Origin of the sequence: Ekhidna sp. (genome assembly GCF_965227465.1) — a bacterium.
In the GTDB taxonomy this organism is placed as follows: Bacteria; Bacteroidota; Bacteroidia; order Cytophagales; family Cyclobacteriaceae; genus Ekhidna.
Genome location: NZ_OZ245746.1, coordinates 1864114 through 1921784, shown reverse-complemented (window position 1 = coordinate 1921784; position 57671 = coordinate 1864114). Strand labels below are relative to the sequence as shown.

Below are 57671 nucleotides of genomic sequence, written 5' to 3'. Positions count from 1 at the left end.
TATTTCTTGGCAGAAGAGGCTAAAATAATGCTCGAGTTAACCCCAAGGGCAGATAGAATGCATTGATATAGTAAATCAATGCATTCTGAAGTCCAAATTGTTTCTTAATCCTGTTGCGTTAAAATGCCTGTGAAGCTTCCTGTGGCACGCTCATTATCATTACCGGTCAACGTAAATGATATCGAGTAGGTATCGGACTCAACAGAAACGGTAACAGTACCACCTGTCACTTCGAAAGAAGTTCCGGATGTAATATTTCCCTCATTATCCACATTTACGTTCACACCAACAATTCCATCTACCATTACAAACTCATCGCGTTCTAAACCATAGGTGTAAGTGCCAGCTTCTAATACATTTTGCATAGATGTATTTAAATCCAGGTATACAAAAGTTAAATCGTTAAAAGTGCCTGAGTTGAAATCAACTGGTTTTGATGTTAGCGTAATATCTACGTCAAATGAACCATTTTCATTGACACCAAAATCCTCCTTATAAGCATGAGTAAGTGCATAACTCTCACCATTAAAAGTAAACGATCCGTTTGCGGACACTGCAGGTCCATCATCTTTTCCACAGCTGAATAATAGACCTATTGATGCCAGCAGTGAAATGGTAATTAATTTTTCATAGTAATTGTGTATTTACCAGTAAAGTGAATTAAAAAACTAACTGCGCGCAATACCAATTAATGGGTATTTTTTTATATCCCGAAAATTTTAAGTTTTTTGCTTTTTCTTTTTGGCGGCAGGAAATAAAATGTTATTTAAAATAAGTCGATAACCCGGAGAGTTGGGATGGAGATTAAGGTCAGTGGGAGGCTCATTTACAAAATGTTGATAGTCTTCAGGATCATGCCCTCCATAGAAGGTCCAAAAGCCTCTTCCAAGGACACCATGTACATATTTAGCTTCGCTAATACTTGGCGTCTGACCCATGATGATTACATCACCTTTTACCAACTGTTTCTTAAACCCTGTGGTCTGTCCCATAAAACCGTGAATGATCTGTTGGTGATTTTGTGTTAGCATCGTTGGAATAGGGTCCCATTTAGCCGAGAATTCAAAAAGTGTAAAATAATCATTTCGCTCAACTAAGCCCCGTTCATTAGCTTGATTATCAATATTTGAGTATTCGTATCGCATCGGATCCCTTTCGATTGTGAAGTTTTCAAATGCCATGGTTTTTGAATAATCTAATTTGGATTGAGCGCGCGGATCGGCAGGATCTCCGTCGTAAATACTTTCTACTATATCAAGCCCTTCTGCGGCCAGAGCTATGTCATAGGTATCAGTAGCTGAGCACATCGCAAACAGAAAGCCACCGCTTGCCACGTATGATTTAATCCGTTGTACTGTTGCCAATTTTAGCTGAGAAACTTTATTAAACCCATGTTTTTTTGCAGATTCTTCATAGTCCCTTTGCTGTTGTTGATACCATGGGAAGTGATGGTATGCCCGATAAAATTTACCATACTGGCCGGTGAAATCTTCATGGTGAAGATGCAGCCAATCATACTTTGGAAGGTCATCACCCATGATTTCATCATCGAAGATTACGTCATATGGAATCTCTGCATAGGTAAGCACGAGAGTTACTGCATCGTCCCATGGCTGTTTACTTTTTGGTGAGTAAACCGCTATTTTCGGGAATTTTTCCAACTTCATCACATCCATATTAGAAGATGGACTGGCTATGGTATTCAAGATGTCGTTTGCTTCAGCATCTGAGATCACCTGATAAGAAACTCCACGAATAATACATTCATTTTCAAATGCCTGGAGATGCTTAATCATAAAACTTCCTCCCTTGTAATTCAGCATCCAGTCAACCTCCACTTCTTTTGTCAAAATCCAATATGCTATACCGTATGCCTTCAAATGATTTGACTGGGTCTCATCCATTGGGATAAGGATATATGCCGCCTGACTGGCTATGCAGACATTTAAGAAAATTAGTAACAATATTCCCCTCATATGCATCACTTTTGTATATACAACGTTAATCAAAACCGTGTGTTTTATTAAAACCTTCCAATGAACATTCGCGAAAACATAAAAGAGGGCATCAAGTCCATCAAAGCCAATAAGCTGAGAACCTTCCTTACTGCTGCAATTATTTCAATTGGGATTACTTCCCTCGTTGGGATTCTGACAGCTATTGATGGAATTCAATATTCCATCAACAATAGTTTCTCAAGCTTAGGCGCCAACACGTTTGATATTGAAGATAAACGGAGGGACAGAGGTTCTTCTGATGGAAAGAAAGCGAAATCCTACCCTAAAGTGACATACCATGAGTTGCTGATGTTCAAGGAAAAGTATGAAGGACCGGGAGTCGTCTCCATTTATACGGTAATAACCGGTCAAGCCGAAGTGAAATACGGTTCGAAAGTGACAAATCCAAATCAAATTGTCAGAGGAGGAGATGAAAACTATTTAACAGTAGATGGTTATGACGTAGACAAGGGTCGTCCATTTTCTGCAAACGAAAGTTTGAATGGTAGCTATGTTGCTCTTGTAGGTAATGATGTTATTAAGGAATTGTTTGATGAAAACGAAAGCCCTGTTGGAAAAAAAATAAGCTTGATGGGATCCAAATTCAGAATTGTTGGAACTATTGCTGAACAGGGTGGAGCTAGTGGGAATTCCAATATTGACCGAACCATTATCATCCCAATGCAAACCGCAAGGATCATTGCTCCTGAACGAAATTTTGGATATGAAATAGCAGTTTCAGTACCAGATCCCACTCAAATGGATAATGCGATGGGGATCGCAAGAGGCCTGATGCGAGCAATCCGGCAAGATCGACCGGGTGAGGAAGATTCTTTCGAGCTTTCTGCAAGTAAATCACTAGCTGAAAGAATGGGTGAAATTACCGGATACCTAAGAGCTGGCGGGTTTACCATTGGTTTTGTTACATTAATTGGTGCATCCATTGGACTTATGAATATTATGCTGGTTTCAGTAACAGAGCGTACACGGGAAATTGGAGTAAGAAAAGCACTAGGTGCAACACCACTAAAAATCAGGCAACAGTTCTTGATTGAGGCAATCGTAATATGTCAGATGGGGGGAATTGGTGGTATCATCCTCGGAATGGCCATCGGAAACCTCACGTCCTCATTGATCTTTAATTCGGGCTTTGTAGTGCCATGGTTATGGATGCTGGTGGCTGTGTTAATTGGTATTGCTGTAGGGCTAATATCCGGATATATCCCAGCCTATAAAGCATCTAAATTAGATCCAATTGATTCACTCAGATTCGAGTAATTGTTTAGCTGAGACGGAACTTTTTATTTCCATTAAAAAGCGATCGATTATCCCTTGGGTAACATGGTCCATTACCACGATCTTATACCAGGCAGGGTTGTTATCATGGGTGTCTGGAACTAGTAAATAATCTTTTGCCACCTGCGGATCAATTTCGTCTGACTTTATGGTTACGATGTTCATGTATGGATTTCGAAAAAACTGGACTCCCATTCTGGTCAACTTATCGCAAAGGCGATCAGTCTTATCAAGCAGCTTTTCTATTTTCATTTTCCAACCCTCAGAACCATAGGTCCTCATGATCATCCAAACAGCGATAGAGTTTGCTCCTGAACGACTTCCAATAAGCGTATAGTCTTTCCCTTTTACGTAATTCGCCTCCTCTGTAAGCGCATAATCCATAAACCCTCTACGAGTCAAATAGATACCGGTTCCGTAAGGGGATTGAAGCATCTTGTGTCCATCCAGCGTGAAAGAGTTGATCTTTGGATTTTGAAATGTCAATTTAGAGTTCTTGTCAGTGAAAGGATAAATAAACCCTCCAAATGCAGCATCAATATGTACTTTGTAGTTTAATCCCAAACTATCCATCCATCCGACAACCTCGTCAATGTCATCAACAGAACCAAACATGGTTGTGCCCATGTTGAGAACCACAATGAAATACTTTTTGCCCTTATGCTGAGCTTGAGAAAGCATTTCTTTGGAATCTTTTGAAATACATCTAGAATCCTCATCAACAGGAAGTGTAATTGTATTTAAACTAAGCAGAGACCCTGCTTTTGGCATAGAGTAGTGTGCATCTTCGGTGTACACCAACGTTATTTCATCCGGATTAGCATTAAACTCTTTTTCATAATACCTTTTTAGTATCCAGATAGCCTGAATGTTAGCTTCAGTACCACCTGAAGCCACATACCCATCATAATGCTCATCTGCGCCTTTGAAAATTCCTTTGGCACATAATTGAATGAGCTCAGACTCTATTTTTTGAGTCCCTTCAAATGCAGTTTCTGATTCATTTAATGTATGACAGCCGATATGATTGGGGTTGGCGATCATGGCACTTAAGAAAGGGGCATCTTCTAAAAACGGCGCATCATGATAAAATACTTCGGTATCTAAATAGGAAGCTGGTAAACCCAAAACGGGTTTGTGTCTATAGTCCAAATTGGACTCTAATGCACCAAAAATTATTTCTTTAATTTTCCTATGACTGTACTTTTCCCAATTCATTCAATACTAAGTTTTTGTGGCTACAAATTTAGTTGTTAATGCAACTAAAATCAACAAATTGATGTTTTATACTAGTTAAGATCGATTCTGAATTACGTGTATAATGAACTTGATCACTTGAAAATTCGTAAATTGACTTAAGATGAGGTCAATTAGTAAAATAGCGCTATTTGTTGCGGTCAGTTTTCTGATGCTGCATACATTTATGCCTCATCATCACTCGGATCAAATCTCAGAAGAGCAGCATTTCATAGAACATTCTGAAGCAGATTCACTTATTGATTTTATACGCCTGGCATTTCATTTAAATCCTGGGGAGAATCACCTGGAGGAATTTGAACAAAATACTGGCGTAACACTTCACTTTCCAGTTGCTGACTTCCATAAGATTGAGGTTCCTAATCAAGTTATAGATATTGCTACGCCTTCTTTTACTAAAGCCCAGGATGTAGCAATCGAACATCAATTCACCTCTTTATCGCTAAGTTTTAGAGGGCCTCCGCAATTGGTGTAATTCCAGCAGGGATCGTTTGATCCTAAACCAATTGTAATTCTAAAACTCCAATTTCATGTTAGAACATATTGTTCGATTTAGCTTGAAGAACAAGCTGATCGTTATATTCTTTACCATTAGTTTATTTGCTTTTGGTGTTTATTCACTCACGCAGATACCAATAGGTGCTGTACCTGATGTAACCAATAATCAGGTACAGGTCATCACCACTTCCCGAAACCTCTCTACGCAGGATATTGAGCAATTTATTACCTACCCAATAGAGTTGGAAATGGCAAACTTACCGGGGGTCCAAGAGATCAGATCTATTTCCAAATTCGGCTTGTCTGTGGTGACAATCGTTTTTGAGGATCAAATGGGTACTTACCTTCCTCGTCAACTTATAGCTGAAAAAATTAAAAGTGCTTCAGAGAAAATCCCGGATGGGTTTGGAACACCGGAGATGGGACCAATCTCTACTGGGTTAGGAGAAATTTATCAATATGTCCTGGAAGTAAACGAGGAGAATAAGGGGAAGTATTCGACAATGGATTTACGCACAATCCAGGATTGGATAGTGAAAAGGCAATTATCAGGAATACCGGGGGTGGTGGAAGTAAATACCTGGGGTGGATACCTTAAGAGGTATGAAGTGGCAGTGGATCCTGAGCATCTCAATGCAATGAATCTATCACCAATCCAACTATTGAATGCGATTGAGAAAAACAATGATGTTTCTGGTGGAGGTTACATCGAAAGATCCAATCAAAGCTATTTCATTCGGGGTGAGGGGTTGGTCAAATCTTTAACTGATATAGAGAACATTGTGGTGGAGGTTAGAGATGGAAATCCAATTTATATAAAGGATGTTGCTACCGTTGGTTTTGGTCACGCAACCAGATTTGGTGCAGTTACTGGAAATGGTGAGGGTGAAAAAGTTTTAGGGCAGGTAATGATGCTAAAGGATGCTAATTCTAAAGCTGTAATAGATGCGGTAAAGGCTCGTGTAGCTGAGATACAACCAACACTGCCTCCTGGCATTTCAATAAATCCATTTTTGGAGCGAAGTGAATTGATTGGTAGAACAACATTCACCATTACTGAAAATCTAATACTCGGTTGTCTAATCGTCGTGTTTGTTGTAGTTCTGTTATTAGGCAATCTCCGATCAGGTCTGGTTGTAGCTTCTGTTATTCCGCTTGCCCTGCTTTTTGCTATTTCAATGATGTACATCTTCGGAATAGATGCTAATCTCATGAGCCTTGGAGCAATAGATTTTGGGATAATTATTGATGGAGCGGTAATTATAGTTGAGTTCATTGCTTTTAAAATCGCCTCCAGCAAGTCAGACTTGTTAGGACTGAATAAATCAGAGAGGAGGAAGCAAATAGATCTAATCACATTGGAAAGTACTTCCAAAATGATGCGATCAGCAGTATTTGGCCAGCTTATTATCATCATTGTATTTATTCCAATTCTGTCACTTACCAATGTGGAAGGCAAGATGTTTATCCCTATGGCACTTACCTTTTGTTTTGCCCTCATTGGAGCGATGATTTTGGGATTCACTTATGTTCCTGTTGCTTCAAGTCTATTCATCAGACCTGAGCAAAAACAGAGTAAAATATCTATTCAGTTGATTTCATTTCTGGAGCGGATGTATGTGCCTGTGTTAACATGGTCACTATCCCGAAAGAAAACAGTGCTAAGCATGGCCACATTACTTCTTGCTGGATCAGTTTTTCTGTTTTCAAGAATGGGAGGAGAGTTCGTACCCACTTTAGATGAGGGAGACTTTGTTATTCAGCCTGTACTTAAGACTGGAACATCCCTTTCGAAAACAATAAAAACAACAACGGAGATCGAGCAGATTGTTAAACGATTTCCGGAGGTCAATCAGGTGGTGACGCGCATTGGAGCTGCTGAGGTTCCCACAGATCCCATGTCAATGGAAGAGACAGATGTGATTATCACGCTAAAGGACAAAAAAGAGTGGGTTTCTGCTAATAGCAAAGATGAATTGGCAAATAATATAAAAGCGGAACTTGTGAATGAATTGCCGACCATAGATTTTGAATTTACCCAGCCTATTGAGATGCGCTTCAATGAGCTGATTACAGGTGTTCGGTCGGATTTGGCCATAAAGATATTCGGAGAAGATTTGGAAGTTCTTTATGACAAGGCCAGAGAGATTGAGCGGGTGATCGCCAATGTAGATGGCGCAGCAGATATTACTGTTGAAAAGATTGTTGGTCTTCCTCAATTGCAGGTGAAATATGATCGAAATAAAATGGCTCGTTATGGGCTGAATATCGCTGACGTCAACCGGTTGGTGTCTTTAGGTTTTGCTGGTGAAGTGGCCGGTAGTATTTATGAAGGAGAAAGGAGATTTGATCTCTCAGTTCGCTTTACCGGAGATCAGAGAAAGGGCATTGAAAATCTGGAGCAGATATTTGTAAAACTATCAGGAGGCGGAAAAGTACCATTAAGTTCTTTGGCTGATATTACATACACGCATGGTCCTGCCAAGATATCCCGAGATGATACCCATCGTCGAATTGTCGTGAGTATCAATGTGCGAAATCGTGATCTGGAATCGGTAGTAGATGATGTGAGTGCTTTGATTGATGAAAACGTTGATCTTCCTCCGGGATATTATGTAACCTATGGAGGTCAGTTTGAAAACCTTAGAAATGCAACAGATAGATTAGCTGTTGCTGTCCCCATTTCATTAGTGCTAATTTTTATTTTGCTTCATTTTGCCTTCAAGTCTGTGAAAGATGCATTGATGATTTATAGTGCGATTCCCCTTGCTGCGGTTGGAGGATTGCTGCTATTATGGTTAAGAGATATGCCCTTTAGCATCTCAGCAGGGGTGGGATTTATCGCATTATTTGGTATTGCAGTATTAAATGGAATTGTCCTGATTGAACATTTCAAAGAGCTTAAAGCAAAAGGGATATCTGATGTGAAGGAACGAGTAATAAAAGGAGCCACCCAACGATTGCGTCCTGTTTTATTAACTGCATCTGCTGCAGCACTGGGATTCCTTCCAATGGCAGTATCAACTTCTGCTGGCGCAGAGGTGCAACGACCACTAGCAACCGTAGTTGTGGGCGGATTGATTACGGCTACCTTGTTGACTTTGGTCGTTCTACCCATTCTTTACTCCATTTTTGATGAGCGATCTTTTTTATTAAGCAAATCAGCCAGAACTCTGGTTCTCTTTGGTTTTGTGGCTTTACCTGCATTAGGCAATGCTCAGGAAGCAATTTCACTGGAAGATGCAATTAGAATAGCCAAAGAAAACAATGCGGGATTTAGCTCTGCCGCTTTAGAAGTGAAACGAACCAAAGAATTGGTTGGGTCTGCTTTTTCTTTTGAGAGCGCCACGATCTACTATAATGAGGATCAGAATAACCTAACACCCGGAAACTTGCCGCTAAATCTTTGGGGAATTCAGCAAGGATTTGATTTCCCCACCGTATACTCCAAGCAAAAACAGGTACTTGAGAATAGGGCACAAATGGCCGAATATGATTTTAAACATAATGAGCGACTGTTAATAAGAAACGTATCTGAAGCTTATTACCAGGTAGTCTATTCTTCCAATGTTGTGAAATGGTATAATTACCTGGACAGTATTTATTCCAAATTTAATTTAGCAGCAGCCAGACGTTTTGAATTAGGTGAATCGGACTACCTGGAGCAACTGACTGCTCAAAGCCTGTCTGTGGATATAAATAAAAAGCGGACGCAAGCCAGAAAAGGTCTGGATCTGGCTTATGTGAACCTTAACCGATGGCTCCAGTATGAGAGTTCAGTTGTCGTTGCTAATGATACACTTTCAAAGGTTCCGATAAAGGTGACAGAATTGACCAACCATCCAGGTATACTCAAGTCCGAATCTTCAATAAAGCTGAGCAAATCCAATCTTTCTTTACAGAAAAGTCAATTGCTTCCTGGGCTTCAATTGGAGTATTTTCAAGGGAATGATGGTTCTATGAACGCTCAAACTTACCGAGGCTTTCAGGTTGGACTTAGCATTCCGATTCTTTTTCCCGGTGAGAAAGCCAGGATCAGCGCTTCTCGTATAGCATGGGAGCAATCTATGCTTGATGCAGAAGACTATGAGTATCAACTTAATGCAAAACTCAACAGTTTATCGAGTGAATTAGAAAAGTACGACGCAGCTCTTCAGTCATTTGAAACGTCTGGTCGACGATTAAGTAATGAGCTAATGAAAGCAGCAGAAAGATCCTTTAGCAATGGAGAGATTGACTTTTTGCAATATGCTCAACTGCTCGATCGGGCAACAAATATTAAGATCGAATACCTCAGGGCTCTGTGGAATTACAATCAAGTAGCACTAAAAATCAACCACTTAACCCTTTAATATCAGAAATCATGAAAAAGTATATAATTATCATTTTAATCCTTTTTGTGGCATCATGCAAGCAAGGTGCAGATGTAACCAGCGATGACATGACATCAGATGGCCTCATGCTAACTAAAGAACAGCAAGCCAAGGCCGGAATAACAACTGCTAAATTGAAAATGGTGGATATTCCACAATACATTTCGGTACGTGGTGTTGTAGATGTGCCACCCTCGCATCGGGCATCAATTAGTATTTTTCACGGAGGGTACGTAAGCGATCTTGACCTGCTTCCCGGTAAGGCGGTCAATAAAGGTGATCTGCTGTTTACGCTTCAAAACCCGGCCTACATTGATATGCAACAAGCCTACCTGGAGGTTAAGGAGCGAATTGAATTTTTGAAAGCTGACTATGAACGTCAAAAAACCTTAGCCTCTGAAGCCATTTCATCTGAGAAGAAATATAAGCAAGCAGAAAGTGATTACTTAGTTGCTAAGGCAAAACTGGAAAGTCTAAAAGAGCAACTTAAACTCATCAACATAAATTTGGATGAACTTGAAAACGGTAAGGTAATAAGCACCGTGGCTGTATATGCACCGATCTCAGGTTTTGTCAGTGATCTTGTAATAAACAAGGGATCATTTTTAGCACCACAAGATGTTGCAATGCAGATTGTAAATGCTGATCATGTACATCTGGAACTCATGGTATATGAGAAAGATATTACGGCAGTTAAAAAGGGTCAGAAAATTAAGTTCAGGACAGATGACAGTGACTCATTGTTGATAGGAGAGGTGCATTTAATTGAAAAATCAATTGATCTCGAGGAACGATCTGTTCAGGTGCATGGACATTTACGTGCTACATACCCTCAATTAGTTGTAGGTGCTTATATCGACGCGATGATTGAGACAGGAATAAAAAAGAATTACGCTTTACCAGTAGATGCAATTGTTGATTTGGATGGAGCTCAATTTATTGCTGTAAAATCCTCGACAACTGAAGGTGATTTCTTTGAGAAAGTAAGTGTGGAAACGGGTTTAAAAACAGACAATTGGGTAGAGGTAATGCAGCCTAACGAGCTGCTGAACAAGGAAATTGTAGTTACTGGAGCCTATGAAGCCATAAACTAAAGAAAGCCCCGGAAGGGGCCTCCTTTTTTGTATTCTATAGTGAAATACTTACCCCAAAATAGGGCATGACGTATTTGGTTGATTGGTATCCTCCATCAGCTGTTGGTGTAAATAACCAGTAATAGTCTACCCCGGTCGCCAAGAATTTGTTCATGTGATAAATGAATCTCATTTTAGCCAGAGATCGCTCATCAAACTTGAACGCATCACCTAAATCATCCAGATCACCTTTGACATAACTGCCATGGAATGAGAATTTGTTGGCTAACCGCTCCATGTCAGCCGTCAATTCAACAAAAGCTGGAGATGCTGCCGAAATTTCATCCGGAATCATAATACTTCCCCCTAAAGAAACTTTTTTGAGTACATGACCTCTAAGTGCACCATATATTCCATTCTTACCTTCCGTTGTTATCAAAGAAGCAATTCTAGCATCTTTATTTATTTCATAAGTAGCATTAAAAAACTGCGGTATATAGTGATCTGAGTTATTCAATCTTTCGATTCGGATGTCTGTACTGAATACATCAGCAATGAAATGCATTCTGAAGTTTAAACCAACGGAAGACCCTGAACCTGTTTTAAAATCATTTTCTCCAAAACTGTTTGCCAATTGTGTAAGCGTATCGCTTGATATATTCAGCTTAGCATACGAGGCAAAAAGGTCTATTTGTATGAACGGAACACTTAATAAGGTTACGCCCATATCAAGTCCGAGACCTTTAGCACCTGATTTTGTAAATGCATAGGTTGTGCTTGTAGAGTCACTCGTAATTATTGCCGTTTGATCTTTGTCTGCTATGTAAGATGCACCGACTTCTAGTGTGTTTATAATTTTTATCGGGAATGAGGATAGAGGTCTTATGTATGGTCTTGCTCCAAACAGGTTGAAGGATTCGGGGTTTAGATCACTATAAAGCAACTCAAGACCAATGAATCTGTCATAATTAAAATCGGCATGAATTCCGACTTTTCGTTTCTCATAACTAGTTGAGTTGGTATAATTATTCATTAACCCGCCATAGCCAAGCATGAGACCTGATATTTCGCCTGCTTTGACGTAAACGGGATCGGCTTTTTGTTTTCCGTATCGGATGTACCTAAACAAACGAGCAACCCCAACGCCATCTTCAAATATTTCCGTTCGTATAGAATTGTCATCCAGTCCATAAAGAATAGGAACATTCAAACCGACACCAACTTTCCCAATTTTAAATTCGGGTGACAGAACCAAACCCACATAGTCTTTACCATCAATTTGGGTATACGTCATGCCTCCGTTTATACTTCCATCTTCATTTGGCAAAACCATTGGTTCCCGGAAATCACTGATTGGGGGTCTTTCTACTCTTTCTCTTTTTGGTTTGGGTTCTTTAGCTGGCTTTTCTGATTGAAGTGTGTCTGCTGTAACAATATTTTTGGTTGTATCGGGTAGGAGTGTATCTGCCGGGATGATAAGCGCATCATATCTCAGACTATCGCTGTTGATTATAAGTGAGTCCGCTTTGGTAATGACCGTATCAACCGGGATTGGTTTTTCTTTCTTTTTACGCTTTTTCTTTTTCTTTTTTTTGTCATCTTCTTCCCATAAATAGGAATAATCAGAATACTCCTCTGATTTTTCCTGGGAGAACGCTGAAAAATATATACTTGAGAAAAATGCTAATATTAAAGCTGACTTTATATTCATAACTGGTTTAATGAAATGACTAACAGATAGTCATAAACTCCTAAAAGACCCCCTAAAAATACAATAATTAATTAAGGCAAAGTTTGAGTGTTTTGGATAAACACCAGAATGTTTAAGATCAATGCTTGGTTGTTTCTCGGCCTTTAGGTTTATTCGTATTGCCTTATTACGCTTGTCAAACAACAAAACTGAATGAATATCACCGAAAGAATTGTAGCGTCCATTAGAGATGTACCTGATTTCCCTAAACCCGGGATTACATTTAAGGACATCACTCCTTTACTAAAGGATGTCAAATTAAGTGCTGACATAACAAATGAATTGGTAGAATATTGGAGTACGCATGACATTGATGTCGTTGTTGGTATAGAATCCAGAGGGTTTATCTGGGGAAACTCTTTGGCACAACAAATGAAAATACCCTTCATTCCAATACGCAAAAAAGGAAAACTACCAGCAGAAACACATTCATTTAAGTATGATTTGGAATATGGCAGTGCCGAGGTGGAAATTCATAAGGATGCGATTCTAAATGGACAAAAGGTGTTGATTCACGATGATCTGCTTGCTACCGGAGGGACAGCAATTGCTGCTGCTGAGTTGGTAAAAGTAAGTGGGGGAATAGTGGCTGGTTTTTCGTTTCTTGTTGAGTTAAGTTTTCTAAATGGCATTAAGGACCTGAAGACCTACAGTGATCATATTCATTCATTGGTCTCTTATTGAGTATCTCTTAGCATAACCTGAACCAGATTAGCTCTTCCAATAGCGTTGAATCTAATGGAGAGATACTCGACTGCTTCGTAATCGCCGCATTCAGAGGGTGGTGTCAATCGATAGTGAAAATATTTCTGGTTGCGATTGTAGAGTTCATGCTCCTTAGCTTTTCCTAGCAAACTTTCTACTTCATTTTGGGTGCCTTTCAAAATCACTTCCTGGTTCTCAACGATCAGGTCTGAGATCTCAAGCCGATATTGGCTGCAGTCTTGTGCATAATTCACCCATTTTTCTTTATCAAAACCATCCATCGTCAATGTTTTATAGCATGAACTAAGTGCAAGGAGTAAAATAAGATAAGAGAACTTCTTCATTTTTTGAATCGGATGATGATGTAACAAACTGTGAAAATAAGACCTGAAACGGTGACAATTGCGCCGGCAATGGACCCATCTAATAGGTAGCTAAGCCAGTATCCAAGGATGGAGCTTAATATACCAAAGCCGGAACTCAATAATAACATCATTTTAAGCTGATTAGTTATCAGGTAAGCTGAGGCAGCAGGGGCAATCAGAAGTGCAACTACTAAAATAGCGCCTACTGATTCAAAAGAAGCTACCGTAGTTAAAGAAACTAAACTCATGAGTGCGTAATGCCATTTGGAAGTTGAGATCCCAATTGCACTCGCAAAGGAGGGATCGAATGTTGTGATGAACAGCTCTTTGTAGAATAACCAAATAAATAGCAGAATCAATCCTAAAACGAATGACAGGATAATCACGGCCTTTGGTCCAAGCGGGTCGCCATCTGAATTATAGAGCAAGTCAATAGGCACATATGCAATTTCACCATGCAAGATGCAATCCTGATCAATGTGGGCATTTCCGGCGTAATAAGTAACCAGTATTACACCGAGCGCAAATAGCCAGGTGAATGTTACACCTATGGAAGCATCGGTCTGTAGCTTGCCCTTTTGATGGAAAAATTCAATAAGAAAAGTAGTGAGTATGCCCAGGAGGCCTGCACCTACCAGCATCCAGACAGATTGCATACTTCCAGCTATGAAGAATGCAATCACAATTCCTGGGAGTACTGAATGTGAAATAGCATCTCCCACCATCGACATTTTTCTCAGCACAAGAAAGCTGCCGAGGAGTGCACAGCTCACAGCCACTAATGATCCGGTCAATATGATCCAAAAAGCATCTGTCATTTTGGTATTTGTGATAAGTGTGGATCTTCAGTAGGGTACTCTAATAGCTTTTCAAGCCTGGCCTCTAATTCTGGTGTGATTACATGCTCAATGGTATCAGCATCCTCATGCACATGATCTGGAGCAATTCGCAAATATTTTGTCAAATAGAGTTCCCAAAGCCTGTGCAATCGTGTGATACGTTTCCCTTTTTCAAACCCTTCTTTTGTGAAATACCAATTGCCATTTGTTCGTTTCACATAACCATTAACGCGAAGTTTTCTCAGCCCCTTTGCCAATTGTGCAGGAGAGAAGTTGCGAACCAATTGGATATCATTAACGGCTACCTGATTAAAATGAGCTCCGCTATTTTCTCCAATGCGATAGAAAGTTTTGAGCAAATTCTCCTCTAAAAGTTGTTTTTGAATAGAGAATCTTCTCCATTGTCTAATTAAAATTCCTCTACCCGGAGCAAAGAAAAATGAGAATAGCGCGATGATCGACAAAATCATCACCATCCAGGGCCCTGTTGGCATGGATGGCGCACTATATGAAATGTAGGCACCACTGATTCCGGAGAAGGCTCCAAATACGGACGCAAACAAAATCATACGAGATAGCCTGTTGGTCCAAAATCTTGCGGCGGCAGCCGGGGTAATAAGCATTGCTGCCATAAGCACCACACCAACTGCCTGAATACCTGTAACGACAGCCAAAACAGTGATCGAGGTTAAAACCATTTCTAATCGTTTAATGGGTAAACCAATGACCTTGGCAAATTCCGGATCAAAACTGATTAGCTTAAATTCTTTGTAGAAAAAAAAGACCGTTAATAAAACAATAATGGCTATGATGCTGAAAGCCATAAGGTCTTTTCCAACCAAAGCGGCGGCTTTTCCAAAAAGGAAGGTGTCCAGCCCGCTCTGAGAGGCGTTACCAGAATGCTGTATATAGGTCATTAGTAAGATACCAATACCAAAAAATACAGATAGGGATAGTCCTGTCGCCGCATCCTCCTTGATTTTGGTATTCCTGATAATGGCATCCATGACTATGATAGAAATCCATCCGGAGATAAAGGCTCCAATGATCAGCAAAAAAGGATCCTTGCTCCCGGAAATCAGGAATGAAATGCAAATGCCAGGTAAAACAGCATGTGAGATAACATCTCCGACTAAAGATTTTTTCTTAATGAAGGTAAAACAGCCTACCACCGCCGAGCTTATAGATAGAAGGATGGTACCAAACACCACGTATTTGATGTTTGGGTATTTGAAAGTGAAAAATTCTAACAAGGTTTCCATTACTGCTTCTCTCTTGCCTTGAATTCTCCTTTTTTCACTAACTCACCAACTTCAGTTAGAAGCGTTAGTTTGCCGCCATAGGTTTCTTCAAGTAGCTCAGGGGTGAATACTTGTTTTGTTGGTCCAGATGCAACCAATCTTAGGTTTAGTAGAATCACCCATTCAAAATAGGTTTCGACGGACTGAAGATCATGATGAACCACGATGATGGTCTTGCCATCCTTTGAAAGGTCTTGAAGAATTTTAAAAATAGCCTTTTCAGTAGCCGCATCTACTCCTGCAAATGGCTCATCCATGAAATAGATATCTGCATTTTGTGTGAGTGCTCTAGCCAGAAAGACCCTCTGTTGTTGCCCACCGGAAAGCTGAGAGATTTGCCTTTTGGAATACTTATCCATCCCCACCATCTCAAGGGCTTTCATAGCCGCTTCTTTATCTGCTTTTCTTGGATTTTTGAACAGACCTAGTTTTGCATATCTTCCCATGAGTACTACGTCCAGGACGGAAGCTGGAAAATCCCAATCTACCGACTCCCTCTGAGGAACGTAGCTAACTCTCTTTCTTACCTCATCAAGCGGTTGGTCAAAAAGTTTGACATACCCGGAGTTCATGTCAACTAAATCCATGATTGCTTTGATCAAGGTGGACTTACCAGCTCCATTTGGCCCAATAATACCACATAAAGAGCCCTGAGGTATGGATAGATCAATCCCCCACAATACCGGCTTTTTATCATAGCTTACTGTGAGGTCATGAATTTCCAGGACCGGATCATCTACTTGTTGAATCATTTCAGTGCGTTTACAATTGTTTCCACATTACTCTTAAACATTCCTATATAGGTACCTTCCTCTGTACCGAACTCACCCATAGCATCAGAATACAAATACCCACCAATTTTAACTTCATGGCCTTTTTCGTTGCAACCGGTTACGACTGCATTTATTGATTTTTCCGAGACGCTAGTCTCTACAAAAATGGCTTTGATTTCATTTTCGATGATCAGATCTATGATCTCAGCAATGTCTTTTAAACCAAAATCTGCTACGGTGGAAATGCCCTGGAGACCCTCTACTTGCATGCCATAAGCATCACCGAAGTAAACAAATGCATCATGAGCTGTAATTAGTATGCGCTGATTCTCAGGAATTTCTGATAAGCGTTCTTTTACAAATTGATCCAAGCTATCAAGCTCGCTAAAGTATCGTGAGGTATTTTCTTCATAAAATGACTGGTTTGCAGAGTCAAGTTTGATTAAGGCATGACTAATAGCTTTAACTGCATACTTCCACCTCCTTACATCAAACCAAATATGGGGGTCATAGGCATCTTTATAGCCTATGGCAGATTTTAACATCTCTACAGGTACAGATTCCGCGGCAGCAACTACAGACTTTTGTTTTCCGAGCTTCCTGAGGATATCACTCATCTTTCCTTCTAGAAGAATCCCATTATAAACGATCAGGTCTGCCTTATTGAATTTGGCGAGATCCCCTTGAGTAGCCTTATATAGGTGGGGGTCAACACCCGGACCCATAATTGCCTCAGCAGTAACTCTGTCACCGGCAATATTTATAACCGCATCATATAACATTCCGGTTGTTGCGACAACATGCGGAATCTCATTTGTTTTTTCACTTTTGCTTTTACAGCCAAAGATCAATGTTGAAAAAATGAATAATTGAATTAGCGCTTTCATCATTTTTCTATTAGTGTAATCATCAAGTTTTCTGCTACAGTGTTAGATACAAATTGAGGTTGCCCATCATCAATTGCAATGGAGACTGACCCATCAAAATCCATCCTGTTCAGAATGTGAATTCTAGAGCCAAGTTTGATACCCATTGAGTCGAGATGCTGTAGTAAAAGTGTATCATCATTATTGACTGCTACGACGATACCGATTGCCCCAATATGTACCTCTGAAACAGATGCTCTTATCGTTTCTTTCATGACACCATCTTCATTGGGAATCGGATCACCATGTGGGTCTATTGTGGGGAATCCTAAAAATTTATCTAACCGTTTTATGAGATTAGGAGATTTGATATGCTCTAACTGCTCAGCTATCTCGTGAACTTCGTCCCATTTAAAGCCTAATTTTTCTACGAGAAAAACTTCCCATAGTCGATGTTTTCTAATAATGGAAAGTGCGACTTTTTTTCCACGAGAAAGGAGGGTAGCTCCTTTATATTTTTGATAACCGATGAGCTTTTTGGTAGCTAGTCTTTTTACCATATCATTTGCTGATGCAGGTGTTGTACTCATACTGTCAGCCAATGAATTTGTGTTTACACTATCCGTTCCTTCAGACGAAAGATGATAAATCGCTTTAAGGTAATTTTCTTCTGTAAAACTCAACTCTGAAATCATGATTCAAAGTTAATTTATTTTTAGATTAATCTAAAAATAAATTTAGAAATACAATTTTACTATTACTTAAATATCTGTTAATCAGATGTATTAATATCAATTAATTAATTTTTTAATTGAGTTAATTATTTTCTTTGATTCAAACTCCCAGGTTGCTTCTCTTGGATATGCTTTTGGGAATAGTTTTAATGAATTTTTAAGATTTTCTTGAATGAATTCAAGATCTGGATTGCCAAATTCTATTGGCATAGCTCCGCCCAGGCCTTTTCCAATCTCACTCCAGTATGTGTCTTTTTGTACCAGATAAGGAAGTTGGTATCTTGAATACTCATAGAGCTTCGTTGGGATTTTGTAACGATTTACCACGTTGGGTTGATAGGAAATAATACCAAGAGTAGCGGAAGTAATTGCTGAAACTATTTCAGAATGAGGAATCGTTTTTTTTGAAATATTGAAGCTTAGACCTTTTAATTTTTTTGATTCATTTACCAAGTATTTTTCTACCTCATCATGGTGATATTGTCCAATGATCTGGAGGGTAAAATTTGAATCTAATTGCAGTAATTTCTTGTAGCAGGTAAGGGCTAAATCAACCTTGCTGTAATCCGAAATAGTCCCTGTAAAGATCGCTTTATTACCCCGATTTTTTTTTGGACCATGATCTACAGCAAAGGCTTTGTTTTCTATTACCAAACTCTTGCCTTTCACGAATGGAAGTTCCCTTGCGTAACATTGTTCCGCAAGCCAGTACTTATCCATTAAAATTGAACTCAAGCGTTCTTTCAGCCGAACTAGGTTTGCATAACTTGTCTTAAGCAATGAAGGTTTTATACCAATAAGATTTAGGTAGTAGTTTTCCTGTACATCATAAATGATTCTGCATCCAAAAATGAACTTTGATATAACTGCTACACCAATCAGTTCGTGATCGGTGATGATGAGTAAATCTGGCTTTATTTTTGAAAGCAACCTTAATATCCGGAAGCGTAAAAAGTATCGATTTGCCCATTGGTTTCTCGAAACTTGATGTCTATGAAATTTCACATTCGAAATTTCAATTGCATTTTTCGAGTCATTTCCTATGATATTAACCTCATATTTATTTGTTTTCGCTATTGATTGGGAAAGCTTCAAGAATGAGCGCACGTCATCAACGGGTTTTAATACTGAGGCAATCACAATCTTTTTCTGCATATCACTGTAAATATTAGTTATTACATGGAATTAAAAAACCTCATTGAGGAGGCATGGGAAGATCGCTCTCTGGTGACTAAAAAGGCTTTTTCAGTTGCAATTAAAACCGTCATCGAAGAACTGGATAATGGTAAGCGTCGAATTGCTGAACCATCAGGCGGGGATTGGATTGTAAATGAATGGCTCAAGAAAGCGGTGATATTGTATTTTCCATTAATGAAAATGCAGCTTATAGAGGTAGGTCCATTTCAGTTTCATGACAAGATTAAGCTAAAATCAGGCTATGATCAATTGGGTGTCCGTGTTGTTCCGCATGCCATAGCTCGCTATGGGGCCTTTATTCAAAAGAATACCGTATTGATGCCCAGCTATGTAAACATAGGTGCATATGTAGATGAAGGAACAATGGTAGATACTTGGGCCACTGTAGGTAGTTGTGCTCAGATCGGTAAGAATGTTCATTTGAGCGGAGGTGTTGGTATAGGGGGCGTGTTAGAGCCTATTCAAGCAGCTCCTGTAATAATTGAGGATAATGCTTTTATTGGTTCACGGTGTATCGTAGTAGAGGGAGTAAGAGTAGGGAAAGAAGCAGTTCTTGGGGCTAATGTAGTTCTCACTGCTAGTTCGAAAATTATTGATGTAACTGGCGATGAGCCTAAAGAATATAAAGGAATAGTACCACCAGGTTCAGTGGTTATACCTGGTTCGATTCCTAAAAAGTTTGCTGCAGGTGAGTTTCAAGTACCCTGCGCACTGATTATCGGTAAAAGAAAGGAAAGCACCGATAAAAAGACCTCATTGAACGAAGCGTTAAGACAAAATAATGTTTCAGTGTAAAAGATGGCATTTTAGTTGTAGTATGATCGACATACCAACTTTAAAAGTCATGAAAACTATTGCTTTTTTACTTCTTGGTTTAATATCTACTGCTCAAAATACAGTAAAAGATAAACCAATAAACGCTGGAGAAGAACTTCAGTTTAAGCTGTCTTATGGCTGGTTTACCATTGGGAAAGGAACATTTAAAGTCTCAGATGAAGTCATAACCAAGGATGGGAAAGAATGTCTGGAGGTAAGCCTGATGGGGGGCACTGCAGGTCTGGCAGGTGCATTTTCTAAAGTTGATGATAAGTGGGGAGCGATAATAGATAAAGATAGTTTTCTTCCCTACTATTCCTATAGAGACCTTTCTGAAGGTGACTATGATCTGGAAGAGCACATCTATTTTGATTACGATTCCATGCAGGTTAAAGTAGAAAGCTCATCAGCTAATGAAAAGGAACCAAGGCCCACTCGTTTTTTTGACCTTGATCAGAATAATGTATTTGATATGATGGGAGGCATGATGTACGCCCGCAGCATTGACTATCGAGGGTTAAAAAAAGGAGATACCATTCAACTTGACGCATTTTTTGATAAGAAATTTTATGATTTTGAAATGGTGTATCAGGGAATCGAAATGATAGAAACCAAGGTAGGAGAAATCTATTGTCACAAAGTGATTCCCATTATGCAAAAGAATAAAGTCTTTAAAGGTAAAGACGCGATTACCTTTTGGGTGTCAGCTGATGCCAATAGGCTACCACTAAAAATAGAGGCAGACATGAACTTTGGAAAGGCATATTGCGAACTTACTTCGTATAAAAACGTAAAAAGCGGCATTGATTTTGAATAATCCATCTACTTTTGCCGACTTTAATTAATTACATGAAATACTTAGGATATTTAGTACTGTTTGCACTCTTAATTGGTTGTAACTCACAAGATTCGATTAGCGGAGATGATTTTTTCGAAGATGAAGAATATGTTGCGGCGATCAACGCTTACAGCTCTTATTTAGAAACACATCCTGATCACATTAAGAGTCTATATAATAGAGGTAGATCTTACGAGGAGGTTGGCGAGGCTGATAAAGCAATTAAGGACTTTGAAAAAATCATAGAACTTGACCCAAAAAATATCAGTGCATATTTAAGTCTGGCTAAAATCTCGTACAACATTAGCGAATACAACAAGGTTTTAATCTTCACAGGTAGGGCAATAGACTTGAATGAAAACTCGGCACAAGCTCACTTTCTTGCCGGAAGAGCATCTCATCAGTTGGGTTATTTGGACCAGGCACTTGAATCATACGATAATGCAATTACCATAAATCGTGATTTTGGTGAGGCTTATTTATATAGAGGTGCAGTTAAAGTTGGCAAGGAACGTATGAGCTCCGCCTGCGAAGATTTTAAGTTTGCAAAATCATTAAAAGTACCTGAAGCAAACGGTGCTATCAAGGAGTATTGTAAATAATTGCTAAACAAAGAATCCGAAAATCAGATAGCAAATAACCGCTAAACCGCCTGTAAACAGGGCGTAGGGTAGCTGAGTTCTTACATGATCGATATGATCACACCCAGATGCAACAGAAGCTATAAGGGTAGTGTCTGATATTGGTGAGCAGTGATCCCCAAAAACGCCTCCACCCAGAATAGCTGATATAACCAGGTATAAATTGGCATCTACAGCGAAGCTGAGTGGCACACCGATTGAGATCATTATGGCAAATGTACCCCATGAAGTTCCAGTCGCGAATGCAATAAAACTGCTAATGATAAATATTAAAGCAGGAGCAAGTTCAGGGATTAACCAGGATGAGGTAACCCTTGATACATAAATTCCGGTTCCTAATTCATTACACAAATTCCCAATGGCAAATGCTAGTACCATCAGCACCGCCATCACTACCATGTCATTCATTCCTTTAAATGATTGATCAATGAATGTTTTGATTGTCAACATTTTTTGGAAGCCATACATGATTGCGGCCACCAAAAAGCCAGAGAAACACGCATTTAAAACGGCCTCTGAACCTGATCCATTACTTATGCTAAACCACACTTTATCGGCAAATCCACCTTCTGTCATTCCGTCCCAACCACCATATATTAGAAAAAATGGCATAGTAAGTACCATTACTGCAATGGGAATCACCATGTTAAGCGGGGAACTTGTTCTTTCTTCACTTTCATCTGTTTTACCTATTTCCTTTGACTCACGCCGCTCTGTAATTCTTTTCATTTCTCCATATTCCTTTCCTGAAAAAGACAACCAAAAAACAAAGATCAGCGTCAGGATCGCATAAAAGTTGAATGGAATCGAATATATCAAAGTGGTAAATGGATCTACCTCTGGAAATGCTAAAAGCAGTCCCATAACATATGCTCCCCATGCGTTTAATGGAAATAGTACACAAGATGGAGCTGAACTGGAATCCGCGAGGTAGGCTAATTTTTCACGAGGTATTTTGTGCTTATCAAAAAGAGGTCTGAATATAGTTCCAACGGTTAGAATTGAAATATTTGATTCCACAAATATTAGAAAGCCAGTTAGGGCTGAAGTGGCCTGAATCTTTCCTTTAAAGTTGCTCTGGCCTGCTAATCTTTTTTGCACCCATGCAATGAAACCATTGATACCACCAGAATATTTAATCAATTGAATAAGGGCGCCTATTATAAGCGTTAATATGATTGTTCGGGTGTTTCCTTTGCTTTGAAAGACATCAACAAAAGCAGTAATGGTTGAAAGTAATCCTTCGAATAGGTTGCCCTCCTGGATGATCAAGTATCCAACGAAAATTCCAAGAGAAAGAGAGAAGACGACCTGTTTAGTTTTAATGGCTAGGCCAATGGCAAGTAGGGGTGGTATTAAAGACCAAAAACCAAAATCTGTCATTCTTTATTTTTTGTTTTCTTTTCTAATGTTTTAAGCTCATCAAAAGTTTGATTTGATCGTGCTTTATAAGGAAATGTAGTGAAGATATGTCCAACTGCTTTCTCAATTGCCCTGGATGCCTTTTTTTCTTTTTTCTCTTGCCTTAAATCATAGCTTCCCTGCCAAACGAGTTTCTTATTTTCGTTTATCAGTTCAATCAGTATTATAGATTCATAAATGGTCCTTGAATTAATCCTGTAAGAAGGATAGAAAGCACTAGGTCTATTGGTGTTGGTTTCGACTCTCGCACTGGAGGTTACCTCATACCTAAGTGTCAGATCCGGCGAAATATTGGAGAGCTGATACTCTCTTCGCTCCATTTGATTTAGGATATTTTCTTTAATAAGGTCGAAAATTTGCGTGTTTTCAGGAGTCACATTAGTTGACTCAGCCTTCGCGCTAACTATTCTAAATGTTTCATAATTTTTAAATGCAGCCTTTTCATTTACATATGAAACAACTTTTGGGCTACAACAAAGGAGGAAGGGAATGAGCAGAATTAACCATTTCTTCATTAAATGCTAATTTATGCATTTAAGCTATTAAAAGTTAAGCGCAAAGGAGCTTGTACGGGCCTTATTTAATTCATCTTGAATCTTACCTGCCACACATACAGTGTCTGAGCTAAACTCGGAGATGATTTCGAATCTATCCTCATTGGAACTTATAGATGCAATAGACCTATAATGGTGATAGGATCCGGTCTCATATTGCTGCCGATCAGGATTGAACCATATAAGAAGAGTTTCAGCCATATTAGGGTGTTTCATACACAGCTGGTTGATGTGTAAAAATATCAATAAATAATCTTAGTTTATTTCAATTAAGTAAATTTTTAACGGGGTTATTACGTATACTCATCGAAATAATCGATAGTTTTCACATTGATAGCACCATGTTTGAAGGCGGTAATATCAAATTGATTAAATGATCAAAAGAAGCTTTTTTTTCACAATTAGTCTATTAGTGGTATTTGCCATTATAGCCCAGATAGCTCCAAAGGTTGAAACAAATTTGGCAGGAGTATATCAAGGGAAAACACTCTTCATTCAAAATCCTTTTGATAAACAAAATCGAGATTTTTGTGTAGAAAGTGTCTTAATCAATGAGAAGAAAGTTGCTCTAAATTATCGATTAAGTGCCCTTAAACTAGATTTTAAAGATTTTGATCTTTATACTCCCGTAAAAATCAGGATTGTGCATCGGGACTCTACCTGTATTCCAACGATCATCAACCCCGAGGCGATTTTATTTCACACTATTTTTCGTTTTTCAGCAATTTCACTAACTGACTCAGCACTGGTATGGTCGACTAAAGGAGAAACAGGAATTGGAGAATTTGAAGTGGAAAGACTGATGAATGGAGTCTGGGTTGATCAGGAGATTCAGCCAGCGATCGGTAGGTATGAAGGAGCTGATTATACTTATTATCCAAATTTGGAAGAAGGTGCAAATCAGTACCGCCTCAGATACAATTTCCCAGTTGGGAGCAGGATCAAATACCTTTATTCTCGAGAAGTGGACTTTGATTTTTATCCAGAACCTGTGGAGTTTTCTCCCAAGTCTGCAAAAACTCGGGTGTATTTATCAAGATCCACACATTATGAAATCTATGACGCTGGTCAAAAACTTGTACTCGAGGGTCAGGGTCGAGAGATAGACGTAACTGTCCTCCGACAAGGACAGTACGTCATATATTTTAATGGAAAAGATCCTGGGACCTTTATAAAGGAATAGCTAACCCAATAAATTTATTCCAAAGAAATTATTGAAAACCACCACTATAAACAGAATTCCTAAAACGAGTGGACACAAGTAAGAAATACAGAAGTTCAAAAGTTTCTTAATAATGCTATCGTTAAAACCTGGATATCCTTGAGAAATCTCATCTGCCAAACTTTCTTTTTTCCATACGTATGCAGCGAATGTTACGATCAGAAAACCTCCGAACATTAACAGCACATCAGTAATGTACCCGACCAGGGTCATAAAATCTGAAGAACCACCTGGCAAATTGAAAGCATTTGTGAAAAACTCACTATAACCATTTCCAAGTAGTGATGGTATACCAATTAAGAAGATGATAACGGACATAATGATCACCGCTCGTTTTCGCTTTACCTTATACTCATCTACAACATACGATACGGGAACCTCTAAAAGCGAAACAGTTGAAGTCAAAGCGGCAAAAGATAAGAGGAGGAAGAAGAAGCCCCCAACAATTACGCCAAGCGTACCACCTAAGGTTTCAAATACACCCGGAAGAGTAACAAATATAAGACCTGCTCCACCTTGCACATTACTCATTTCTCCACCGAGATTGTAAGCTACAAGCGGGAACATCATGAGACCTGCTATGAATGCTATTCCAACGTCAAACAAAGTAATTAAAGCAGATGAGCTTACGATGTTCTCCTTTTTTGAGAGATAAGAGCCGTAAGTTATCAAAGCTCCCATACCTAAAGAAAGCGAAAAGAAAGCTTGTCGCAAGGCCCCACCAATTGTATTAACGTTGGTGAGTTTTGAAAGATCAGGAACGAGATAATATTTGACTCCTTCCATCGCGTTTGGAAGTGTAAATGAGTAAATAACCAGAGATAAGATCATCACAATCAATGTAGGCATTAAGATTTTAGCTAGTTTCTCAATACCTCCGGAAACACCCTTAGACACGATATAAGCTGTGGTAAACATAAATACTATCGCATATCCACCCACTTTGACAATGTCTGAAGTAAACGAGCCAAATGCGTTTCCGATCTCAAAATTGCCCATAATCATTTCGAGGAAATAACCAAAGGCCCAACCGGCAACTACATTGTAAAAGGACAGTATAAGCACCCCACAAAGGATTCCAAATTTTCCAATGATATTCCACCGCTTAAAACCAAGCGCATTAAAAGCCCCAATGGGATTTTTCTCCGTCTTTCTTCCGATGGCTACTTCTGTAACCATTACAGGAAAGCAAAGTATAAAAGCAAAAATTAAATAAATGAGTACAAATGCAGCTCCTCCTCCGTCTGCTACTTCAAAAGGGAATTTCCAAATATTCCCAAGTCCAACTGCAGATCCAGCTGCTGCCAAAATGAATCCAATTCTACTGGAAAAGTTGCCACGTGCGCTCATATATTAAGTTTAGGGTTTAGGTTAAAGCGCCAAATATAGCAAAAGGAGGGTACCTACAAAGTGCAACTTTTATGTGCGGTTTTAAAGCGCATCTTCTTCGTCTACTTCGATTTCGTAAGGATAGTTGAAAAGATGATTTTGTTTGATAGACTCGGCTACTCTGTTTGGAACAAGTGCCTCCCATCCATCCTCATCTTTTTCGATCATTTCCAGAACCTGATCAGAAATAATGTGAAGGTTGTCCGTTTTCGCATCGGGGATGCTCAGTATTTTATGATTCTCTACGAAGTAATAGAACAGGCTCTCAAGATGTCTATCAGGCGAGAAATCATTACCTGTTTTAATATTCCCTGTTTTAGAATCTATGATTGGATAAACAAAGAGTTTTACATTACTACCAAACAAACGAGCAAAAGATTCGAGAATACCACCATCTAAATTGTCATAGTACTTTTCATCAAAAATCTGTGTCAGGTTGTTTAATCCAATGATTATACCCAAGGTCTTATCTTTTATAAACTGTGATAAATAACCTGCTAGTTTATAGTGTTCCTGATAATTGGATATCATCACATTTTGCCCCAGTGAACATAGCAAATCGACCCTATCAAGGTAATCCTGCTCATCTAATTCACCTGCAAGCGTTAAGTCCTTGAGTGTGATTTCCACAACAGAGACTATATCCTTGGCATGTCCCAGCTCTTTCTTAAAAGCCCGCATTCCTGTGATCATCATGTCTACATTCACATGTGTTACAGGCCTAAACCTTCCTCTCAGGACGATGGCGTTTTTTCTGTAAATAATTTCAGAAGGGAGAATTACATCTTTGTCTGGTCCAAACATCGCTACTTTGGTTAATCCATTCTTAACCAATTTGAGCGTCATCAATCTGTTGTCTACGTGATGAAAATCCGGACCTGAAATACTAAACATATCTATTTCAAGCCTATCCTTTCGTACATTGTCTACTAAGGAATCAATTATTTCTTCAGGTGTATTGTAAGTGTAGCAAGAGTGAATCAAATTAACTCCAACAATTCCTAACACCTGTTGTTGCCACTCTGCGTCCCTGTCTTTAAGAGAAACATGGATGATGCATTCATTTGGTTCAGTTTGGGTATGACGTTGAAATCGTATTCCCATCCAACCATGACCAACATTGCTTCTATTGTAGTTGATAACCTCTACCGTATTAGAATAGGCAAAGAAAGTGGTCTTCTTAGCACGGTTCGTTAAGCGTTGATCCAGCAGTGAATACTCCCTGTCAAGCATTCTACAAAGTTTCTCCTTTGAGACGTATCGCTCACATTTTCCATAAATAGCATCTGAGAAAGTCATGTCATATGCTGACATGGTTTTTGCGATGGTGCCAGATGCGGCTCCTGCTTTGAAAAAGTATGCTGCTACCTCTTGTCCTCCACCTATCTCGGCAACTGTGCCATAGATCCTGGTATCCAAATTCAGCTGTAAAGCTTTCTCTTTGGTTGTTAATTTTTTATTAAACTCTTCCATTGTTTGGAGCTATTGCCTCCACGACAAAGCTATTTTGAATTGTGGCTAAAACAAACCTGTAAACAAAAAAACCGACCAAAGGCCGGTTTTGTTACTACGTAAAAGTGATAAGCTTAGTTATATAGCGAATAAGGGAATTTATTTTCCTTAATCATTACATCAGCTATTGATTGTCTCAGCACTTTTGTGTTGACAGGATCCATTTTCGTAAATCGCTTCATCCCCATGAGCATTACTCTCAGTTCATCACCTTCAGCAAAACATGCTACTGCCTCATCTCCGGAATTTTTAATTTTAGTCACTGCCTCATAAAGGTAAAGCTTGGCCATATTTTGATATAGCGAGCTTCCCTCATCACCATATTTTGCCATTAACTTTTCAGTTCTTAAAATCGTAGATTCCGCTACGTAAACTTCGATTAGCATGTCTGCCAGGTTCATCAGAACTTCTTGTTCATGATCCAGCTTCGGCCCAAATTTTTCAGCTGCCTTGCCGGCAGCCATTAAAACTGATTTTTTAAGATTTTTTATTACTTCTTTTTCTTTTGCCAGCGGAGCAGATAGATCTGGTGTTTCGAAAGAAGGAACTCCAGTCAATTCCTTACCTACAGCCATAGCAGGTCCCATAAGGTCAATTTCGCCCTTCATGGCTTTCTTAAACATCATGCCCACAAGAAGCATTCTGTTTATCTCATTGGTACCTTCATAAATACGAGTGATTCTAGCATCCCTGTATGCACGTGCCATAGGAGCTTCTTCAGAAAAGCCCATACCTCCATAAACCTGTACTCCTTCATCCACACAGAAATCTAATACTTCAGAACCATGAATCTTAATCATAGCACATTCTATGGCGTACTGCTCTACTCCTTTAAGTTTAGCATCACTTGGATCTAGTCCATCAGCTTGAAGCTTAGCTATTAAGTCTTCAATATCTTGTCCTGCGCGATAAGAGGCAGACTCTGTAGCGTAAGTCCTTGTTGCCATATTGGCAAGTTTTTGTTTGATAGCTCCAAAACTTGAAATGGAAACTCCAAATTGCTTTCTCTCATTGGCGTATTGAGTAGATTTTGTAGCAACTTCTTTACATCCGTTGATACAACCTGCACCAAGCTTTATTCGGCCAACATTTAAGACATTTACCGCTATTTTAAAACCATTTTCTCTTTCAGAAAGTAGGTTTTCAGCAGGTACTTTTAAATCATTAAAGAAGACTTGTCTGGTAGAGGAGCCCTTAATTCCTAGTTTTTTCTCCTCATCATTCATTGTTATGCCATCCCAGGTGCGTTCAGCAATAAATGCTGATAACTTCTTATCGTCATCAATTTTTGCGAATATGATCAAGAGGTCAGCAAAACCTGCATTAGAAATCCACATTTTTTGTCCATTGATAACATAGTGCTTACCATCATCGGTCAGCTGCGCTTTCGTTTTGCCAGAGTTGGCATCAGATCCAGCATCTGGTTCGGTGAGACAGTAGCATGCTTTCCACTCACCACTTGCCAGCTTAGGTAAATATTTTTTCTTTTGATCCTCTGTTCCATAGTAGAGGATAGGTAGCGTACCAATCCCCGTGTGGGCTCCATATGCGGTTGAAAATGAACCAGCTGCAGCCATGATATCGGCAATAAGCATTCCCGTATTAAAGCTCATACCAAGCCCTCCATATTCTTCAGGAACATTTACACCTAGAAGACCCAGCTCGCCAGCCTTATCCATCAATCCTGACATCACGCCTTCTTCCATGCTTTCAATTCTTTCAGTGATAGGATTAATTTCCATATCAATGAAGTCCTGTGTGGCAGCTGCCATCATTTTTTGTTCTTCCGAAAATTCTTCAGGAATGAATACATTTTCAGCGTGGGTTTCTTTGATAAGAAATTCACCACCTTTTAAAGCTTGTTTTTCTGCTACTGCTTCCATGTTATAAGTGTCTGTTTTCTTTTTTTAAGTAATAAATGCTCTGCATGCATAACAAATGTACAATAAAATACTCTGCATGCATAACATATTTTAAATATTTTTCATCCCTGTGTAACTAAATATTACTTTTGAATCACCAATTACAATTCAACCCAATAATTTGACAATTGGGAAGGTCTTAGTTGATATCAAAAGCCTTACAAATCAACTTTGAAGAAAAAAAACATGAAAAGACTATCACTATCAATTTTATTTCTTTTCTCAATGGGAGTTTCGTTTGCTCAAGTATCCTGTGAACTCAAAATCAGGGTGGAGAACATAAAAAAATTACAAGGTTCTATGAAAATTGCCATCTATGATCATGAAGATCACTTCCTGAAAAGAGAAATTTTAAGCAAAGGCAAACCAATTGAAGATCATAATGTGGAGTTTATTTTCAATGGACTAGGAAAGGGTATATATGCTATTTCAGTCTATCATGATGAAAATGATAACGGAGAATTGGATGCTAACTTCATGGGAATACCTTCAGAACCTTATGCTTTTTCTAATAACGCCAAAGGGATGTTTGGACCTCCAAGTTTCGAAGATTGTCAGTTTGAAATAGTTGACGGTTTCCAAGAGATTGTGATTTCACTATGAGGAAATACAGAAATCATCTAATTGGCGCGATTCTAATCTTCTTATTGGGTGGAGTCATCAATTCTGTTCTTTTATGCTCCAGCTGTTTAGATGAACCGTTCTTCTTATCCAGAGGCTTTTTTATCACTTTCTGCTATAGTGGGCTAGCTTGGACTTCCTTTTGGAAAGGGAGTGAGTTTTTGGTTGATTTTTTAGACAATAGGATTCCATGGGTTGAAGCACCTCTAAAACGATTTATTATAAGCTTAGTTTCTTCCTGCCTTTTTGTGTTTCTGGTAGTTTGGGCACTGGATCTATTTTTCGATGTGCTTTTATTTAATAAAACCTTAGCGGAAACTTTCACTGATTCCGGCATTCCTTTTTGGGATGCCTTGATGATTACTCTGGGCATTAATGTCTTTATGCATGGAAGAGCTTTTTTATACTCCTGGCGACAAGCTGCCATTGATGTAGAAAAGCTGAGGGCAGAGCAACTTTCTACACAATATGAAAGTTTGAAAAACCAGGTTAACCCACACTTTTTATTCAATTCATTGAATGCACTTACTTCCCTGGTGTATGATGATCAAGAGAAAGCTGTAGAGTTTATTAGAAAACTTTCTCAGGTGTACAGGTATGTACTTGATAAAAAGGATGAGGAGCTGGTCCCATTTTCAGATGATCTTGATTTTGCTAGAAATTATATTTTCTTACAAAAAATCCGGTTTGGTGATAATTTGCATATAAGTGTCAAAGGAGAAGCTCCCAATAAATATGTACCTCCATTGGCCATTCAGTTATTAGTAGAAAATGCAATTAAGCACAATGTAATAAGTGAGCTTCATCCGTTGACAATTGAAATATCCATTACTGATGATTATTGCATTATTAAAAATTCAATAAAGGAGAAATTAGATAAGGATTCTACGGGTATAGGAATAAATAATTTGAAAGCTCGATACCAATATCTTTCAGAAAAACCCTTAGAAGTTGCTAACGAAGGTGAAACCTTTACTGTGAAAGTGCCACTGCTTAAAATTGAAGAATGAAGTACATTATTATTGAAGATGAACAACTTGCTGCAAAGAGGTTAAGGCAACTAGTGGAAGAACTAAGACCTGAGTATGAATTCAAGGCGAAGTTTGATTCTGTTGAATCAGCAACTATTTCACTACCTGCTTTATCATATGATCTCCTGTTTATGGATATTCAGCTCGCTGACGGCATTTCATTTGATATTTTTGATCAAATACACATAGAAAAGCCGATCATATTCACCACGGCTTATGACGAATTTGCATTAAAAGCGTTCAAAACAAATAGTGTGGATTACCTATTAAAACCAATCGACCACAATGAATTAAAGAATGCAATTGAAAAGTTTGAAAAAAGAGCAAATACGGCCGAAAACTCTGAGTCTCAGATTGAGTCTACTCAGTTGGAAAAATTAATTCAGTCGTTAAACCCAACAGGGAAGGAGCGATTTGTGGTAAAAGTGGGTGAGCACCTGAAAACCGTAGAGACACAAGAAATTCAATTGATCTATAGTCAGGATAAGGGAACCTACCTTTTTACTCTTTCGGGAAAGCGATTTCTTGTTGATTACACCTTAGATAAGATAGATGACTTGCTCAATCAAGCTCAGTTTTTCAGAATTTCCAGAAAATTCATAATAAATATGAGTTATATCAAGGACATTATTGCCTTTACAAATTCAAGACTGGAAATTGTCATAGACCACTTTGATGAAGATCAAATCATAGTTGCTCGGGAGCGAGTTAATGAATTTAAATCCTGGCTTGACAGATAAATATGGCCATTGGTCAAATTTATTACTAAGATCAATCGTTCTTAGTTATCTTTACAAAGGTTTTTAATTATTATATATGTCCGTTACAACGATGAGCCAGAAGGTAGTCAGATTCAAAAACAGTTTACATGAGGAGTTTAACAAGACGCTCAACAAACGTGTAAATCAGTATTTCAAAGACTCAAAGAATGGCAGACATGCTAACATTGAGATGGTAATCAAAACCATATTTATGTTAAGCTTGTATTTAGTTCCTTATTTTATGTTCCTTTTAGGAATTGTTCAAAGTGTTTGGGTTTTCTATTTAATGGCCTTTCTAATGGGCTTAGGAAAAGCAGGAATTGGACTTTCCGTAATGCATGATGCAAATCATGGAGCATATTCAAAAAAGAAATGGGTCAATAACTTGATAGGTTATTCCCTAAATCTAGTTGGTGCCAATGCTACCAATTGGAAAATCCAACATAATGTGAAACATCATACCTACACGAATGTGTCCGGAATGGATGAAGATATTTCGCCAAAAGGTGGAATTCTTAGATTTGATCCACATTCACCAGTGAAGAAACACCATAAATGGCAACATATTTATGCATGGTTTCTTTATGGACTTATGACTATGAGTTGGATCATTGTTAAAGATTTCAGCCAATTGGCACAGTACACAAAAGATGGCCATCTTAGAAAACAAGTAAAAAGCATAACCAGAGCATGGGTGTGGTTGGTATTAACCAAAGTATTTTATTATTCCTACATTCTTGCATTGCCAATTTTATTTACTTCATTGCCTTGGTATCATATCTTGCTAGGATTTATTCTTATGCACTATGTTGCTGGCTTCTCCCTGGCTTGTATTTTCCAACCTGCACATGTTATGGAAGACCATGATTTTGCAAACGTAGAGAATACAGACACTGTAGAGCAGAACTGGGCGGTTCATCAGCTTAAGACGACTTGTAACTTTGCACAAAAGAATAAACCACTTTCATGGTTTGCAGGTGGTCTAAACTACCAAATTGAGCATCACTTATTTCCAAATGTATGTCATGTACATTATCGGAAGATCGCCAAGATTGTGAAAGCGACTGCTGAAGAATACAATATTCCATATAGATCTTACCCGACCTTTATTTCAGCATTGGTTTCACATGGAAAAATGCTGCACTCATTAGGTAGGTAAAAAGATGAAAGATTTATTAGACGAAATTGGGAGTTGCACAGTGTGTGACTCCTTTTTTTTGCATCAGCCACGACCCATTGTTAGTATTTCTTCATCGTCCAAACTGCTTATAATCGGACAGGCACCAGGAAGAAAAGTTCATGAATCAGGCATTCCTTGGGATGATGCTAGTGGGAGGAACCTCCGCAGTTGGTTAAATCTACCCGAGGATGTTTTTTATGATTCTTCAAAAGTAGCCTTGGTTCCAATGGGCTTTTGCTATCCTGGTTCTGGTAAATCTGGAGACCTTCCACCACGCCCGGAATGTGCTCCCTTATGGCACAGTAAGATTCTTAATCACTGTACATCGGTAAAGTTGACCTTGCTCATTGGGCAATACGCTCAAAAGTATTATTTAAGAGAAAGGATGCAAGGAAATTTGACTGAGACTGTTAAGGCTTTTGAAAGTTATTTGCCTACACACCTTCCTTTGCCTCATCCTTCTCCCAGAAATCGAATTTGGATGAAAAAAAATCAATGGTTTGAAATGAGTTTACTCCCCAAATTGAAGGCGCATATCGAAAAGCTAAATATCGTTTAAATGTGGTTTTGTATCTTGCTATCAAGAACGCATTATCATGGAAAAAATACTTTCAAATCTTTCAATAGTTGCTTTAGCTCTTTTATCCCTAATATATCTTTTCCAAACAGGATCTCCCAGAGAAGACTGGAAAGCATATTTGAAGAGCCATCCTTACTCGCAAAACTCTCACCTCTCGGTTAGTGATTTAGAAAAACTTCCAAAGAGAGATCGACCTGACCTGGCGATGCAGCAAAATTTCTTAATGACTGTTGATCCCAAAACAGGCGAGGTACCAGTTGATCGATTAGTTAAGGCGTTTGAAAAGCAGAAACGTTTCAGGGCGCAATATGATGTAATCTCAAATGTGACATGGGTTGAAAAAGGGCCAAATAATATTGGAGGAAGAACACGTGCACTCATGTGGGATCCAAATGACTCAAACAATGAGAAATTATGGGCAGCTGGAGTAGCAGGAGGTATTTGGTTTAATAATGATATCACTGACATTAACTCTTCATGGCAAAATGTGGATGATTTTATGGCCAATCTGGCAATCACCACTCTCGCTTATGACCCTACAAATACGCAAATTTTTTATGCGGGTACCGGTGAAGGATTTTTTAACGGGGATGCTGTAAGAGGAGCTGGGATTTTTAAGTCTACAGATGGCGGTTCAAGCTGGGCTTTAATATCCGATACAGAAACATCTGACTTCAATTATGTTCAAAAAGTTGTGGTTGCTGGAACCGGAACCGTTTTAGCAGCAACCAGAACCGGAATATTTCGATCTACAGATGGAGAAAATTTCTCATCGGTTAGTGCAGGAGACTTTGGCGATTTGGAACTTGCTTCAAATGGTGATGTTTATGCTGGTAGCCTTTTTTCTGGAGATGTGTTACGGTCCACTGACGATGGTGTTTCCTGGTCAACAATTACTCCTTCAGGAACAAGTTCTTCCAGAATTGAACTGGCAGTTGCTCCTTCAGCCAGTGATGCCACTGAAACAACTGTTCTCTACGCTGTGGGGGAACAAAGTAGCAATGTCGGATTCTTAAAAAAATCAACTGACGGTGGAGCAAGCTGGTCAGACATTACAATTCCAAACTACAGGTCTCAAGATTGTTCAGAAAGTAGTAGTGATTTTACAAGAGGTCAGGCTTGGTATGATTTAATATTAGCAGTAAAACCGACCGATGAAAATGTCCTACTGGCAGGAGGTATTAATGTGAGTAAATCGGCTGATGGTGGAGCAACTATGTCTGAAGTTTCTTATTGGACTTTTCCTGGCAACTCATGCGATACTTACGTTCATGCTGATATTCATAATATACTTTTTAGACCAGGAAATCCTGATGAAGCTGTCATCGGGAGTGACGGAGGAGTGAGCTATTCTTCTAATGTAGGCTCTTCTAACGATCCAACTTTTTCTGAAAGGAACAAAGACTATAATGTTACGCAGTTTTATTCCGTTGCAGCTCAAAATACTATTGATGTAAATTACTTTTTAGCTGGAGCTCAAGACAATGGAACACAGCAGTTTACAGATGCCGGAGGATTATCTACAGTAGATATTTTTGGAGGTGATGGAGCATTTTGTTTTATAGATCAGGATAATAATAACCTTCAGATATCTTCATATGTCTATAATGTTTATGGTCTTCATAATGCCAGTGGAACACAAGTGGCCACACTGGCAAACGATCAAAATTCAGGTCGTTTTATTAATCCTGCCGATTATGACAATGGCACCAATATTTTGTACTCAGCAGGTAACAGCAACGAGCTCAAGCGAATATCAGGAATAGCCTCTACACCAAACTCACAGGAAACAATTTCAATTAGTATAAATAGTGAAACCATTTCAGCAATTAGAGCTGATGCAAACCTTGAAAACCGAATCTTTATTGGAACTGGTAGTGGTGGTATCTACCGAATTGATGATGCACATGATACGCCTACTGTGACAGAGATTACTTCAAATGTCTCTACCGGAGGATACATCTCATCTATAGATATTGGTTCATCAGATGATGAATTGATCGTTACTTTCTCAAACTATGGCGTGACATCTGTTTGGTATACTGATGATGGGGGTGCAAACTGGTCAAATAAGGATAACGATGGCTCGTTACCTGATATGCCTGTAAGATGGGCTTTGTTCAATCCAAATAATTCTCAAGAGGTATTACTGGCCACAGAACTAGGTGTATGGTCAACATCAGATATTACAGCAACAAATCCCGGATGGGGACAATCCTCCGATAATCTTGCAAATGTCAGATGCGATATGCTACAGCACAGGACAAGTGATAATTTGGTGGTTGTCGCCACTCACGGTAGAGGAATTTTTACATCAAATGTTTTTGACGGAATTGCTACACCTACAGGTTTTGTGGTAAGTCAGGATGGAAGTGGCATAAATCTCACTTGGGTAGATAACAGTGACCTGGAAGACAATTATGTTGTAGAAAGGCTAGTTGGAGATGAAACAGATTATACGATACTCGCGACTTTGGCTGCAAATACGACCACCTATGTAGATAGCGAAATAGCATCAAATCAAACCATTTCTTATAGGGTGTATGGAACATCTGCAATTAAAGCAGACTCACGAATTGCTGAATCTAGTATTTTAAGCATTCCAGCAGTTCCAGTATTGGATGAGGCATCAAATGTAACATCGACTGAATTTACCATCAGTTGGACGGTTACGGATGAGGCAAGTCAGTTTGTACTTGATGTTTCCGAAAATGATGATTTCAGCGATTTTCTTCCTGGATTTGAGAATAAAACACTTTTCAGTTTGAGCACAGATCTTGATGAGCTGGGGGGTGGTACTTATCATTTTAGAGTGGCGGCTCGAAATGCATCTGGTGATTCAGAATTTTCTACTTCTGGTAGCGTGACGTTGGATCCGCTCTCGGTGAATTCTGACCAGATTGCGTTGTATCCCAACCCAAGTAAGGGAATGATTACATTAGAAGGTGTAGGTCCAGATGCATCAATTCATATGATTACGCTGCTTGGTCAGCAAGTAGAATTGAAAGTTAAAAAATTACCAAATCAGATTCAGTTAGATATATCTCACTTAAATCAGGGTACTTACGGTATTCTCATTGAACATGGCTCTAGAAGGATCTACAAGACAATTATAAAACAATGAAATATCTCTTCATATTAGCAGTTTTAATCGGGAGTTGCAAAGCATCAAATACATCAACGAGTAAAAGCGCTCCTGCTCCAACGGAAAGCCAGGATTTGCTCACAGAAGAAAGCAGACAAATCGATGATTCCATGGTTAAAATTGAATTCAAGAATACAAGTGGGACTCAACTATCGATACTAAATCCAATGGAAAAGAGAGTCGATTTGTGGTCAGCAGACGGATGGACAAAAGTGAATATACTTTACTGCGATTGTGGAGCTCCTCCTTGCCCAGCACCACCGACCGAGCGGCCTGTTGGGGTAAACAGAAATTTCACATTTAGTTGGGATAGACAAATAGAAAATTGTCTGGAGACTGATTCAGGAAGAATTACGAAGAAGACAGATGCTCCGAAAGGAGAGTATCGTGTTCTCTATTCCTTCAAGGATGCAAACGAATCCACTAATCAACTAGAAGCCCGGTTTACACTGGAATAGGGATAGAAATTACCCTAAACGTGGTATTGACATTGACTTTTAATACTGCAATCTTAGCCATATCACAATTACTGAAATTGCTATGGAAAATAAGGATGCACTACATAAGAACAATGATATACGATCAAATGCTCCTCGTAAATTGAAAGAAATACTATTGGAGCTTGCTGAATTAAATCTTAAATCTGCAGATAGTAGAGACTTAATTTCGATTGATGGAATGGAGAAGGTACGCAGTAAACTGACATAAATTCTATAAACAAAGTGCTTGAATATTAAATCAAGCACTTTGACTAATCTTATTGCGGAAAGTTATTGCTAGCTATGATTTCCTTAATCTGATCCGTATGTCTTTTGGTGTGTCCGGACATAAATAATACTCCCTGATAGGTATCAATCAGTCCAAAAGGAAACTGCATATAATGATTTCTAAGATCTGCCTGAGTGGTTTTCAGAAATTTAATATTGGCTTTTCTTCTTTCCTGAAACGTTTTCCAGGTGTTATTATAGCCTCCAAAACTGTCGGTTGGCTCAAACTCTTTTCTAGTTTTTACCTTTTGATCTCTGCTGGTTATCAAACTCAATATTTGATCATCACTCATCGCTACCTCTGATCGCTTAGAGGGATCTGAATCTTCATTCAAACTCATTTTTATCATATCAATCAGATTCTTTTCAGAAATTGCAATGTGTTCCAGGCATTCTGCAACGGACCAGGAAGATTCGTCCATTTTGTATTCCAACTGTTCATCGCTCAAATCTTTGATTAGAACCTGAAGATCACTTTGCGTTTGCTTTAAGTGATTCAGTGCTTTTTGTCTTTTTATTTTGCTGATAGTTTCTTGGCCCATACATGTAAGCATGAAAACTATGCAGATAGTTGTAGTAGTTAATTTTTTCATGTTATTGATTATTTGTTTAAGTAAAAGACGAACGTCATTTACTTAAATGGACAGATTGGAAACTACTTTTTAAGGCTGACAAGGTAGCCAATGGAGAAATTCGAATGGTTGTCGAAAATATAGGAGTAGGTGGGAGGGAGAAACAGTCCATTATAGATCACATTACCCGCCTTTAATGTTTTGTTGTTGGTAGGATAAGCTCCAGGAGCTTTTAATACGTAATACCGATTGTCAGTTTCTTCGATTTCCGTTTTTGCAAACTCATAGATAATTCCACCGAGCATGAAGCAAAGGTTTCTGTTTGATTCAGGGATTCTCAAAATGGCATCTCTCACCTCTCTGAACACAGTGGTGTCCTGTACTTCACTTAAAAAGTATTTAGAACCATGAATTTCAATGGTAGACGTATCATTAGCATTCACCCAGGATAATTTGGTGTTTCCAGAGCCTACATCAACCATGAAAGATTCATCAATAAATTCACGTGGAATAGTCGCCATCATAGCGTATTCGGCTTCTTGGTGTGCGTTTACCGTTATAACATCTATTCCTGATTTCCTGATTTCAGCTTCTAAGTCTGATGTACTACTTTCAACTGCACTGGAGCTTATAACAATATGGATGTTTTCTTTCTGAACGCCAAATGCCAGTATTTCAGATTGAAAATTCTCGATATTGGCTATGATTTCTTCCGGTGAAGTTTCACCATAAATAATATTACTTCTCCCAAATATTTGTTTTTTTAGAGACCATCTGGCTTGATCATCTATCTCAATAATGAAGTAGTTAAGACCTATAGCACCAAGTTCAATAACCGCATTTAATTGTCCATCAACAGGATTTTCAGGCTGATAATCAAAAATTTTCTCTTGAGAAGTTACGGGAGTAGTTTGCGCTTCTTGAGGCTTTGACTCTGTTTTGGCTTTTTCTTGATTGCAGGCTGTAACAGTGAGCGAGCAGATTATCCAAAATTGTAGAACCCTGTTCATTTTAGTAACGATTAAGCAAGTTCTCGCAAATCTACAGGAACAACCTTAGAAACACCTTGTTCTTGCATGGTGACCCCATAAATAACATCTGTGCTCGCCATTGTTCTCTTATTATGCGTCACAATGATAAATTGTGATTCTTTGGAGAATTTTCTGATGATCTCATTGAACTTATCAATATTGGCATCATCTAATGGCGCATCTACCTCATCAAAAATACAAAAAGGTGCTGGCTTTAATAAATAGATAGAAAATAGGAGTGAGGTAGCTGTGAGTGTTTTTTCACCTCCTGATAATTGATTTATAGTAAGCGGGCGTTTACCTTTTGGTTTTGCAATAATATCAATAGCACTTTCCAGTGGTTGATCAGGGTTGGTCAATATAAGGTCACAGTCATCTTCTTCCGTAAAGAGCGTTCTAAAGACTTTTATGAAATTGTCTTTGATGTGATGAAAGGCCTCCATAAAGGTTTCTTTAGCAACTTCATCAATTTCACTTATAGTGGTGAGTAAAGAGTCTTTAGCTTTAAGTAAGTCTTCCTTTTGTTCTGTTATAAAGGTGTGTCTTTCCTGGATTTCCTCAAAGGCTTCCATAGCCATGGAATTTATAGGCCCCATATTATCCAACCTATTTCTTAACTTCTCAACTTTAGTTCTTAATTCTTCTTCATTGAATTTTTTATAATCGGAAATATCTTCATCCTTTATTTTTTGCAGATCAATGTTAAACTCGACAGAAAGACGGTCTTTGACAGAGTTTAGACCCATTTTAGCATCGTTTAGCTTGTTCTGCCACTCCATCAAGGCATGATCAATACCTTCTCTTTTTCTTTGTGTCTCTCGGAGAATTTTTTCTTCTTCATCAATCAGTCCTCTAGCCTCGTAATACTCTTTTTCCGCCTCATTTACCCCTGACTCTAAAGTCTCTTTTTCGTCATACATGGATACAAGCTCATCATCACTGGCAGTACTTTTCTTCACCAATTCATTTAGGTTAGAAGTCGCGCTCTCTAAGTCCTCCTTGTTTTTCTCTATTCGTTCAATGGAATTTTCGTATGATTCTTCCTTATAACTGATCTCTTGTAAAATGCTGTTGAGTTTATTTTGACGTTGGTGGAAAATAACATTTTGTTCATTATAAACAGACGATTTTTGATCCAGTTTTTCCTGCAATACCAAAGCCTCCTCTTTCTTAGCTTCAACATTTTTTTCGAGTGCTAATAATTCACCTGAAGCTTTTTCAGCTTCCGGTTTCAGTGTTTCCAGTGCTTTTTCCAGGGAGACAATTTGTTGCTGTATATCCTCTCTTCTGTTTTTATTGGAGGTTAAAAGTTCAATAAACTGCTCTTGTTTAGTCTGAACAGAAACTTCAATCTCCTTGATTTTCGAGAGTTCGTCTTTTACCTCTTCTAGTTGTTCTGCCTTGGAGGAAAGCCTAAGTTCTTCTAATTGAAGTTGATATTTACTGATGAGTTTGTCTAACTCGCCTTGTTTTTTCTTAAGATCTTTGATTTCAATTTCCAGTTTCTCAAGATTCTTGGCCCTTCCTATTCTTTTGCCTTCAAAGAGACCAATTGATCCCCCTGAGATGCTGTACTTTTTAAAGGTGATTTTACCTTCTTTATCGAGGAGCACGACATTGTCAGAGGAAGCGGGATTAGTTTCTGGGGTAACGTAAACGTTCCAAAGAAGGTGCTTTATTAGATTTTCGTACTTAACCTCATATTCAATTAGATCTAAAGCTGATTGCGCATTCTTAGGTTTTGTTATTTCACTAGTATTATAATTTGCCAAATTTTCGAGTATAAAAAAGTTGGCTTTACCTCGTGTTGAGTCACTTAGAAGTTTTACTGCTGTCAGCGCGTCTTCACGAGTTTCTACTATGTAGTAATTCATGAAGGGTTCGAGGAAATTCTCTATAGTAACACGGTACTCTTCCGGACAGCTTAGTATATCAGATAGGAGTGGAGCATTCTTCCATTGAGGGTTCTTCTTTAGAAACTTAATAGCCTCAGGAAATCCCTCTAAATTATCAACTAGAGACTTTGTTAGATTGAATTCGTTTTGCCGAGCATCGAGCAGCCTATTAACTTTCGTTAATTCTTCTTTGGCTTCACCGAGCTTTTCTTCCGATTCGGATACTTTTTCCTTTAGATTTTCTTCTTTCCCTTTTAAGCGGTCGTAAACAGCTTGTTTCTCGTTTTTCTCGTTTTCTATTTCCGCCAGTCGCTTTTTGAACTCTTCGAGATTTGCACTCTTTTCACTTGTATCTTCACTTGTTTTACTCAGTTCTCCCAGCATGGACTTGAGCTGAATATCCTTAATTTCAATTTCCTTACTTAATTGAAATTGATGGTCTTTTTTCTCGGAATAATAGGTCCCAAGCGAATTGAGTTTTTCTTGCGCCTCAGTTGTGAGGTTTTTCTGCGAATCATAGTCGCTTTTTAAGCTTTCTACCTGTGAAAGAATAGTGTTTACCTCCTTTTCTGCTTCCCGCGCTTCATTTCTAAGTCCTTCAAGCGATACCGCTGCTCTTTCGCTGCTTAATTTATCTTGAGCTATTTGCTCTTTTAGTGAATCAATCTTGTCGTGAAGAAATTTTTGACGTTCATTTTTGATCTTTTTATCACTTTCATACTGTCTAATCTGACTCACATGCTCATTCAGCGTCTTTTGTCGCGATGAAAGTAGTTTTTCATGCTTTATGAGATCGGATTTAGCCTTTTCTATAGCGGCTTCTTTCTCATTAACCAGTGAATTCAAGGCTATCCTTTTATCATTTTCTTCTTGAATTTGTTGCTGGATGGTGTCAAAGTGTTCTTGCTGATTGTTCATTGCTTTTTTTGCAAGAGCAATACTTGAGTTTTTATACTCACCCTTTAATTCGTAATATTTTTTAGCTTGATTAGCTTGACGTTCTAGTGATTTTAGGTTTTTCTCTATTTCGAATAATAAGTCTTCTACACGCTCAAGGTCAGCGTCAGTGTCACTCAGTTTTTTAAGCGTTTCTTTTTTTCGGATTTTGAACTTAGATATTCCAGCAGCCTCCTCAAAAAGTGCTCGCCTGGAATTATCCTTATCATTTAGGATATCGTCTACCATTTTTAACTCAATGATGGAGTAGCTATTGGACGCGATCCCAGTATCGAGAAATAGGTTGGTAATATCCTTCAACCTACATGTAACTCCATTTAGCAGATACTCACTTTCTCCGGAGCGATAATACCTTCTGGTGATAGTGACTTGAGCGTATTCTGTAGGAATTAAGTTTTTAGTATTATTAAATGTCAGCGAAACTTCAGCAAGCTGTGTAGGTTTTCGTGCTTTTGTTCCATTGAAGATTACATTCTCCATTTTATCGGATCGCAATACGCGTGATTTTTGCTCTCCAAGAACCCATCTAATCGAATCAACTACATTTGATTTACCACATCCATTAGGCCCAACGATACCCGTAATTCCTTCGTCAAAGTTGATAACAACTCTGTCGGCAAAACTTTTAAAACCTTTTATCTCTAATTTGGTTAATTGCATGAAGAATAGATTCGAATTTTAAACGATGAGGCCGACAAAAATATAAGATTCGTCGGCAATAGATGGTTTCGTCAATTAATTTGTTTGTGGGATTTATCCACCATTTTTCCCCACAATCCATTTTTTTTTCAAAAGATCAATTATTCATGTAATTATTTGAAAGTTTAATCGAATGTTTGAGGGGTATTTGAAATGTTCGTTGCATTATTGTAACATTCATTAGGCAATTGCACATTTTATAGAACTTTTTGATAAAAGTCATTTATTTTTAATAGACCTAGACGCTAGAAACCAATATGGATAAACCAACCATTCTGTATGTAGACGATGATCAATTCAATATCACACTCTTTGAATTTAATTTCAAAAATGAGTTTGAAATCCTGAATGCTACATCAGGCTCGGAGGCACTTCAACTAATTAAAGACCATGATGAAATCGCGGCGATTGTTAGTGATGTGAGAATGCCTGAAATGGATGGAATTGAATTCATTACCAAGGTGAAAGAGATGAAGGAAAGTTTACCGTGCTTTCTACTTACAGGTTATGGAGGCGCTCAGGAAGTTGTTGATGCCATAGATCAGAATCTGATTGTCGGCTATTTCAGCAAGCCATTTGACAAAGAGAACATTATTACCACTCTCAAGTCAACAATCAACGATTAATTCCCGCTTACATTCTTTTGTAATTATACATTAGCTAACTTAGCTAAATGGATGATTTTAATTTTTGGTGGTACATCATAGCTGCTGTTATCTATTTTCTTACAAGAAATAAAAAGAAGAAAGATCAGCCTAATTCTCGTCCAGGGAGCGAAAATAATCCACCAAAAAGCCAGCAGCCCAAATCCTTCGAAGATCTACTCAGAGAGATTACAGAAGGAAAGCAAGAATCTGAACCAGCAATTGAACAAGAGCCGGTTATTATCGAGAAAAAGGAAGAACCAACCTACGATGAGAATATTAGACGTGAAGGGGAGCGCAGGTCGTTTGCTGATGATGAGAGTAGGCGTGTTTATGAAGAGTCTATAAAAATGGCTGAGGGAGCTGATCTTGAATTTGAGCCCGATGAACACTTTAGATCAACCAGCCTTTTCAAAGGATCTAAAAATGAGGAGGAAGAAGAATGGACAATTGCCGATGAAATTCGTGATGGATTAAATTCAGCCGAGGCTAAAAAAGCTGTGATTTACAGCGAAATCTTAAATAGAAAATACTAATCCCTATTTAAATCAAAAGCATAAGGAAGCAATGCATTTGACTTATGAGTATTTGATTTTTCACCTTCACAGAAACTCTTAATTTCCGGATCTCCAAACTCATGAATGACTTGCCTGCAAGCTCCGCATGGAGGCGTAGGAGTGGGAGTGGGTGTATAAACTACGATTTTGTCAATCTCAATTTTACCTTCTTCGTTAATTGCATTTGCTATTGCATTCCTTTCCGCACAAACTGTAAGTCCATAGGAGGCATTTTCTACGTTACATCCTGTATAGACATTTCCTGATTTTGTAAGCAAGGCACAGCCTACCTTAAACTGACTGTAAGGTGCATAAGCTTTAGAAGCAGCATCTTTTGCTCTTTGTTGTAATTCACTCTCTGACATGCTCAATGTTAATGAAAACTTAAATAAAATTGATAATGTGGTCGAGTTCAAAAATTTTGTAGTTTACACAAATAAAAATTTTGTGATATGAAATACATTTTGATTTTAATGATTCCTGTTTTGCTTGTCAATTGTACAACACCTTCTACTAATCCGATAGTAGTTACTGGTGAAGATGAGGCTATTCTACGTGAGTTTAAGACGGTACTATGGCCTAAGGCATATGCTGAACAAGATACAGCTCTGCTCAACAGCATGCTTCATGAAGAATTTGAGCTTGTAGATGATAATGGTGATAAGTATACAAAGGCAGATGAGTTGGAGTATATTTCAAATTATGGACCTACCTATGATGAATTTGATTTTGAAATTACCCGACTCGATATTTTTGAAAACGGCACTGCGGTGATATCAGGAACCGGGACTATGAAGGGTATAGATGGAGCAGAAGCTTATATAACAACTTATAAATCTAGCAATGTGGTTGTAAAAGTAGATGGACAGTGGAAAGCTATCAATAGCCACGTAAGTGGAGTGAAAGAAGAACGCTTTCCTATGGCTCCCGAAGGTGAATGAAAAGCCCTGACCTGGCAAGGTCAGGGCTAGCGAGCCCTTTTTAAGTGTATGAGAAGAACATTAAGGTGATAGGTGCGACATTCTTATCACTTAAATATGACTGAGCAATTTTAATCATTCATTTTACCATATTTATTGGAATTGACATCCAATGAACGAATGGTACGATTTTCAGGGTAAATGGTAGGTTTGGCTGAACGAACAAAAAAAGCCTGATCAAATTTGATCAGGCTTAAAAATTTTATCGAAAGATTTGCTTATCTCTTTGAGAGATCTAAGTAATCTCTTTCGTTTTGTCCTGTATAAACTTGTCTTGGCCGACCAATTGGCTCACCATTTTCTCGCATTTCTTTCCACTGTGCAATCCATCCAGGGAGTCTACCCAATGCGAACATGACTGTGAACATATCTGTTGGTATACCTAGTGCTCTGTAAATAATGCCGGAATAAAAATCGACATTCGGATAAAGCTTTCTTTCTACGAAATATTCATCTCGTAGTGCTTCCTCTTCAAGTCCTTTTGCGATATCTAAAATAGGATCGACTACTCCCAACTTCTCTAAAACGTCATCGGCAGCTTTCTTGATGATCTTAGCTCTTGGATCGAAATTCTTATAAACTCTATGGCCAAATCCCATCAATCGGAACGGATCATCTTTATCCTTGGCTTTAGCCATCCATTTTTTGGTGTCACCCCCATCTGCTTTGATGTTTTCAAGCATTTCAATAACAGCCTGATTAGCTCCACCGTGCAGTGGTCCCCAAAGTGCATTGATGCCGGCAGAGATAGAAGCCCAAAGACTGGCCTGACTAGACCCTACTATTCGTACGGTAGATGCTGAACAATTTTGCTCATGATCTGCATGAAGGATTAGTAGTTTATCCAAGGCATTTACCACAACTGGATCAACTTCGTATTCTTCAGCAGGTAGTGCAAACATCATGTTGAGGAAGTTGCCACAGTAATCCATCTTATTACTAGGGTAGATCACAGGATGTCCTACTTTTTTCTTGTAAGCCCAAGCAGCGAATGTTGGCATTTTAGCTAACAGACGAATAATCCCTAGTTCAGTTTCTTCTTTCGACCTGTTTGGATCAAGACTGCTAGGGTAGAAGGCCGTCTGAGCGGTAATTAAGGATGAAAGCACCCCCATCGGATGAGCTGCAGATGGAAAACCATCTAATATTTTTTTAATATCCTCGTTAACCAATGTGTGATTAGTGATATCTCCGGCAAATTTGTTGAAGGTTGCCTTATTAGGAAGTTCGCCATAAATCAGCAGATATGCGACTTCTAAAAAGGTGGAGTTATCAGCAAGCTGCTCAATAGGATAACCTCTGTATCGAAGTATTCCTTTTTCACCATCTAAGAAGGTGATTGCACTTTCACAAGAGCCTGTGTTCTTAAAACCTCTGTCAAGGGTAATAACACCGGATTGACCTCTAAATGAACTAATATCAATGGCTTTTTCCTGCTCAGTACCTTCTACTACAGGTAATTCATAGGTCTGTCCATCAATGATAATTTGGGCGGTTTTTGACATGTTACTTATTCTTATTTGCTGATTTTAAAATTTCCACGAAATTAACGATTTTAATCCAGATTTTGAAGTCTAGTTACCGTTCAAAATTAACGGGAGGCCACCGTCTGCTCCACCAATAACAATAACTTTTGAGTTAGGCGAGTTTGCAATATTCATGGTCGCTTCAATGCCTCTCATCTTTAATAACTCATCTGTTAAACTACTGTTTATAATTTTGTTGGCTGCCGCTTCTCCTTCTGCTGCAATTCTTTTTCTTTCTGCTTCACTTTTTTCCCGATCCAGCCTAAACTCATAAGCCAATGCTTCCTGCTCTTGTTTTAATTTATTTTCAATCGCTGTTTTGATCTGCTCAGGTAGCTTAATTGATCGAATAAGTAGACTTTTCATTTCCACTTCATTTCCGGGAGAACCAAGTACCATTCTTGTTTCTTCTTTAATTGCAGCTTCAACCTCAGGTCTTTTGGTCGAATAAATTTCTTCCGCCGTATACCTACCCATCACCTGACGAACGGTAGATCTCGCTTCTGGTATGACCAACCTTTGAATATAGTCTCCTCTGAAATTTTCCTGGATGGTTCCAATTGCATCATATTTTGGATGAAAACGAACAGTAACATCCACACTGATACTTAATCCATTTTTGTCAAGGACGTCCATGGTTTCTTCAATTTTACTTTCTGATACCTCATAAACATAAATGTCATTCCATGGTGCTTTTACATTCCAGCCAGGCCCGATAATATTATCTTTCTCAAGAGTACCACTCAAGGATCTGAAGAGTACTGCTCGCTCTGATGCTTCTATTCGATAGAAGATGCGATTGAAAGCGGATAAAAGCACGACAAATGCAATTATCCCGACGATTATAAATGGTAAGTATTTTCTGTTGTCCATATCTTTTAAGAATTATGCTTTTCTATTTTAGCTTAAAGGTAACACCATCGCTTAACCTCGGGTTCAGTCTTTTGATTTTAGTACCAGTTTATTTTCAGATTGTTTAATAAACTCATGATTCATGAGCATTTTTCTAAACTCACCATTGGCAAACATTTGGGCCTGATCATCATAATACGGACTAAAATAATTCCCAGATTGCCCGGTCGGCAAAATACTCCATGAGTTATTTCTGACATCTGAGAAATCCACTATTCTTCTGGTAGAAGGGCCAAAACGAATCGTTTGATTCTGGGACTCTTCATACGTATAGCCCATGTTGTTTAAGACTTCATTTCCTCCAGACACTGGAAAGTCGCCAACATTCAGGAAGCTTAAGACATCACCCAAAGCATGTTTATGAGTGAGTTGATGTGCATCACCCCATTTCCACTTGGTATAATCACCACCCCATTGGTTTGTCAAATCCTCGATGGTGGACTTAAAGGATTTTTGGATGATGTCGGTTCGAGATTCGGTTTCTTCCGTCTCAATATCATCCCACCACTTTGAGTTTGAGTTTTTAATAAGATGTTCAGCTGAGACTTTATAGGTGTGGGACCGCTTATACATTGGCCACATTTCATCACCGACTTCATCTTTCTGAGCGGCTTTTAAGATTTCGTTTAACCATTTCTGAAAAATTAGCGGTCTAAAATCATTCCTGTCAAACTTAGAATCCCACTGGATAAGTGCTCTGAGCAAATCACCATTTTCCGTGTCTTTGATTGCCTGAAGCATGATTCCCTTTGTAGCTTCATACATCATGGATTTGTCATCTAAAAGCATGGATTTCATGTCGTCTTCCGTCAAGTTTTGAGCTTCGTTCAGGATTTCTGTAATCCGCTCACCGCGATCATCGGGAAGGTAATATCCTGAATAGAGTACTCCATCAACCGTATCTGGCTGATTATTTGCACTATGTACATATCCCCATGGAGGATTTATGGCATGTGGATTTTTATTGAAGGAATAAGTACTGTCAGGGTCGTTTAACCCTGTAGAACCGTCATAAAAAGTTTTACTTGTTTGTTCATGTCTTCTCTTAATAAGTTTTCCTGTCGCCCACCATGCTACATTACCAGATGAATCTCCGTACATAATATTTAGGCCGGGTCCATGAATAGTTGCACATGCTTTTTCTAAGTCTTCCATACTTTCTGCCTTTATAAATCCGTAAATGGACTCAAGCATGTAGCTGGGGTGATTAGTTGTGACCCAATGCATGCTAACAATATCTTCAAGAGGCTCATCTTTCAAAATATCTGAAACGATTGGACCATGGATTGTAGATCTGACCGAAAATGAAACTGACTTTTCACCTTTTATTTCAATGATTTCCTCACGTGATTGAATGCTTTTCCATTCACCTTCGTGCATGTAAGTCATTGAATCTTCTGGATGAATTTCTTCCACGAAAAAGTCCATGTCATCATTTTCGAACATGGTAATTCCAGTTGCATGTTTCTCAGAATGCATGAGCAGGGGAAAAGGAGCTCCGGGAATATGATATCCATAGTATTCACTACCAGAAGAATTTAGATGAGATTCATACCATACGGATGGCTGTGCAAACCCAATATGGGGGTCATTTGCAAGAATAACTTTACCATTTTTGGTCATCTCTGGAGACAGTACCCAACTGTTACTCCCAATAAACTCAGATGTATTTAGCTTATCCATTATTGACATTGCCTTTTCACTTTGTAAACTATAGCGATCGTCAAATGATCTTAGCGTTGACTCATTTTTATAGTGATAGATATTCAAATCGTCTAGATAGACCGAGTCTAACTTCTGAGCCAGCTCAGTTAAAACCGGATCCGTGATGTGGGCATTTGAAAAGCTGAAAGCCATGTAAGTAAGCGTTTCAAAAACATTTTGAATTTCAAATGGCTCTACTTCTAATCCAAGAATGACATATTCCAATGGTTTAGGGTTATTATCGATGAATGAATTTACTCCATCAATATATGCTTGCACCAATGGCAGGCTTTCGTGATTTCTTTTAAGATAAATTTCGGCAGATTCTTTTGCATAGGTATTGAGTCCCATGGTTCTTAGAAACTTGTCGTTTTCGATCATGTCAGGACCAAAGAGTTCGGATAATTTTCCACCACCTACATGTCTTAAAAGATCCATTTGCCACAGGCGTTCCATCGCATGGATGTACCCTAAGGCACTGTAAGCATCTATTTCTGAGTTGGCGTAAACGTGTGGGATTCCATGATCCGTGAAATAAACTTCTACCTCACCTTTGAAGCCAGGAACATTGATTTCACCATTGTAGGAGGGAGTGAGACTGCTTTTGAGGTAGAAAAAGTAAGAGGCAATCGCGATTACTATTAATAATAGAAGCGCTCCAAGAATTTTGATGATTTTCATTCAAACGTATTTTAAAGCAAAATAAAAAAGCCGCCTCATTTTGAGGCGGCTTTTAGCTATTACTCTTCTTTTATTTCTTCATAGTCTTTGAAAGGAGAGGTGTCTAATTCCTCAACCTCAGACCTAAACTCTGGCCATTTTTCTGCATAATATCCGTTTACCATTTCCATGGCTTCAGCCAGGACTTCTTCGAACTTATCTATAAGCTTTTGTTCAGTAGGACCTGGTGCATGAAGTGCATTTGCTGTATATCTCCTCGCTGAGAAATACGAATTATTAACACTATTTGGCGTTCCACGAGTTATTCCCTGACGATCATCTTCTTCACCAAGGAAAACATCTAGCATGCTATTCAGCGTATCGATGGTTGTTTTGCATAGATCGATTTGATCTTTGTAGCCATCTTTATCCTTCTCCTTGAGATCTTTCTGAATGCCCTTGGCGATATCAATACTCTCTTTCAGACGATCTACTGCCTCAACACCCATTGCATACTTGGATTCCATCTCTTTCATTGCATTGTATTGAGCGTTAATTGCAGCATTGGACATTTCAATTCTTGGATCATATCGAACTTCTACATTAGTTGAGTCCTTCTGATCACCAAAAGTAAACCTCACCTTATATGTTCCTGGTAGTACGGTGACACCTCCCGGTTCTCTATTTCCTCTTCGATCTCTTCGACTCATAAAGTTCGACCCTTTTTCGTCCATGTACCAGAAAGTTCTATGCAGCCCGTTTTCTTTTGGTGCCTTAGACTTAAGAGTTCTGATCACCTCACCTCCTTTAGAGATTTCGATGATCAATGAGTCATATGATACTTTTTCTTCATTTTTTTCCTCTTCTTTTGGCTCATCGCTTTTTTTCTTCTTTTTCCCTTTCTTTTCCTCAACCATTTCTTCTTTCTTTTCCTCAGGTCTATTTATCGAATAGGAAAGCATTGCACCATATGGCCTGTTTTCACCGTTGAAAAGTGCGTCTCCTCCAAATCTTGACCCTTTCGGCTGCTGATTTGAAGCAACGTATGCGACAGGCGGAGAGTAGACTTTAAGTTTTTTATCTAAAGTGGACTTACCATTTTTAGCGATTTCGCGTAGTGGACGAATATCATCCATCACCCAAATAGCTCTACCAAACGTTCCAATGACAAGATCATGCTCTTCTGGGTGAATGACTAAGTCATACGCATTTGTTGTTGGGAAGCCTTCTGTCCATTTAGTCCAGTTACCTCCTCCGTCAATTGAAACATATAGCCCATCATCAGTACCTAAAAACATCAATCGGGATTCCTCCGGATCTTCGACAATGGATAACGCATAGCTTACTGCATCATTTCCATCTACAATTCTCTCCCACGTCTGTCCATAATCCTTTGTGCGATACGCATATGGCTCATAATTGAACCTACGGTAGTCATTAGCAACTAGTAATGCTTCACCTTCATTTTTGTTTGAAGCTTTTATTTGAGTGATCCAGGTACCACGAGGAAGTCCTGGTAAATTACCACCTACATTGCTCCAGCTGTCACCACCATTTTTCGAGATCTGCACATTTCCATCATCTGTTCCAACCCAAATCAAGTCTGAATTTATAGGTGAAGGTTCAATGACAATTACGGTACAGTAATTCTCTGCACCGGTTGCGTCCATTGTCAACCCGCCACTTTCTCCTTGCTTTTGCTTTTCAGGATCATTGGTTGTAAGGTCAGGGGAAATGATCTCCCAATTTTGTCCTCCATCAGTACTTTTGTGTACAAATTGACTTCCAAAGTACACTACCGATGGGTTTTGGGCATCTCTAGCCATACCCACGTTCCAGTTGAAACGTAATTCGACATCTCCATCGGGATACGTTGGTCTCACGGTTTCATTGTAGCCCGTCTTTCGATCATAAATGGAGGCAAAACCTTGTTGTGAGGTCGATATACCATACCTGCTATCAGTTGGATCTGGTAATACATCAAACCCATCTCCAAAGGAGATTTCCTGCCAGTAGTGATTTCGGATTCCCTGAGCTTTCCATACATAAGCCGGTCCGGCCCATGAGCCATTGTCTTGCATTCCGCCGTACACATTATAGGGAGTTTCATTGTCTACATTGATGTGATAGAACTGACCTACGGGCAGATTTTCAACAAACCTCCAGGTTTCACCCCTATCTCTAGTGATGTTTAACCCACCATCATTCCCGTCCATCATAAAGTTTGGATCTTTCGGATGGATGTACCATGCGTGGTGGTCTGGATGTACTCCATTATCTACTCCGTAAGCACCCATCAGCTGTGAGAATGACTTACCTCCATCAACAGAAACATTGACGTAGGTGAATATGCTATATACTCTATTTTCGTTTATCGGATCTACGTAGATCTCATGATAATAGAATGGTCTATTTCCTATATCGCTATTGTCATTGATTTTTCTCCACTTAAATCCGCCATCATCTGATCTGTATAGTGCATTTTTCTTTGATTCTATAAGTGCATACACAACATTTGGACGTGATGGAGCTATAGCTAGTCCGATTCTTCCAAGTTCACCTTTTGGCAGACCATCTTCATCTGTTCTTTGCTCCCAGGTTTCTCCACCATCATGTGTTACATATAAACCAGAGCCAGGGCCTCCTGATTTGAAGAACCAAGGATCACGTTTATGCTCCCACATTGCAGCGATAAGTTTATTTGGATTGCTTGGATCCATAATGAGTTCTGCAGCTCCTGATCGAATATTGGTAAAGAGAATCCGATCCCATGTTTTTCCTCCGTCCGTAGATTTATAGACACCCCTTTCTTCATGCTCTCCCCAGGGAGAACCAATTGCGCCTACATAAATAGTGTTCGGATCGTTTGGGTGAATTATGATTCTATGAATGTGTCTGGTCTTTTCAAGCCCCATTTTTTTCCAGGTCTTGCCACCATCCAGTGTGCGATAGATTCCATCACCTCCATTGAGTGAGTTTCTGGGGTTTCCTTCTCCAGTGCCAACCCATACTACTGAAGGGTTTGACTGTTGTATTGCTACTGCGCCAATAGATGCGGTAGTTTGGTCATTGAAGATTGGTTCCCAATCAATTCCACCACTGGTAGATTTCCAAATACCACCAGAGGCAGAGCCCACATACATGATATCAGGTTCATCCGTAACCACATCAATAGCTGTCACACGTCCGGACATACCAGCTGGACCAATACTTCTTGGTGCCATGTTTTTTAATGCTTCCATGTCTAGCTTCTGACCATAAGCCATTGTACCGACCATAATAAGCATAGTGAGTAATTTGTACTTCATATCTTTTAGGTTTCTGTTTAAGAGTGGTAGTAATTTAGAAATTAAGCCTGAGAGTAAAGAGTTGAATATTGATGAATGGTTGAATGGAAAGATGGATGTCCGAAACAAGCCTGTTATATCCTCGTTAATTAACTGATCGTGCGAATTCTTACCATCCTTATTTTTACCTGTCTTACGGTCTTTAGCTATGCGCAAGACCAACCGCAGGCGTATATCCTTAAAAGCATATATTTTGGAGGTGGAAGCTATTACATTGATGATTATCAACTTGAAGAACTGAAACAGCTTGTTGATTCAGTTGAAGATATCAGAGACTACACCATTACCATTCATAGTCATACGGATAACATTGGAGGAGCAGCTTACAACGAATGGCTTTCTGAAATGCGTGGAGATGCCGTTATTGAAAAACTGCTTTTTATGGATTTTAAATTCAATCAGATCGAAAAACGTGATTTTGGCCAGTTTAATCCGGTTTATGACAATAATACCTGGGAGGGAAGAAGGCGAAATCGACGAGTCGATATCATCTTCTGGCCAGTTGTTATGTAAGGATAATATCTATTTTTTGGGCGGATTTATCATGATGTGTGCACGGTGAGTTCCGGGATCCATGATCCATGGCGCACCGGGAGCCGGAGGGCTAAGCGGCATTCCAGTACTTTCCTCCGTCGCATAAGGAATGTAGATTACGTAACGGGTATACAGATTGTCGATCTCTCCTGTTTCTTCATTTGGCTCACCCGTTGTTACATAGAGTGTTGCTTTATCAGGCATTGAGAGTGTGCCTGCTTTTACCTCTTCCTCCCTTTTGTCAAAAATTTGTTTGAAATCTAACCCTTCGGCTTTTAACTCTCTACCCCTGGTCATGAAAGGCTCCAGGTTCTTATGATAGGCGGCTACACTAAAACCTTCTTTATTTGGATCATCCGCAATACATACAAAATCATTGGTCCCCTCACGTAAGGTTATCAGGTCAACATTTTGATCAAAACCCAAAACTTTTGCCGCTACTCTTTGATGCTCCGGAGCTGCTAAGACAGCAGTTTTTAACTGGTATTCTTTATTTGGAATTTCCTGCCCGGTGCAACTTAAAAGCAATAGAAATACAAGAGATAGAAAGGTTAGGTTTTTCATGATCATGAGATTTTGAATCTTGATAAAGTTAACAGTTTCCATAATTAATTCAATTATTTTGCAATCATGATAGAACAGTCACCAATGGAAAGATCTCTTGGTCAAATAAAACTTGTGCTGGCAATTTTTTTAGGAATTACAGTTCTCTATTTAATGCGTGAGTTGTCAAACCTATTTGTGCCTCTTTTTTTCGCATTATTCTTTGCTGTACTTTTTCAGCCATTAGTACATCTTTTTATGCGTTTTTTGCCTTTAAACGCAAGTATTGCCTTTACCACTTTGGTAACCATGATAATTTTCTTCTTTATAGGTTTTGGTTTATTCAATGTTGTGCAAGCACTGGCAGAAAATAGCGAAGTGATTTTGAATAGTATATCAACAGATTTAAGACCATTTCTAAATGATTACACATCATATGTTGGGATAACTTTTGAGAAAGGAGAGTTGAGAAATGGAGTAGCTGAATTACTTCAATCTGGTTCTTTTTGGTCTGCATCAGGCTCCTTTATTTCTAGTTTGAGTGGGATGTCAGCTTCACTTTTACTGACTATTTTGTATTTCGCTGGATTGTTAGGAGCTATTACGCAGTTTGATAAAACCATATCATACATTATTGGAGACTCAAAGAATAAAACAAAGACGCTCGCTACGTTCAACAGAATTAAGGATTCTATTAGCTCGTACATAAAGGTTAAGACTTTTGTGAGCTTAATTACCGGATTAGCGACGGGACTAATGTGTTGGTTTTTCGGAATTGAATACTCATTATTATGGGGATTTTTAGCATTTGTTCTAAACTACATTCCTTATGTAGGCTCACTCATTGCGATTGTTCCTCCTTTGGTACTAACGATTATTGATAGCAGTAGTGTTTCACAGGTACTTGTTGTATTTGTTTGCCTTGAAGGGATTCAATTGGTAATGGGAAATGTGATTGAGCCAAAGTGGATGGGGGATACGTTTTCCATTAATACTGTCTCAGTTCTATTTGGATTTGTATTCTGGGCATTTATGTGGGGAACAGCAGGTATGTTACTTGCGGTTCCACTTACATTTATGTGCAAGGTAGCATTAGAGAATATGAGCCAGGCACAGGTTTTCGTACGTTTAATGGACAAAAAAGGCTAAACCACCTTAATCAAGTAGTAGTTTTTCTTCCCTCGCTGAGCGAGTAAATACTTGTTTTGCAACAATTTAAAATCAAAAGCTTGGTCCGGTGCTGTTAGTTTTACTTTATTAATACTGACACCACCACCCTGGATCATTTTTCGCGCCTCACCCTTTGATTTAAAAATAACATTCTGAGTTGTCTCACTTAAGAATGTGGTAACATCGTTACTTTCAAGGTCAGATTTGTTTATTTCGGTCTGTGGGACCCCTTCAAATACCTGTAATAGTGTTTTTTCATCCAAACTTTCTAAATCCTCAGTAGTCGATTTCCCGAAAAGTATAGCACTGGCTTTAATGGCAATTTCCAAATCGCTTTTGGAGTGAACTCGTTCAGTCAGCTCTTCAGCAAGGTTTTTTTGTAGTAATCGTTGATGTGGAGCTTCCCTATGCTCGTCAATGAGGTTCTCAAGCTCCTCCTTTCCTTTAAGACTAAATATTTTAATGTATTTCTCAACATCTTCATCTGAAGAGTTGATCCAGTACTGATAAAATTTGTAAGGAGAGGTCTTCTCAGGATCTAACCAAATATTTCCTCCTTCAGATTTACCAAACTTTGAACCATCGGCCTTGGTAATGAGCGGGGTAGTCATGGCAAAAGCTTCTCCCTGAGCTTTACGTCTAATCAATTCGGTTCCTGTGACAATGTTTCCCCATTGATCTGAACCACCCAATTGAAGTTTTGCATTTTTATGTTTCCACAGATAATAGAAGTCATAGCCCTGCACAAGTTGATAAGAAAATTCAGTAAAAGATAGGCCAGATTCAAGTCTGGATTTCACTGAGTCTTTAGCCATCATATAATTGACTGTGATGTGTTTTCCAACATCTCTTATGAATTCCAGGAAATTAAATTCCTTAAACCAGTCATAGTTATTTACTACTTCTGCAGCATTTTCACCTTCAAACGAAATGAAGCTTTCAAGTTGCTTTTTGACACATGAAAGATTGTGGTTGAGTGTTTCTTCGTCTAGCAGGTTTCTCTCAGAAGACTTCCCGGAAGGATCGCCAACCATGCCTGTTGCACCGCCTACTAGAGCTATTGGTTTGTGCCCGCATTTTTGGAAGTGGACAAGTGTCATGATTTGAACCATGTTTCCGATGTGAAGAGAGTCAGCAGTAGGATCAAATCCTATATACGCAGCAGTCATCCCTTTATTCAGTTCTTCCTGCGTACCCGGCATGATGTCGTGCACCATTCCTCTCCATTTTAACTCTTCTACAAAATCCTTCATATTGATAATTTAAATAGGCGGCAAAAATAGGAGTGTTGTTGAATAGCATCAACTAATCGAGGGTGTTTGTGTATGACAACTCGGATTAATTTAAAGTTGTCAAAAATTTAAGAGGTAGCGAGATTGATTATGACTATATATTTGTCTTTTGTCAATTAAGAAGCAAAACATAACAAAATGCGAATTGCAGTTTTATCACGAAATCCAAACCTATACTCAACGAAGAGGCTCATAGAGGCTGGCGAGCAAAAAGGTCATGAGATGCTTGTAATAGACCATACCAGGTGCAATATTGAAATAGAGAAAAAGAAGCCCAAGATTTATTATAAGGGAGAACAAATTAAAGATGTTCATGCTATCATACCACGTATAGGTGCTTCCGTAACGTTTTTCGGAACAGCCGTGGTGAGGCAGTTTGAAATGATGAACGTGTTTTCGACAACTGAATCAGTAGCTTTAGTACGATCGCGTGATAAACTTAGAAGCCTTCAAATCTTATCAAGAGCAGGATTAGGTCTTCCTAAAACGGTTTTCACTAACTATTCAAAAGATGTTGAAACTCCTATAAAGGCGGTTGGGGGAGCTCCTTGTGTTATAAAACTGCTGGAAGGAACTCAGGGGTTAGGTGTAGTTCTGGCAGAGACTCAAAAAGCTGCAGAATCAGTTCTCGAAGCATTTAATGGATTACAAGCTAGGGTCATCGTTCAAGAATTTATAAAAGAAGCTGGGGGAGCTGATATTCGTGTTTTTGTAATCGGAGACAGAGTGGTTGGTGCCATGAAACGTCAAGGTAAAGAAGGGGAGTTTAGATCAAATCTACATCGTGGTGGATCCGCAGAAATAATCGAATTGTCAGACGCGGAAGAAAGAGCTGCGTTGAAAGCAGCAAAAGCCATGGGACTGGGTGTTGCTGGTGTTGATATGCTTCAAGCATCCAGAGGTCCGTTGATACTAGAAGTCAACTCTTCACCAGGTCTTGAGGGCATAGAAGCTGCAACTGAAAAAAATATAGCAGGTGAGATCATAAAATATATCGAACGTAATGCAGATTACGAAGATTGATTAACTAGCTGACTTTCAAAATCTTATATATTGGTGTGTATGGTCTGATGTGATGATTTTAATTATTATAAAAATTTAATAATCAATAAGTTATACCCTTTTACTTTGATTAAAAATTAAAGATTTTTAAATTTCTGCCTAATTCAGTAAATTGATACTTATGCGGGCAATCTGGAAAGGACATATTCGATTCTCTATGG

The 57671-nt window shown here is 38.8% G+C and carries 52 protein-coding genes (2 of these 52 only partly in view); 25 read left to right on the top strand and 27 right to left on the bottom strand.

Features of this window, described 5'->3' with window-relative positions:
- Positions 1-66: the end of a tRNA-(ms[2]io[6]A)-hydroxylase gene (locus ACO05G_RS08500; RefSeq protein ID WP_348282150.1), read on the top strand. Its footprint begins 534 nt before the window's first position; the window shows 66 of its 600 coding nt (coding positions 535-600); its start codon lies beyond the left edge, outside the window; it ends in the stop codon at positions 64-66.
- Positions 67-104: 38 nt separating this feature from the next.
- Here the strand turns inward: ACO05G_RS08500 and ACO05G_RS08495 are convergent, their stop codons facing one another.
- Entirely contained in the window at positions 105-554 is a 450-nt protein-coding gene (locus ACO05G_RS08495) for a hypothetical protein (protein WP_421765566.1), read from the bottom strand.
- Positions 555-719: 165 nt separating this feature from the next.
- The gene (locus tag ACO05G_RS08490) at positions 720-1976 is read right to left on the bottom strand and encodes an asparagine synthetase B (RefSeq protein ID WP_421765565.1); all 1257 of its coding nucleotides are present in this window, start codon (positions 1974-1976) and stop codon (positions 720-722) included.
- Between the two features lie 60 nt (positions 1977-2036).
- Here ACO05G_RS08490 and ACO05G_RS08485 point away from each other — a divergent pair, with 60 nt between their 5' ends.
- A complete protein-coding gene (locus tag ACO05G_RS08485; protein ID WP_348282153.1) occupies positions 2037-3275 on the top strand; it encodes an ABC transporter permease in 1239 nt (412 codons plus the stop codon).
- On the opposite strand, the gene ACO05G_RS08480 is transcribed toward ACO05G_RS08485, so the two are convergent.
- Positions 3258-4511 carry a pyridoxal phosphate-dependent decarboxylase family protein gene (locus ACO05G_RS08480; protein WP_421765564.1) on the bottom strand — a complete coding sequence of 418 codons (1254 nt, stop codon included), beginning with the start codon at positions 4509-4511 and terminating at the stop codon, positions 3258-3260. The two genes, ACO05G_RS08485 and ACO05G_RS08480, sit on opposite strands and share 18 nt — an antisense overlap.
- Before the next feature lie 142 nt (positions 4512-4653).
- Here ACO05G_RS08480 and ACO05G_RS08475 point away from each other — a divergent pair, with 142 nt between their 5' ends.
- The 3 genes from ACO05G_RS08475 to ACO05G_RS08465 are packed head-to-tail and all read left to right on the top strand — an operon-like array spanning position 4654 to position 10515.
- On the top strand, positions 4654-5025 hold the full coding sequence (locus ACO05G_RS08475) for a hypothetical protein (RefSeq protein WP_421765563.1): 372 nt from the start codon (positions 4654-4656) through the stop codon (positions 5023-5025).
- 55 nt (positions 5026-5080) lie between these two features.
- A complete protein-coding gene (locus tag ACO05G_RS08470) occupies positions 5081-9400 on the top strand; it encodes a CusA/CzcA family heavy metal efflux RND transporter (RefSeq protein WP_421765562.1) in 4320 nt (1439 codons plus the stop codon).
- Between the two features lie 11 nt (positions 9401-9411).
- Positions 9412-10515: an efflux RND transporter periplasmic adaptor subunit gene (locus ACO05G_RS08465; protein ID WP_421765561.1), complete on the top strand. Its 1104-nt coding sequence runs from the start codon at positions 9412-9414 to the stop codon at positions 10513-10515.
- A 34-nt stretch (positions 10516-10549) separates the two neighbouring features.
- Here the strand turns inward: ACO05G_RS08465 and ACO05G_RS08460 are convergent, their stop codons facing one another.
- Positions 10550-12205 (bottom strand): hypothetical protein, encoded by a 1656-nt coding sequence (locus tag ACO05G_RS08460; protein WP_421765560.1) that lies wholly within the window; start codon positions 12203-12205, stop codon positions 10550-10552.
- Positions 12206-12397: 192 nt separating this feature from the next.
- Here ACO05G_RS08460 and ACO05G_RS08455 point away from each other — a divergent pair, with 192 nt between their 5' ends.
- On the top strand, positions 12398-12928 hold the full coding sequence (locus tag ACO05G_RS08455) for an adenine phosphoribosyltransferase (protein ID WP_421765559.1): 531 nt from the start codon (positions 12398-12400) through the stop codon (positions 12926-12928).
- On the opposite strand, the gene ACO05G_RS08450 is transcribed toward ACO05G_RS08455, so the two are convergent.
- The 7 genes from ACO05G_RS08450 to ACO05G_RS08420 all read right to left on the bottom strand — a co-directional run bounded on the left by ACO05G_RS08450 (position 12922) and on the right by ACO05G_RS08420 (position 18982).
- On the bottom strand, positions 12922-13293 hold the full coding sequence (locus ACO05G_RS08450) for a hypothetical protein (RefSeq protein ID WP_348282157.1): 372 nt from the start codon (positions 13291-13293) through the stop codon (positions 12922-12924). The genes ACO05G_RS08455 and ACO05G_RS08450 overlap by 7 nt on opposite strands.
- On the bottom strand, positions 13290-14132 hold the full coding sequence (locus tag ACO05G_RS08445) for a metal ABC transporter permease (RefSeq protein ID WP_421765558.1): 843 nt from the start codon (positions 14130-14132) through the stop codon (positions 13290-13292). The genes ACO05G_RS08450 and ACO05G_RS08445 overlap by 4 nt, the downstream gene beginning before the upstream one ends.
- A complete protein-coding gene (locus tag ACO05G_RS08440) occupies positions 14129-15415 on the bottom strand; it encodes an iron chelate uptake ABC transporter family permease subunit (RefSeq protein WP_421765557.1) in 1287 nt (428 codons plus the stop codon). Before ACO05G_RS08440 ends, ACO05G_RS08445 begins: the two co-directional genes overlap by 4 nt.
- Positions 15415-16206, bottom strand: a complete 792-nt coding sequence (locus ACO05G_RS08435; protein ID WP_421765556.1) for a metal ABC transporter ATP-binding protein — start codon at positions 16204-16206, stop codon at positions 15415-15417. The genes ACO05G_RS08440 and ACO05G_RS08435 overlap by 1 nt, the downstream gene beginning before the upstream one ends.
- Positions 16203-17117, bottom strand: a complete 915-nt coding sequence (locus tag ACO05G_RS08430; RefSeq protein ID WP_421765555.1) for a metal ABC transporter solute-binding protein, Zn/Mn family — start codon at positions 17115-17117, stop codon at positions 16203-16205. Before ACO05G_RS08430 ends, ACO05G_RS08435 begins: the two co-directional genes overlap by 4 nt.
- Positions 17114-17788, bottom strand: coding sequence for a metal-dependent transcriptional regulator (locus tag ACO05G_RS08425; RefSeq protein ID WP_348282162.1), 675 nt, complete (start codon positions 17786-17788; stop codon positions 17114-17116). The genes ACO05G_RS08430 and ACO05G_RS08425 overlap by 4 nt, the downstream gene beginning before the upstream one ends.
- Before the next feature lie 96 nt (positions 17789-17884).
- Positions 17885-18982: a hypothetical protein gene (locus ACO05G_RS08420; protein ID WP_421765554.1), complete on the bottom strand. Its 1098-nt coding sequence runs from the start codon at positions 18980-18982 to the stop codon at positions 17885-17887.
- A gap of 24 nt (positions 18983-19006) precedes the next feature.
- Here ACO05G_RS08420 and ACO05G_RS08415 point away from each other — a divergent pair, with 24 nt between their 5' ends.
- The 3 genes from ACO05G_RS08415 to ACO05G_RS08405 are packed head-to-tail and all read left to right on the top strand — an operon-like array spanning position 19007 to position 21280.
- Positions 19007-19819 carry a 2,3,4,5-tetrahydropyridine-2,6-dicarboxylate N-succinyltransferase gene (locus ACO05G_RS08415; RefSeq protein WP_348282164.1) on the top strand — a complete coding sequence of 271 codons (813 nt, stop codon included), beginning with the start codon at positions 19007-19009 and terminating at the stop codon, positions 19817-19819.
- Between the two features lie 49 nt (positions 19820-19868).
- Positions 19869-20657 carry a DUF3108 domain-containing protein gene (locus ACO05G_RS08410; protein WP_421765553.1) on the top strand — a complete coding sequence of 263 codons (789 nt, stop codon included), beginning with the start codon at positions 19869-19871 and terminating at the stop codon, positions 20655-20657.
- Between the two features lie 32 nt (positions 20658-20689).
- Positions 20690-21280, top strand: a complete 591-nt coding sequence (locus tag ACO05G_RS08405) for a tetratricopeptide repeat protein (RefSeq protein WP_421765552.1) — start codon at positions 20690-20692, stop codon at positions 21278-21280.
- A gap of 3 nt (positions 21281-21283) precedes the next feature.
- Here ACO05G_RS08405 and ACO05G_RS08400 read toward each other — a convergent pair whose 3' ends face one another.
- Genes ACO05G_RS08400 through ACO05G_RS08390 form a run of 3 tightly spaced genes read right to left on the bottom strand, consistent with a single transcriptional unit; the run spans position 21284 to position 23511 of the window.
- Positions 21284-22702, bottom strand: a complete 1419-nt coding sequence (locus ACO05G_RS08400; protein ID WP_421765551.1) for a Na+/H+ antiporter NhaC family protein — start codon at positions 22700-22702, stop codon at positions 21284-21286.
- A complete protein-coding gene (locus tag ACO05G_RS08395) occupies positions 22699-23256 on the bottom strand; it encodes a DUF4136 domain-containing protein (RefSeq protein WP_421765550.1) in 558 nt (185 codons plus the stop codon). Before ACO05G_RS08395 ends, ACO05G_RS08400 begins: the two co-directional genes overlap by 4 nt.
- Positions 23257-23283: 27 nt before the next feature.
- Positions 23284-23511, bottom strand: a complete 228-nt coding sequence (locus ACO05G_RS08390; protein WP_421765549.1) for a hypothetical protein — start codon at positions 23509-23511, stop codon at positions 23284-23286.
- A gap of 157 nt (positions 23512-23668) precedes the next feature.
- On the opposite strand from ACO05G_RS08390, the gene ACO05G_RS08385 reads away from it, so the two are divergent.
- Complete coding sequence (locus tag ACO05G_RS08385; RefSeq protein ID WP_421765548.1) at positions 23669-24478, top strand: hypothetical protein; 810 nt, start codon at positions 23669-23671, stop codon at positions 24476-24478.
- Here the strand turns inward: ACO05G_RS08385 and ACO05G_RS08380 are convergent, their stop codons facing one another.
- From ACO05G_RS08380 to ACO05G_RS08370, 3 genes are all read right to left on the bottom strand, one after another.
- Positions 24479-25867, bottom strand: a complete 1389-nt coding sequence (locus ACO05G_RS08380; protein ID WP_348282171.1) for a sodium-dependent transporter — start codon at positions 25865-25867, stop codon at positions 24479-24481.
- A gap of 81 nt (positions 25868-25948) precedes the next feature.
- A complete protein-coding gene (locus tag ACO05G_RS08375) occupies positions 25949-27379 on the bottom strand; it encodes a TonB-dependent receptor (RefSeq protein ID WP_348282172.1) in 1431 nt (476 codons plus the stop codon).
- A gap of 113 nt (positions 27380-27492) precedes the next feature.
- Positions 27493-29301 (bottom strand): acyl-CoA dehydrogenase family protein, encoded by a 1809-nt coding sequence (locus ACO05G_RS08370; protein WP_421765547.1) that lies wholly within the window; start codon positions 29299-29301, stop codon positions 27493-27495.
- Between the two features lie 225 nt (positions 29302-29526).
- Here ACO05G_RS08370 and ACO05G_RS08365 point away from each other — a divergent pair, with 225 nt between their 5' ends.
- The 8 genes from ACO05G_RS08365 (at position 29527) to ACO05G_RS08330 (ending at position 37366) form a co-directional block, all read left to right on the top strand.
- The gene (locus ACO05G_RS08365) at positions 29527-29943 is read left to right on the top strand and encodes a DUF2141 domain-containing protein (protein WP_348282174.1); all 417 of its coding nucleotides are present in this window, start codon (positions 29527-29529) and stop codon (positions 29941-29943) included.
- Positions 29940-30971, top strand: coding sequence for a sensor histidine kinase (locus ACO05G_RS08360; protein WP_348282175.1), 1032 nt, complete (start codon positions 29940-29942; stop codon positions 30969-30971). The genes ACO05G_RS08365 and ACO05G_RS08360 overlap by 4 nt, the downstream gene beginning before the upstream one ends.
- Positions 30968-31732, top strand: coding sequence for a LytR/AlgR family response regulator transcription factor (locus tag ACO05G_RS08355; RefSeq protein ID WP_421765546.1), 765 nt, complete (start codon positions 30968-30970; stop codon positions 31730-31732). The genes ACO05G_RS08360 and ACO05G_RS08355 overlap by 4 nt, the downstream gene beginning before the upstream one ends.
- 76 nt (positions 31733-31808) lie before the next feature.
- Complete coding sequence (locus ACO05G_RS08350; RefSeq protein WP_348282177.1) at positions 31809-32912, top strand: acyl-CoA desaturase; 1104 nt, start codon at positions 31809-31811, stop codon at positions 32910-32912.
- 4 nt (positions 32913-32916) lie between these two features.
- Positions 32917-33492: a uracil-DNA glycosylase family protein gene (locus ACO05G_RS08345; RefSeq protein WP_421765545.1), complete on the top strand. Its 576-nt coding sequence runs from the start codon at positions 32917-32919 to the stop codon at positions 33490-33492.
- Between the two features lie 37 nt (positions 33493-33529).
- Positions 33530-36637 (top strand): T9SS type A sorting domain-containing protein, encoded by a 3108-nt coding sequence (locus ACO05G_RS08340; protein WP_421765544.1) that lies wholly within the window; start codon positions 33530-33532, stop codon positions 36635-36637.
- Entirely contained in the window at positions 36634-37116 is a 483-nt protein-coding gene (locus ACO05G_RS08335) for a hypothetical protein (RefSeq protein WP_421765543.1), read from the top strand. Before ACO05G_RS08340 ends, ACO05G_RS08335 begins: the two co-directional genes overlap by 4 nt.
- An 82-nt stretch (positions 37117-37198) precedes the next feature.
- Positions 37199-37366: a hypothetical protein gene (locus ACO05G_RS08330; protein ID WP_421765542.1), complete on the top strand. Its 168-nt coding sequence runs from the start codon at positions 37199-37201 to the stop codon at positions 37364-37366.
- Positions 37367-37415: 49 nt separating this feature from the next.
- Here ACO05G_RS08330 and ACO05G_RS08325 read toward each other — a convergent pair whose 3' ends face one another.
- The 3 genes from ACO05G_RS08325 to smc all read right to left on the bottom strand — a co-directional run bounded on the left by ACO05G_RS08325 (position 37416) and on the right by smc (position 42540).
- Positions 37416-38018: a DinB family protein gene (locus tag ACO05G_RS08325; protein ID WP_348282182.1), complete on the bottom strand. Its 603-nt coding sequence runs from the start codon at positions 38016-38018 to the stop codon at positions 37416-37418.
- Positions 38019-38080: 62 nt separating this feature from the next.
- Positions 38081-39007, bottom strand: a complete 927-nt coding sequence (locus ACO05G_RS08320; RefSeq protein ID WP_421765541.1) for a hypothetical protein — start codon at positions 39005-39007, stop codon at positions 38081-38083.
- 11 nt (positions 39008-39018) lie between these two features.
- Complete coding sequence (gene smc, locus ACO05G_RS08315; RefSeq protein WP_421765540.1) at positions 39019-42540, bottom strand: chromosome segregation protein SMC; 3522 nt, start codon at positions 42538-42540, stop codon at positions 39019-39021.
- A 296-nt stretch (positions 42541-42836) separates the two neighbouring features.
- Here smc and ACO05G_RS08310 point away from each other — a divergent pair, with 296 nt between their 5' ends.
- Positions 42837-43205 carry a response regulator gene (locus ACO05G_RS08310; RefSeq protein ID WP_421765539.1) on the top strand — a complete coding sequence of 123 codons (369 nt, stop codon included), beginning with the start codon at positions 42837-42839 and terminating at the stop codon, positions 43203-43205.
- A 47-nt stretch (positions 43206-43252) separates the two neighbouring features.
- Complete coding sequence (locus ACO05G_RS08305; protein ID WP_421765538.1) at positions 43253-43759, top strand: hypothetical protein; 507 nt, start codon at positions 43253-43255, stop codon at positions 43757-43759.
- Here ACO05G_RS08305 and ACO05G_RS08300 read toward each other — a convergent pair.
- Positions 43756-44145 carry a cytidine deaminase gene (locus ACO05G_RS08300; RefSeq protein WP_421765537.1) on the bottom strand — a complete coding sequence of 130 codons (390 nt, stop codon included), beginning with the start codon at positions 44143-44145 and terminating at the stop codon, positions 43756-43758. The two genes, ACO05G_RS08305 and ACO05G_RS08300, sit on opposite strands and share 4 nt — an antisense overlap.
- Positions 44146-44232: 87 nt before the next feature.
- Between ACO05G_RS08300 and ACO05G_RS08295 the strand changes: the two genes are divergently transcribed.
- The gene (locus ACO05G_RS08295) at positions 44233-44721 is read left to right on the top strand and encodes a nuclear transport factor 2 family protein (RefSeq protein WP_421765536.1); all 489 of its coding nucleotides are present in this window, start codon (positions 44233-44235) and stop codon (positions 44719-44721) included.
- A gap of 257 nt (positions 44722-44978) precedes the next feature.
- Here the strand turns inward: ACO05G_RS08295 and ACO05G_RS08290 are convergent, their stop codons facing one another.
- The 4 genes from ACO05G_RS08290 to ACO05G_RS08275 all read right to left on the bottom strand — a co-directional run bounded on the left by ACO05G_RS08290 (position 44979) and on the right by ACO05G_RS08275 (position 52870).
- Positions 44979-46265 carry a citrate synthase gene (locus tag ACO05G_RS08290; RefSeq protein ID WP_421765535.1) on the bottom strand — a complete coding sequence of 429 codons (1287 nt, stop codon included), beginning with the start codon at positions 46263-46265 and terminating at the stop codon, positions 44979-44981.
- Between the two features lie 69 nt (positions 46266-46334).
- Positions 46335-47159 carry a prohibitin family protein gene (locus ACO05G_RS08285; protein ID WP_348282190.1) on the bottom strand — a complete coding sequence of 275 codons (825 nt, stop codon included), beginning with the start codon at positions 47157-47159 and terminating at the stop codon, positions 46335-46337.
- Between the two features lie 63 nt (positions 47160-47222).
- The gene (locus ACO05G_RS08280; protein WP_421765534.1) at positions 47223-49583 is read right to left on the bottom strand and encodes a penicillin acylase family protein; all 2361 of its coding nucleotides are present in this window, start codon (positions 49581-49583) and stop codon (positions 47223-47225) included.
- Positions 49584-49642: 59 nt separating this feature from the next.
- Positions 49643-52870: a WD40/YVTN/BNR-like repeat-containing protein gene (locus ACO05G_RS08275; RefSeq protein ID WP_421765533.1), complete on the bottom strand. Its 3228-nt coding sequence runs from the start codon at positions 52868-52870 to the stop codon at positions 49643-49645.
- A 138-nt stretch (positions 52871-53008) separates the two neighbouring features.
- Here ACO05G_RS08275 and ACO05G_RS08270 point away from each other — a divergent pair, with 138 nt between their 5' ends.
- On the top strand, positions 53009-53422 hold the full coding sequence (locus ACO05G_RS08270) for an OmpA family protein (RefSeq protein WP_421765532.1): 414 nt from the start codon (positions 53009-53011) through the stop codon (positions 53420-53422).
- Positions 53423-53431: 9 nt separating this feature from the next.
- Here ACO05G_RS08270 and ACO05G_RS08265 read toward each other — a convergent pair whose 3' ends face one another.
- Positions 53432-54007: a hypothetical protein gene (locus ACO05G_RS08265; protein ID WP_421765531.1), complete on the bottom strand. Its 576-nt coding sequence runs from the start codon at positions 54005-54007 to the stop codon at positions 53432-53434.
- Positions 54008-54091: 84 nt separating this feature from the next.
- On the opposite strand from ACO05G_RS08265, the gene ACO05G_RS08260 reads away from it, so the two are divergent.
- On the top strand, positions 54092-55135 hold the full coding sequence (locus ACO05G_RS08260) for an AI-2E family transporter (RefSeq protein ID WP_421765530.1): 1044 nt from the start codon (positions 54092-54094) through the stop codon (positions 55133-55135).
- Here the strand turns inward: ACO05G_RS08260 and tyrS are convergent.
- Positions 55132-56409, bottom strand: a complete 1278-nt coding sequence (tyrS, locus tag ACO05G_RS08255) for a tyrosine--tRNA ligase (RefSeq protein WP_421765529.1) — start codon at positions 56407-56409, stop codon at positions 55132-55134. The two genes, ACO05G_RS08260 and tyrS, sit on opposite strands and share 4 nt — an antisense overlap.
- A gap of 177 nt (positions 56410-56586) precedes the next feature.
- Between tyrS and rimK the strand changes: the two genes are divergently transcribed.
- Both rimK and ACO05G_RS08245 read left to right on the top strand, forming a co-directional pair.
- Positions 56587-57471, top strand: coding sequence for a 30S ribosomal protein S6--L-glutamate ligase (gene rimK, locus ACO05G_RS08250; RefSeq protein ID WP_348282197.1), 885 nt, complete (start codon positions 56587-56589; stop codon positions 57469-57471).
- Between the two features lie 160 nt (positions 57472-57631).
- Positions 57632-57671: the 5' portion of a Ku protein gene (locus tag ACO05G_RS08245; RefSeq protein WP_421765528.1), read on the top strand. The gene runs 806 nt beyond the window's last position; the window shows 40 of its 846 coding nt (coding positions 1-40); its start codon is at positions 57632-57634; its stop codon lies beyond the right edge, outside the window.

What these genes read in the sequence shown, in the direction of transcription:
- ACO05G_RS08295 (WP_421765536.1), top strand. Translation starts at nt 44,233, where the DNA reads ATGAAATACATTTTGATTTTAATGATTCCTGTTTTGCTTGTCAATTGT.
- ACO05G_RS08290 (WP_421765535.1), bottom strand. Translation starts at nt 46,265, where the DNA reads ATGTCAAAAACCGCCCAAATTATCATTGATGGACAGACCTATGAATTA.
- ACO05G_RS08475 (WP_421765563.1), top strand. Translation starts at nt 4,654, where the DNA reads ATGAGGTCAATTAGTAAAATAGCGCTATTTGTTGCGGTCAGTTTTCTG.
- ACO05G_RS08300 (WP_421765537.1), bottom strand. Translation starts at nt 44,145, where the DNA reads ATGTCAGAGAGTGAATTACAACAAAGAGCAAAAGATGCTGCTTCTAAA.
- ACO05G_RS08305 (WP_421765538.1), top strand. Translation starts at nt 43,253, where the DNA reads ATGGATGATTTTAATTTTTGGTGGTACATCATAGCTGCTGTTATCTAT.
- ACO05G_RS08380 (WP_348282171.1), bottom strand. Translation starts at nt 25,867, where the DNA reads ATGAGCGCACGTGGCAACTTTTCCAGTAGAATTGGATTCATTTTGGCA.
- ACO05G_RS08445 (WP_421765558.1), bottom strand. Translation starts at nt 14,132, where the DNA reads ATGACAGATGCTTTTTGGATCATATTGACCGGATCATTAGTGGCTGTG.
- ACO05G_RS08325 (WP_348282182.1), bottom strand. Translation starts at nt 38,018, where the DNA reads ATGAAAAAATTAACTACTACAACTATCTGCATAGTTTTCATGCTTACA.
- ACO05G_RS08385 (WP_421765548.1), top strand. Translation starts at nt 23,669, where the DNA reads ATGATCAAAAGAAGCTTTTTTTTCACAATTAGTCTATTAGTGGTATTT.
- ACO05G_RS08395 (WP_421765550.1), bottom strand. Translation starts at nt 23,256, where the DNA reads ATGAAGAAATGGTTAATTCTGCTCATTCCCTTCCTCCTTTGTTGTAGC.
- tyrS (WP_421765529.1), bottom strand. Translation starts at nt 56,409, where the DNA reads ATGAAGGATTTTGTAGAAGAGTTAAAATGGAGAGGAATGGTGCACGAC.
- ACO05G_RS08460 (WP_421765560.1), bottom strand. Translation starts at nt 12,205, where the DNA reads ATGAATATAAAGTCAGCTTTAATATTAGCATTTTTCTCAAGTATATAT.
- ACO05G_RS08340 (WP_421765544.1), top strand. Translation starts at nt 33,530, where the DNA reads ATGGAAAAAATACTTTCAAATCTTTCAATAGTTGCTTTAGCTCTTTTA.
- smc (WP_421765540.1), bottom strand. Translation starts at nt 42,540, where the DNA reads ATGCAATTAACCAAATTAGAGATAAAAGGTTTTAAAAGTTTTGCCGAC.
- ACO05G_RS08335 (WP_421765543.1), top strand. Translation starts at nt 36,634, where the DNA reads ATGAAATATCTCTTCATATTAGCAGTTTTAATCGGGAGTTGCAAAGCA.
- ACO05G_RS08415 (WP_348282164.1), top strand. Translation starts at nt 19,007, where the DNA reads ATGGAATTAAAAAACCTCATTGAGGAGGCATGGGAAGATCGCTCTCTG.
- ACO05G_RS08405 (WP_421765552.1), top strand. Translation starts at nt 20,690, where the DNA reads ATGAAATACTTAGGATATTTAGTACTGTTTGCACTCTTAATTGGTTGT.
- ACO05G_RS08390 (WP_421765549.1), bottom strand. Translation starts at nt 23,511, where the DNA reads ATGAAACACCCTAATATGGCTGAAACTCTTCTTATATGGTTCAATCCT.
- ACO05G_RS08450 (WP_348282157.1), bottom strand. Translation starts at nt 13,293, where the DNA reads ATGAAGAAGTTCTCTTATCTTATTTTACTCCTTGCACTTAGTTCATGC.
- ACO05G_RS08330 (WP_421765542.1), top strand. Translation starts at nt 37,199, where the DNA reads ATGGAAAATAAGGATGCACTACATAAGAACAATGATATACGATCAAAT.
- ACO05G_RS08310 (WP_421765539.1), top strand. Translation starts at nt 42,837, where the DNA reads ATGGATAAACCAACCATTCTGTATGTAGACGATGATCAATTCAATATC.
- ACO05G_RS08435 (WP_421765556.1), bottom strand. Translation starts at nt 16,206, where the DNA reads ATGATTCAACAAGTAGATGATCCGGTCCTGGAAATTCATGACCTCACA.
- ACO05G_RS08425 (WP_348282162.1), bottom strand. Translation starts at nt 17,788, where the DNA reads ATGATTTCAGAGTTGAGTTTTACAGAAGAAAATTACCTTAAAGCGATT.
- ACO05G_RS08365 (WP_348282174.1), top strand. Translation starts at nt 29,527, where the DNA reads ATGAAAAGACTATCACTATCAATTTTATTTCTTTTCTCAATGGGAGTT.
- ACO05G_RS08350 (WP_348282177.1), top strand. Translation starts at nt 31,809, where the DNA reads ATGTCCGTTACAACGATGAGCCAGAAGGTAGTCAGATTCAAAAACAGT.
- ACO05G_RS08370 (WP_421765547.1), bottom strand. Translation starts at nt 29,301, where the DNA reads ATGGAAGCAGTAGCAGAAAAACAAGCTTTAAAAGGTGGTGAATTTCTT.
- ACO05G_RS08430 (WP_421765555.1), bottom strand. Translation starts at nt 17,117, where the DNA reads ATGATGAAAGCGCTAATTCAATTATTCATTTTTTCAACATTGATCTTT.
- ACO05G_RS08490 (WP_421765565.1), bottom strand. Translation starts at nt 1,976, where the DNA reads ATGAGGGGAATATTGTTACTAATTTTCTTAAATGTCTGCATAGCCAGT.
- rimK (WP_348282197.1), top strand. Translation starts at nt 56,587, where the DNA reads ATGCGAATTGCAGTTTTATCACGAAATCCAAACCTATACTCAACGAAG.
- ACO05G_RS08265 (WP_421765531.1), bottom strand. Translation starts at nt 54,007, where the DNA reads ATGAAAAACCTAACCTTTCTATCTCTTGTATTTCTATTGCTTTTAAGT.
- ACO05G_RS08345 (WP_421765545.1), top strand. Translation starts at nt 32,917, where the DNA reads ATGAAAGATTTATTAGACGAAATTGGGAGTTGCACAGTGTGTGACTCC.
- ACO05G_RS08420 (WP_421765554.1), bottom strand. Translation starts at nt 18,982, where the DNA reads ATGCAGAAAAAGATTGTGATTGCCTCAGTATTAAAACCCGTTGATGAC.
- ACO05G_RS08440 (WP_421765557.1), bottom strand. Translation starts at nt 15,415, where the DNA reads ATGGAAACCTTGTTAGAATTTTTCACTTTCAAATACCCAAACATCAAA.
- ACO05G_RS08465 (WP_421765561.1), top strand. Translation starts at nt 9,412, where the DNA reads ATGAAAAAGTATATAATTATCATTTTAATCCTTTTTGTGGCATCATGC.
- ACO05G_RS08480 (WP_421765564.1), bottom strand. Translation starts at nt 4,511, where the DNA reads ATGAATTGGGAAAAGTACAGTCATAGGAAAATTAAAGAAATAATTTTT.
- ACO05G_RS08280 (WP_421765534.1), bottom strand. Translation starts at nt 49,583, where the DNA reads ATGAAAATCATCAAAATTCTTGGAGCGCTTCTATTATTAATAGTAATC.
- ACO05G_RS08455 (WP_421765559.1), top strand. Translation starts at nt 12,398, where the DNA reads ATGAATATCACCGAAAGAATTGTAGCGTCCATTAGAGATGTACCTGAT.
- ACO05G_RS08410 (WP_421765553.1), top strand. Translation starts at nt 19,869, where the DNA reads ATGAAAACTATTGCTTTTTTACTTCTTGGTTTAATATCTACTGCTCAA.
- ACO05G_RS08260 (WP_421765530.1), top strand. Translation starts at nt 54,092, where the DNA reads ATGGAAAGATCTCTTGGTCAAATAAAACTTGTGCTGGCAATTTTTTTA.
- ACO05G_RS08400 (WP_421765551.1), bottom strand. Translation starts at nt 22,702, where the DNA reads ATGACAGATTTTGGTTTTTGGTCTTTAATACCACCCCTACTTGCCATT.
- ACO05G_RS08360 (WP_348282175.1), top strand. Translation starts at nt 29,940, where the DNA reads ATGAGGAAATACAGAAATCATCTAATTGGCGCGATTCTAATCTTCTTA.
- ACO05G_RS08320 (WP_421765541.1), bottom strand. Translation starts at nt 39,007, where the DNA reads ATGAACAGGGTTCTACAATTTTGGATAATCTGCTCGCTCACTGTTACA.
- ACO05G_RS08355 (WP_421765546.1), top strand. Translation starts at nt 30,968, where the DNA reads ATGAAGTACATTATTATTGAAGATGAACAACTTGCTGCAAAGAGGTTA.
- ACO05G_RS08375 (WP_348282172.1), bottom strand. Translation starts at nt 27,379, where the DNA reads ATGGAAGAGTTTAATAAAAAATTAACAACCAAAGAGAAAGCTTTACAG.
- ACO05G_RS08485 (WP_348282153.1), top strand. Translation starts at nt 2,037, where the DNA reads ATGAACATTCGCGAAAACATAAAAGAGGGCATCAAGTCCATCAAAGCC.
- ACO05G_RS08275 (WP_421765533.1), bottom strand. Translation starts at nt 52,870, where the DNA reads ATGAAGTACAAATTACTCACTATGCTTATTATGGTCGGTACAATGGCT.
- ACO05G_RS08285 (WP_348282190.1), bottom strand. Translation starts at nt 47,159, where the DNA reads ATGGACAACAGAAAATACTTACCATTTATAATCGTCGGGATAATTGCA.
- ACO05G_RS08470 (WP_421765562.1), top strand. Translation starts at nt 5,081, where the DNA reads ATGTTAGAACATATTGTTCGATTTAGCTTGAAGAACAAGCTGATCGTT.